The sequence below is a fragment of the Burkholderia savannae genome (assembly GCF_001524445.2).
GTDB lineage: Bacteria > Pseudomonadota > Gammaproteobacteria > Burkholderiales > Burkholderiaceae > Burkholderia > Burkholderia savannae.
In genome coordinates this window covers 1603934-1661604 of the sequence record NZ_CP013417.1, presented here as the reverse complement: position 1 = coordinate 1661604, position 57671 = coordinate 1603934, and the positions used below count along the sequence as shown (strand labels likewise).

Here is a 57671-nt window from a genome sequence, read left to right as displayed (position 1 = left end):
GCGCGACTTCACGTTCGCGCCCGCCTTCGCGTTCGCGCTCAGTCGCCTTCGAACGCCGCGCGCAGCGCGCTCGCCGCGTCCGCATGCGCGAGCCGCACTTCGGGCACGAAACCGCCCATCTTGAAGAACTCGTGAATCATCCCCGAGTACGCGACGAGCGTCACCCGGTTGCCCGCCGCGCGCAGCTTGTCCGCGTATGCGTCGCCCTCGTCGGACAGCGGATCGTACTCCGCCGTCGCGATCCACGCGGGCGCGACGCGCTCGAAGGAAGGCGCGCCGCGCGTGCCGTCGAGCGGCGCGAAGCGCCAGTCGTCGCGATCCGACGCGTCGCGCACGTAATGCTCGAAAAACCACTGGATCGTGTCGGCCGACAGCAGATAGCCCTTCGCGAGCCGCGCGTGCGACTCGGTCTGCTGGTGCCCCGTCGTCCCCGGATAGATCAGCAGTTGCAGCGCAAGCGCAATTCCACGATCGCGCGCGAGCACCGCGCACACGGTGGCGAGCGTGCCGCCCGCGCTGTCGCCGCCGACCGCGAGCCGCTCCCGGTCGACCCCGAGGCTCGACGCGTGCGCGTGCAGCCACACGAGCGCATCCTGCGCGTCGTCGATCGCCGTCGGGAACTTATGCTCCGGCGCGAGCCTGTAATCGACTGACAGCACCGCACAGCGCGCGTCGCGCGCGAACATCCGGCACAGCGCGTCGTGCGTGTCGACGCTGCCGACCGTGAAACCGCCGCCGTGGTAGTAGACGAGCGCGGGCAGCGGCTCGGCCAGACTCGGCTCGACGGGCAGATAGAGCCGCGCGCCGAACGCGCCGCCGTCGCGCGCCGGCAAGCGCAGGTCCTCGACCGAAAACATCGGTGCGGGCGCGACGTCGAGGATCGGCGCGCTCTTCTCGTACGCCGCGCGCGCCTGCGCGGGCGTCTGTTCGTGATAATCGGGACGTTTCGCGCGCTCGATCATGTCGAGCACCTGCGCGATCTTCGGATTCAGCGGCATCGTGAGGGCAAACGGCGAGCAGGCGGCGCAAGCGCGCCGGCGAAAAGGCTTGGAACGAGCACCGTATGATGCCACGGCCCGTCACACGGGCGCGGCAAGCTGCTTGCCGACATTGCGTCCTTTGAGCAACCCGAGCGGCGCGCCGGGCGCGCGCTCGATCCCTGCGCGATCGTCTCGCGACAATGCGGCTTCTTCTGCGCGACGAGCGATGCGAACTGCGCGAGCGCCTCCGGCCACACGTCGAAGCGCTCGGACACGATGAAACCCTGCATGAGCAGCCGCTGGCGCAGGATCAGCGCTGCGTTCGCGAGCGGCACCGACGCGCCGCCGTACACCGCGATCATCCCGCACATCGCGATGCGGCCGAACGGATTCATCAGCGCGAGCGTCGCGTCGAGCACCGCGCCGCCGACCTTCTGGAAATAGCCGTCGACGCCGTCCGGCACGACGGCCGCGAAATCGTCGGCGAGCCGGCCGGCCTTGTAGTCGACGCACACGTCGAAGCCGAGCGGGTCGACGATGTAGCGGCACTTGTCCGCGCCGCCCGCGATGCCGGGCACGCGGCAGCCGGCGAGTTGCCCCGCGAGCGGCCGCATCGCGAAATACGATTTTCCGGCATTCATCTGCTTGCGCATGCACGGACCGATCGACACGAAATGGTTGCACACGCGCACCTCGCCGTAAGCACGTGACGTTTCGACGGACGAGAAAATACCGACGTTCGCGCCGCGCCCGGCACGAGACACAAGCAGGCTCCGCCGCCTGACCTGAGACATCGCCCGGCTCCTTGTCGATGATCGGTGAGATCCAGCCTGACAGATGGCACTCGGTGCCCGGCCATCGGCCAACGTCCGGTCCACGCGATGCCTGTCTGTGTCTCAATGTCACGCCCCAAGCCCAATCCGATCGATCAAGACGGGCGGCGTACCTATCAAACGTTCCAATTTCGCGACGGCGAGATTCCGACCGCCCGTCTGGTCAGCCACGTGTTCGACTTCGCCGATTACCGGCGGGCCTTCCGCACCGTCGGATGCGACATTGCGCACCAAACGATGGCGCCGCTCGAAACGCCCAATTGCAAGGTGCTGCTTCGGCTGGCCGACATTCATTGACCGACGGACATGCGATGAGCAAATCAACTGTGATCTTTGACATCGACGGCGTGATCGTCGACAGCGAACAACTGCATTTCGACGTGCTGCGCGCGCTCGCGCCGGAGCAAACAGAACGCTTCAGCCCGCAGGAGCTCATCGGCCTGAGCCTGGAGAAAACGCTCGAGCACATCCAGGTGCCCGCCGACCGTCGAACAGAAATCTTGAGTCGAGCCGTCGACACCTACCGGTCGAAACTGAGTACGCATTACCTGCGCCCCGGTGTCTCGACGCTGACGGCGGCACTGGAAAGGCAACGCATCCGGTTCGGTTTCGTTTCGACCGCCCCACGCGACGTGTGCCTCGCCAATATCGCGCTGCTCGGCCTCGCGACGCCGATCCAGCTGATTTCCGGCGACGACGTGCCACGCACCAAACCGCACCCCGACCCCTATCTGGCGATGCTCGAGCAACTGGGGGCGCAGGCCGGCGACGCGATCGTGATCGAGGACACCGACCTCGGTATCCGCTCGGCCACGCTTGCCGGCATCGCGAAAGTGTACGCATGGCCGCACGCGCTGTCCGCGCAACAGCGTTACGACGAAGCCACCGCGGTGATCAATCGACTGAGCGACATCGCAGACTTCCAATCGCTGAGCCTGTCCGATTCGCTCCCCTCCTCGCACTCCGGCAACGCGTTTTAAGGTACCGATCGTGTCTGAATTGCATATTTCCGCACCCGCGCGCGAACCGGTATCGGCCACGCGCAAAGCCTTCTTCATCGCCGGATGCAGCCTCGCGAGCTGGGCCCCGCTGATCCCATTGACCAAGCAGCGCCTGCAGATCGAGAACGGCGCGATGGGAGCGGTACTACTCGCTTTCGGCCTGGGTTCGCTTCTGATGATGCCGATATCCGGCATGCTGGCGGCCCGCTACGGCTGCAGGCGAATTTTCGCGCTCGCGGTGCTGCTCGTATTGGCGACGCTGCCGGCGCTGGTGTCGCTAAATGCCGCACTGCCGCTCGCGGGAGTGCTGTTCCTCTTCGGCGCCGGCATTGGGGCGATGGACGTCGTCGTCAACATCCATGCAGTCGCCACGGAGAAACGCGTGCAAAGACCGATCATGTCCGGCTTTCATGCCCTCTTCAGCCTGGGCGGCATCGTTGGCGCGGGTGTCGTCAGCGCTCTGCTGGCGTTGGGTGCGACGCCGTTGTTCGTCGTCGTGCTGGAACTGCTGTTCATCGGGCTGTTGACGCTTTCCACTTGGAACGGTCTGTCCAACGAAGCAGAACGCGGCGATACCCCTTTTTTTGTCCTGCCGCACGGCAGCGTGATCGTCTTGGGATTTCTCTGTTGCGTGGCCTACGTCATGGAAGGATCAATGCTCGATTGGAGCGGCATCCTCCTGAGCAGTCAGCGGGATCTCGACGTCAATCGAGCCGGGCTAGGTTATACGCTGTTCGCCGTCACGATGACCACGGGGCGTTTTTTCAGCGACAAGGTCGTCGGCCTGTTCGGCACGAAACGCGTGTTCATCGGCAGTGCGCTGCTCGCGACGTCCGGGTTCGTCCTGCTGGTGTCCAGCAGTTCCCTGTGGATGCTTGCTGCGGCGTTCTTGTTGATCGGCCTGGGCGTCGCCAATATCGCTCCGATGTTGTTTACGGCCTCCGGCAACCAATCCGCGATGCCGGACTCGCACGCGGTCGCGGCCGTCTCCACACTGGGTTACTCCGGCATTCTGATCGGCCCGGCCATGATCGGCGGGCTTGCGCACGCACTCTCTCTCGCCGGCGCATTCGTCTGCGTCACGCTCCTGTCCACGACGCTCTTTCTCGGCGCGCGGGCGTTCCGTCTCGATTGACCGATCTGCGCCGCGTGTCATGAGGCGCACAGCGTGTGGGCTTCAGCGAATACGCTTTCGCCTCCGTTTCGCATCGCGGCCCGCGTGAGCGGCGCCACGATCGTGCGTCGGTCGCGCCGGGGCCGCCCCGTGCATCGTCTGTCGCGTCGCGGCCGGGGCGCGCGAGCGCCCCAGACGGACGCCGGGCGCCCCCGAGCGACTGACCGCCCGTGCTCACGCGTCGCTCGGGCCGGGATGCGCGCCCGGATCGGTGCGGGTGCGCTGCCGCGCGATGTCGCGGCCGACCGCGAGCCGCTTCATGTACTTGAACGTGCCCAGCGCCTTCGCGACGAAGTTGCCCGCGCTGTCGCGAACCTCGCCCTCGCAGTACGCCATCGTCGTCGAGCGATGCAGCACGCGGCCGTACGCGCGCAGCTCGCCGCGCCCCGGCTGCATGAAGTTCACCTTCATCTCGACCGTGACGACGCCGACGCCGTCGTCGGTCAGGCTGCGCGCGGCCATCGCGAGCGCGACGTCGGCGAGCGTCATCGTGACGCCGCCGTGCGCGATGTTCCACGTGTTCATGTGCTGCTCGGCGAGCGGCAGTACGATCTCGCTCGCGCCGTCCTTCGCGCAAACGAGCTGCACGCCGAGCGCGTCGACGAACGGGCTTTCGATCGCCGGCTCGCGGCCGGTCGTGGCGGAGCCGGCGCTCATCGCGCTTCGTCGACGAGGTAGTCGATGCACTCGCGGCTCTCGCGCACCGCGCCGACGAACTTCTTCACTTCCTCGTGCACCGGATGCCCCTGGTACGCGTCGAGCGCGGCCTTGTCGGCGAAGTCGGACACGAGCACGACGTCGCAGGTCGCCTCGAGGCCGGGCGTCGCGAGCCCGACTTCGAGATGCAGCAGCCCCGGCACGATGCCGCGGCACGCTTCGAGCTTCGCCTTGAGCTTCTGCGCGTTCTGCGCGCGCGTCGCGCCTTCGGCCGATTCCTTCAGTTTCCAGCTTACGATGTGTCTGATCATGATGTCCGTGGTTCTTCGCAGTCGTTCGTCAATTCCGCCTCGCCGGCGCGCGGCCCTGCTTCCGATGCGTGCAGCCGCTCGCATGCAGCGCCCGCCGGAGCAATCGGCGCTCGCGGCGACGGCGCCCCGAAGTGCGGCGACATCCGCCGAGCCGAGACAGACAGCAAGCCTACCAAACTTATCGATTCCGATGGGTCTTGCGCGAGCCCGGCGAGGCGAAGACGCGCGGGCGGCCGCGAAACGCGCGACAGATCCGGCGCCCGTCGCCCGGCAGGCATGACGCCGCCTTGTGCGGCGCACGAAACCGCGTCCGGTTCGCCACGGCGCGCCGCCGCGCGATCGCCGCCGGCGGCTGCCGCCCGCCGTGCGGCCGACAGGACGCTGGCTAATCGCGTCGCTCGTCCTATACTGCTTTTTGCCTGACGATAGCCGCGTCGAACGCCGACTGCGCGCATCGCCGCGCGATCGGGCATCCGGATGCCGATTCCCGCGGAACGTCGAATCCTGTCGAAGACGCCGCCGCCCGACACTCGAATGACGCCCGGATACATCGGAGACGGGAGCGATGCGACGTCCGCGGTTGGTCCGCACATGCTCCACCTGAATGCAAGGAGCGCAAAGTGTTCCCCAAGGAATCGACGATCCGGATGCTCATCGAGCGCTGGGATCGCCACTACTCGACCGTTTTGGGCGTCAAGTCCGCCACCGAACGGTCCGAACGGATTGCACGCGATTTGTACTTGGTGCGAAACGCCGGCTTTGGCGGCGTTCAGGCGCCGCCGAATCTGCCCGGCAATCTTGTCGACAAGGACGACGAGATCATGGCCTGTGTCGAGCACTATTTTCTGACGCGGGATTGGGTCGCGAACGGCAAGTACCCGGCATGGGAAGCACGCACGCTTTCCGGCATCTACCATCTCGGCAAGAGGGTCGGGATCGCGCCCCGGCACAACAAGGAGAAGCCCGTCACGCCCGCGTCGCCGTTGCAGCGCGTGCTTCAGGTGGAAGGCATCAAAGACGGAACGATCGACCGCAAGCTTGCGGGCATACAGTCGCCCCTCGTGAAAAAACCGCCGAAATACTAGTGGAAAGGCCGCCGAAATCCGACTGATCGGCGCGCCGAGCCGAGCGACGGCGCATCGCGCGGGCCAACCGGCGGCCCCGTCACGCGGGCCAACCGATCGAGCGCGCCGCATGCGTCGCAGGATGAAAAAGATGACACGGCGCGCGTTCGGCTCGATGTGCAACGAACCGCCGCGCGCCCGCGTGCTCGAACGCCCGCCGGCGAGACCGGGGCCGCCATGCGCGATGCCCGCGCCGCATCGCGCGATGCAACGCCTGCGCGACATCCGCCGCTGCGCGCGCGTTCGGCCCGCCCCCGCCCCGCCCGTCTCGGCCGCAATACGCGATCAAGCGCTCGATGCGCTCCGGTCCGGCATGCGCGCTTCGATCGCCGGACCGTGCATCGGCGGGCTCCGTTCGATGCCGAGCGCCCGCCGCTTCTTCAACGCAGCGGCGAAATGCGCGAGCGACGGCAGAAACCCGCCGCGCTCGTTCGAACCGGCAATGCCGTCGAACGGATCGCCCTCGGCCCGCGCGCCGCCGTCAGACCACTTCGAACAACCCCGCCGCGCCCTGCCCGCCGCCGATGCACATCGTCACGACGACGTACTTCGCGCCGCGCCGCTTGCCTTCGATCAGCGCATGGCCCGTGAGCCGCGCGCCCGACACGCCGTACGGATGGCCCACCGCGATCGCGCCGCCGTTCACGTTCAGGCGATCGTCGGGAATCCCGAGCGTGTCGCGGCAATAGAGCACCTGCACCGCGAACGCCTCGTTCAGCTCCCACAGATCGATGTCGGACACCTTGAGCCCCGCCTGCTTCAAGAGCTTCGGCACCGCGTAGACGGGCCCGATGCCCATCTCGTCGGGCTCGCAGCCGGCAACCGCGAAGCCGCGGAAGATGCCGAGCGGCGCGAGCCCTTCGCGCTGCGCGAGCGTCGCGTTCATCACGACGCACGCGGCCGCGCCGTCGGAGAACTGGCTCGCGTTGCCTGCGGTGATCACGCCGCCCGGCAGCGCCGGACGAATCTTCGCGACGCCCTCGAGCGTCGTATCGGCCCGGATGCCCTCGTCGGCCGCGAGCGTCACTTCCTTCGTGTAAAGGCGGCCCGTCGCCTTGTCGGCGACGCCCGCGCGCACGGTGATCGGCACGATCTCGGCGTCGAAGCGCCCCGCCGCCTGCGCGGCCGCCGCGCGAAGCTGCGAATTCGCGCCGTACTCGTCCTGGCGCTCCTTCGAGATGCCGTAGCGCTTCGCGACGTTCTCGGCCGTCTGCAGCATCGTCCAGTAGATCTCCGGCTTGTGCGCGTCGAGCCAGCCTTCGCGCAGCATGTGCCGGTTCATTTCGTTCTGCACGCACGAGATCGACTCGACGCCGCCCGCGACGAACACGTCGCCCTCGCCCGCGATCACGCGCTGCGCGGCGAGCGCGATCGTCTGCAATCCCGACGAGCAGAAGCGATTGACGGTCATCCCCGGCACGCCGACGGGCAGCCCCGCGCGCAGCGCGATCTGCCGCGCGATGTTCGCGCCCGTCGCGCCTTCGGGGTTCGCGCAGCCGATCAGCACGTCCTCGACGCGCGCGGGATCGAGCTTCGCCCGCTCGACGGCGGCCGCGACCACGTGGCCGCCGAGCGTCGCGCCGTGCGTCATGTTGAACGCGCCGCGCCAGGATTTCGCGAGCCCGGTGCGGGCGGTCGATACGATTACGGCTTCGGTCATCCGAGTCTCCTGATTCTGAATGCTGAGTGTCGATGCGATGAAATGGGTCGAGGCGGCGTTCGCGAAGCGGCGCTTACGGATTGACGTCGGCCGACTGCACGCGCGCGACGCCCGCCGCGGCGAGCGAGGCCCACGCGCGCGCGAGCGAGCCGTCGAGATCGATCGCGCGGCACGCGTCCTCGATCACCGCCGCGTCGAAGCCCGCCGCGCGCGCGTCGAGCGCGGACCACGCGACGCAGTAATCAGTCGCGAGTCCGCAGCACCACACGCGCTTCACGCCGAGCTCGCGCAGATAGCCGGCGAGGCCCGTCGGCGTCTTGCGATCGGCTTCGACGAACGCCGAGTAGCTGTCGACGGACGCGTCGCGCCCCTTGCGGATCACGAGCCGCGCATGCGGGATGTCGAGATCGCGATGCAGCGCCGCGCCTTGCGTGCCCTGCACGCAGTGCACGGGCCAGAGCACCTGCTCGCCGTACGGCAGCGCGATCGTCGAGAACGGCGCGACGCCCGGATGGTTCGCCGCGAACGACACGTGATCGCGTGGATGCCAGTCCTGCGTCAGCACGACCTGATCGAAGCGCGCGGCGAGGCGGTTGATCGCCGGCACGACTTCGTCGCCGCGCGCAACCGCGAGCGCGCCGCCCGGCATGAAGTCGTTCTGCACGTCGATCACGAGTAGGACATCGTCGGTGCGCTGCATCGTGGTGCTCCGTCAATGGGCGACGCCGCCGCGCGTCACGCGTTGAAACCGCGTCCGCTCGCGGCGAGCTCGGCGATCGACGGCGCGATCTGCCACGCGTCGCCGTTCGCGCGCTGCGCGTAGCCGCGCATCGCGCGCTCGACGTTGTAGAGGCCGACCGTGTCCGCGTATAGCATCGGGCCGCCGCGCCAGAGCGGGAAGCCGTAGCCCGTCAGGTAGACCATGTCGATGTCGGACGCCTTCGACGCGATCTTCTCCTCGAGAATCTTCGCGCCTTCGTTGACGAGCGCGTAGACGAGCCGCTCGACGATCTCGTCGTCGCCGATCTTGCGCCGCTCGACGCCGCGCTCCTTCGAATACGCGACGACCATCTCGTCGACGAGCTTCGACGGCTTCGCGTTGCGCTCGCCCGGCACGTAGTCGTACCAGCCCGCGCCCGTCTTCTGGCCGAAGCGGCCCTGCTCGCAGAGGCGATCGGCGATCTTCGAGTAGTGCAGATCCGGCTGCTCGACGTAGCGGCGCTTGCGAATCGCCCAGCCGATGTCGTTGCCGGCCAGGTCGCTCATCCGGAACGGCCCCATCGCGAAGCCGAACTTCTCGATCGCGCGATCGACTTGCGCGGGCAGCGCGCCTTCCTCGAGCATGAAGAGCGCCTGGCGGATGTACTGCTCGATCATCCGGTTGCCGATGAAGCCGTCGCACACGCCGGACACGACCGCCGTCTTGCGGATCTTCTTCGCGAGCTGCATCACGGTCGCGAGCACGTCCTTCGCGGTCTTCTCGCCGCGCACGACTTCGAGCAGCTTCATCACGTTCGCCGGGCTGAAGAAGTGCATGCCGACGACGTCCTGCGGGCGCTTCGTGAATGCGGCGATCTTGTTCACGTCGAGCGTCGACGTGTTCGATGCGAGGATCGCGCCCGGCTTCGCGACTGCGTCGAGCCGCGCGAACACCTGCTCCTTCACGCCGAGCTCCTCGAACACCGCCTCGATCACGAGATCGGCGTCCTTCAGATCGTCGTACGACAGGGTCGGCCTGACGAGCGCCATCCGCGCGTCGAGCTTTTCCTGCGTGAGCTTGCCCTTCTTCACCTGCGCGTCGTAGTTCTTGCGGATCGTGGCCAGCCCGCGATCGAGCGCGTCCTGCTTCGTCTCGAGCAGCGTGACGGGCAGGCCCGTGTTGATGAAGTTCATCGTGATCCCGCCGCCCATCGTGCCCGCGCCGATCACCGCGACCGATTTGATCTCGCGCACGGGCGTGTCGGCCGGCACGTCGGGAATCTTGCTCGCCGCGCGCTCGCCGAAGAACGCATGGCGCAGCGCGCGGCTCTCGGGCGTCTGCACGAGCGCAATGAAGCAATCGCGCTCGAACGCGAGCCCCTTGTCGAAGCCTTGCAGCACGCCCGCCTCGATCGCGTCGACGCACTTGTGCGGCGCCGGATAATGCTGCGCCACCGCCTTCACGCTGTTGCGCGCGAACTGGATGAAGCCCGCCGCGTTTTCGTGAACGATCTCGCGGTCGCGCACGCGCGGGTGCGGGCCGCCTGCAGCACCCGCCTTGCGCGCGAACGCGACGGCCGAGTCGAGCAGATCGCCTTCGACGAGCGCGTCGAACAGGCCGCTCTTCGCGAGCTGCTCGGACGGCACGGGCGCGCCGGAGACGATCATGTTCAGCGCGGTCTCGAGACCGACCGCGCGCGGCAGGCGCTGCGTGCCGCCCGCACCCGGCAGGATGCCGAGCTTCACTTCGGGCAGCGCGATCTGCGCGCCGGGCGACGCGACGCGGTAATGCGCGCCGAGCGCGAGCTCGAGGCCGCCGCCCATCGCGACGCTGTGAATCGCGACGACGACGGGCTTGCCGCTCGCCTCGACGGCGTCGATCACGGTGTGCAGCGTCGGCTCCTGCAGCGCCTTCGGCGTGTTGAATTCGGTGATGTCCGCGCCGCCCGAAAACGCGCGGCCCGCGCCCGTGAGCACGATCGCCGCAACGGACGGGTCGCGCTGCGCGCGCTCGAGCCCTGCCATGACGCCGAGCCGCGTCGACAGGCCGAGGCCGTTGACGGGCGGATTGTTGAGCGTGATGACGGCGACGCCGTCGCGAGTCGTGTAGTCCACTGCCATCTGCCTGCCTCCATGCGTATGCGCGGCCGGTGCGGCGGCGCCAGCTGTGATGCGGTCATTGTCCGCCAACGGCCGGAAGGCCGCGCGGTCGATGCGCCATTTTCTGAGTGCCGAGAAACAGAGGCAGGATACCTCAAAAAAGAACGGTCGTTCAATTTAGTGACGACCCGCACCCCGACCGGCCGGCGCGGGCCGGCGGGCGGGTCGTCCGGCGCGCTTACGCGTCGACGGCCGTCGGCAGCACGTGGTGCCGGAACTGCTCGCGCAGCTTGAGCTTTTGCAGCTTGCCCGTCGCCGTGTGCGGCAGCGCGTCGACGAACGCGACATCGTCCGGAATCCACCATTTCGCGACCTTGCCGACGTAGAACGCGAGCAGCTCCTCGCGCGTCACGTCCATCCCGGCGCGCCTGACGACGACGAGAAGCGGCCGCTCGGTCCACTTCGGATGCGCGCATGCGATGCACGCGGCCTCGGCGACGGCCGGATGCGCGACCGCGACGTTCTCGACGTCGATCGAGCTGATCCACTCGCCGCCCGACTTGATCACGTCCTTGCTGCGGTCGGTGATCTGCAGGAAGCCGTCGGCGTCGATCGTCGCGACGTCGCCCGTCGGAAACCAGCCGTCGACGAGCGGCGACGCGTCGCCCCCGAAATAGCGGTCGATCACCCACGGCCCGCGCACCTGAAGATCGCCGAACGCGACGCCGTCCCACGGCAGCTCGCGGCCGTCCTCGCCGACGATCCGCATGTCGATCCCGTAGATCACCCGGCCCTGTTTCTCGAGCAGCCGCCGCTGCTCGTCGGCGCCGCGCTGCGACTGCGCCCAGTTGAGCTTGGACAGCGTGCCGAGCGGCGACAGCTCGGTCATCCCCCAAGCGTGGATCACCCGCACGTCGTAGTCGTCCTCGAACGCCTTCAGCATCGACGGCGGACACGCGGAGCCGCCGATCACCGTGCGCTCGAGCGTGGAGAAGCGCACGCCCGCCTCGCGCATGTACGCGAGCAGGCCGAGCCACACCGTCGGCACGCCCGCCGAGAACGTCACGCGCTCGGCCTCCATCAGCTCGTACAGCGACTTGCCGTCGAGATCCTTGCCCGGCAGCACAAGCTTCGCGCCCGTGAGCGCCGCCGTGTACGGCAGCCCCCACGCGTTGACGTGGAACATCGGCACGACGGGCAGCGCCGCGTCGAGCGACGACAGCCCCATCGCGTCGGGCAGCGCCGCGCCGTACGCATGCAGCACCGTCGAGCGATGCGAATAGAGCGCGCCCTTCGGGTGGCCCGTCGTGCCGGACGTGTAGCAGAGCGACGACGCCTGCCGCTCGTCGAGGAGCGGCCACGCGTAATCGCCGTTCTGCGCGCCGACGAGCGTTTCGTAGCAGAGATACGGCGTCGCGCCCTTCGGCAGGTGCGCGTCGTCCGTCATCGCGATCCAGCCCTTCACGTTCGGGCATTGCGGCGCGAGCTGGTCGACGAGCGGCGCGAAGGTCAGGTCGAACAGCACGTACTGGTCGTCGGCGTGATTGACGATGTACGCGATCTGCTCGGGAAAGAGGCGCGGATTGATCGTGTGGCAGACGGCGCCCATCCCGCTGATCCCGTAATACGCCTCGACGTGCCGGTAGCCGTTCCACGCGAGCGTTCCAATCCGGTCGCCCGCACCAGCGCCCAGGCGGATCAGCGCCTGCGCGAGCCGTTTGGAACGCGCTTCGCAATCGCGATAGGTATAGCGGTGAATGTCGCCCTCGACGCGTCGCGACACGATCTCGACGTCGCCCGCATGCCGCGCCGCATGCGCGATCAGCGACGACACGAGAAGCGGCATATCCATCATCTGGCCCAGCAACGGCTTACCCATCGTTTTCCTTCTCCCTGAATTATTTTTCCGATACGGTCTGCTGCGAACGGCTCGACGGCGTGCGGGCGGCTCCGAGCGCCCCGCGCGGCGCGGACTTACAATATCGGCTAACTTACAGATCAGCAATATGTCGTTTTCCACAAGCGAAGCCGCACCGGCCGCCCCTCTCCCCGATCTCGCCGCGACGCTCGCCGCGCCGCGCCGCGACGCGTTCGCACAGCTCGGCGGCGCCTTCCTGACCCGGCTGCCCGCCGCGCCGCTGCCCGCGCCGTACGTCGTCGGCTTCTCCGACGACGCGGCGCGCACGCTCGGCCTCGATCCCGCGCTGCGCGACGCGCCCGGCTTCGCCGAGCTGTTCTGCGGCAACCCGACGCGCGACTGGGCGCAGGCGTCGCTGCCGTACGCATCGGTCTACTCGGGCCACCAGTTCGGCGTGTGGGCGGGCCAGCTCGGCGACGGGCGCGCGCTCACGATCGGCGAGCTCGAGCACGACGGCCGCCGCTACGAGCTGCAACTGAAGGGCTCGGGCCGCACGCCGTATTCGCGCATGGGCGACGGCCGCGCGGTGCTGCGCTCGTCGATTCGCGAATTCCTGTGCTCGGAGGCGATGCACCATCTCGGCATTCCGACGACGCGCGCGCTCGCCGTGATCGGCTCGGACCAGCCGGTGATCCGCGAGGAAATCGAAACGTCGGCGGTCGTCACGCGCGTCGCGGAGAGCTTCGTGCGCTTCGGCCATTTCGAGCACTTCTTCGCGAACGACCGGCCCGACCTGCTGCGCGCGCTCGCCGATCACGTGATCGAGCGCTTCTATCCGTCGTGCCGCGACGCCGACGATCCGTATCTCGCGCTGCTCGCCGAAGCGACGCGGCGCACCGCCGAGCTCGTCGCGCAATGGCAGGCGGTCGGCTTCTGCCACGGTGTGATGAACACCGACAACATGTCGATCCTCGGCGTGACGATCGACTACGGTCCGTTCGGCTTCATCGACGCGTTCGACGCGAAGCACGTCTGCAACCACTCGGACACGCACGGCCGCTACGCGTACCGGATGCAGCCGCGCATCGCGCACTGGAACTGCTTCTGCCTCGCGCAGGCGCTCTTGCCGCTCTTCGGCCTCGAGCGCGACGCGCCGAACGAAGACGCGCGCGCCGAGCGTGCGGTCGAGGACGCGCACGCGGTGCTCGGCCGCTTTCCCGACCAGTTCGGCCCCGCGCTCGAGCGCGCGATGCGCGCGAAGCTCGGCCTCGAGCGCGAGCAAGAAGGCGACGCGGCGCTCGCGAACCAGTTGCTCGAGATCATGGATGCGAGCCATGCCGATTTCACGCTGACGTTCCGCCGCCTCGCGCGCGTGTCGAAGCACGACGCGAGCGGCGACGCGCCCGTGCGCGATCTCTTCATCGATCGCGACGCGTTCGACCGCTGGGCGAACCTCTACCGCGCGCGCCTGTCGGACGAAGCGCGCGACGACGCGCATCGCGCGGCCGCGATGAATCTCGCGAATCCGAAATACGTGCTGCGCAACCATCTCGCGGAAACGGCGATACGCCGCGCGAAGGAGAAGGATTTTTCAGAAGTCGAGCGCCTTGCGGCCGTGCTGCGCCGCCCATTCGACGAGCAGCCGGAGCACGACGCGTACGCGGCGCTGCCGCCCGACTGGGCGAGCGCGCTCGAAGTGAGCTGCTCGTCGTGACGCCGCCAAGCCGTGACGCCGCGTGCCGTGCGACGCCGCACGGCCGCCGCGGACGTCGCGCATGAATCCATCAGGAGAATCGAAGATGTCAGGAGATCGAGACGACAAGCGTTATCCGTATCAAAAGGATGACGCCGAGCTACGCCGCCGCCTCACGCCGCTGCAATACGAAGTCACGCAACATGCGGCGACCGAGCGGCCGCACACGGGCGAATACACGGATACCGAGGACGCGGGGATCTACCACTGCGTCGTCTGCGGCACCGCGCTCTTCGAATCGGGCGCGAAATATCATTCGGGCTGCGGCTGGCCGAGCTACTTCAAGCCGATCGACGGCGAGGTGATCGACGAGAAAATGGACTACACGCACGGAATGACGCGCGTCGAAGTGCGCTGCAACCAGTGCGGCGCGCATCTCGGCCACGTGTTCGAGGACGGCCCGCGCGACAAAACCGGATTGCGGTACTGCATCAACTCGGCTGCGTTAAACTTCGAGGCTAAACCCGAGCGGACATGAGCCCGCGCAGGCCGACGAGCCGGCCTGCGCGCACGCCGCGACGGGCGTCCCTACAACGGTGGCGGGCCCCATGCCCGCCACGCAGCCGCGAGCACCATGAAATTTCTGTTCGATCTGTTCCCGATCATTCTGTTCTTCGCCGCCTTCAAGCTGTGGGGCATTTTCACCGCGACGGCCGTCGCGATCGCCGCGACCCTCGCGCAGGTAGCCTGGGTCGCGTTCCGCCACCGGAAAGTCGACACGATGCTGTGGGTGAGCCTCGGCGTGATCGTCGTGTTCGGCGGCGCGACGCTCGTGCTGCATGACGAGAAGTTCATCCAGTGGAAGCCGACCGTCCTCTACTGGCTCTTCGCCGCCGGCCTCTGCGCCGCGCGCTATGTGTTCGGCAAGAACCTGATCGAGAAGATGATGGGCAAGCAGCTGACGCTGCCCGAACCGGTCTGGGACAAGCTGAACCTCGCCTGGGCCGCGTTCTTCGCGGCGCTCGGCGTGACGAACCTGTACGTCGTGCGCAATTTCACCGAATCACAGTGGGTCAACTTCAAGCTGTTCGGCACGACGGGCGCGATCGTCGTCTTCGTGATCCTGCAAAGCCTCTGGCTCGCGAAATACCTGAAGGACGAATGACGATGAGCGAGACCTTCCTCTACGCGACACCTGCCGAGCGCATCGCGCTCATCGAGGCGCGTCTATCCGCCGCGCTCGCGCCCGAATCGATCGACGTGCGCGACGACAGCGCGCAGCACGCGGGCCACGCGGGCGCCGCCTCGGGCGGCCACTACACGGTCACGATCGTGTCGGCCGCGTTCGCCGGCAAGAGCCGCGTCGCGCGGCACCGGCTGGTGTATGATGCGCTCGCCGATGCGATGCAACGCGGCATCCACGCGCTTGCGATCGTTGCGTACACGCCAGAAGAATATCCAGCGCCTTCCCGTTCTCAATAAGTCCGCCTCATTAGGAACTTCCCGATGATCCTGAAATTTCCCCGCCTGTGGGCCGCGGCAGCCGCTCTCGCGGCCGCTCCGGCTTTCGCCCAGAACATCGCCGTCGTGAACGGCACGCCGATTCCGAAGTCGCGCGCCGACGCGATGATCGCGCAGCTCGTCCAGCAAGGTCAGCAGGACACGCCGCAGCTGGAGCAGGCGGTGCGCCAGGAGCTCGTCAATCGCGAGATCCTGATGCAGGAGGCGATCAAGCGCGGCATTCCGAATCGTCCTGACGTGAAGGCGCAGATCGTCGTCGCGCAGCAGACCGCCGTGCTGCGCGCGCTGATCGAAGATTTCCTGAAGAAGAACCAGCCGAGCGACGCCGAACTGAAGGCACGCTACGACGAGCTCGTGAAAAACGCGGCCGGCCGCGAATATCACCTGCACCACATTCTCGTCGAAAACGAGCAACAGGCGAAGGACCTGATCGCGAAGATCAAGGGCGGCGCGAAGTTCGAGGATCTCGCGAAGCAATACTCGAAGGACCCGGGCTCGGCGAAGAACGGCGGCGATCTCGACTGGTCCGATCCGAAGGCGTACGTGCCGGAATTCGCGGCGGCCGCGCAGCAGTTGCAAAAAGGCCAGATGACGGATACGCCGGTGAAGACGCAGTTCGGCTGGCACATCATCCGCGTCGACGACATCCGCAGCATCACGCCGCCGCCGTTCGAGCAGGTCAAGCAGCAGATCGCGCAGCAGATGGTCCAGCAGAAGCTGCAGGCGTTCGAGGAAGGCCTGCGTCAGCAGGCGAAGATCCAGTAACGCCGCATCGCGCCGGATACGAGAAAGCCGCTCCTCGGAGCGGCTTTCTTTTTGTCCGCGCGAGAGCGCCGGATTGCCGAGCCGACGAGCGGCATGTGCGGCGCGCCCGCGCGCTCGCGTGCCGTTACGCGTAGAACGACGCGTGATACCGGACTTCGCCCGCCGGGCGCGGCATGGCGTCGTCGAACGACAACGCCGTCAGGTATTCGGGCGGCGCGTGCGGAAACGCGATGTCGCCCGCCGGCCCGAAGCCGAAGCGCGCGTAATAGGCGGGATCGCCCAGCACGACGCACCCGCGCGCGCCGATGCGCCGCAGCGCATCGAGGCCGGTGCGCACCAGTTTCGCGCCGATGCCCTGCCGCTGGCAGCCGGGCAGCACCGCAAGCGGCGCGAGCCCGTACCAGCCAGCGCGCCTCGCGCCGATCGTCACCGGCGAAAACGCGACGTGGCCGACGATGCGACGCTCGCGCTGCGCGACGAGCGATACGCTCAGGCACCCGTCCGCGCGCAGCGCATCGACGATGCGCCGCTCGAACTGTCCGCCGTGTGGCTCGCCCGCGAATGCGGCGGCGATCACGCCGGCGATCGCCTCGACGTCGGCCGCGCGCTCGTCGCGCGGCGTGACGGCGTGGCGGCGCCGGCCGGCTGCGGGCCGATCGTCATCGCGTCAGCCGAGCCAGCGGCGCGCGTTGCGGAACACGCGCAGCCACGGGCTCGCTTCGCCCCAGCCTTCCGGATGCCAGCTCATCGTCACCGTGCGATGGACGCGCTCCATGTGCGGCATCAGCACCGTGAAGCGGCCGTCCGCCGTCGTCACCGACGTGATGCCGGCAGGCGAGCCGTTCGGGTTGAACGGATAGCGCTCGGTCGCGTTGCCGCGATGATCGACGTAGCGCATCGCAATCGCGACGCGGCTTTGATCGCCCTGCTGCGAGAAATCAGCGAAGCCTTCGCCGTGCGCGACCGCAACCGGAATCCGCGAGCCCTCCATGCCGGCGAAGAAGATCGACGGCGAGCTTTGCACTTCGACGAACGAGAAGCGCGCCTCGAACTGCTCGGACTTGTTGCGCGTGAACTTCGGCCAAGCCTGTGCGCCCGGGATCATCGACGCGAGGCTCGACATCATCTGGCAGCCGTTGCAGATGCCGAGCGCAAACGTGTCGGGACGCGCGAAGAACGCGGCGAACATGTCGGCGAGCTTGTCGTTGAAGCGGATCGTCTTCGCCCAGCCCTCGCCCGCGCCCAGCACGTCGCCGTACGAGAAGCCGCCGCAGGCGACCGCGCCCGCGAAATCGGCGAGCGTCGCGCGGCCCGCGAGCAGATCGCTCATGTGAACGTCGTGCGCGTCGAAACCCGCGCGATCGAACGCGTACGCGGTTTCGAGATGCGAGTTCACGCCCTGCTCGCGCAGGATCGCGACGCGCGGACGCGCGCCCGTCGCGATGAACGGCGCGGCGACATCCTCCGCCGGATCGAACGTCAGCACGGGCGCGAGGCCCGGATCTTCGGCGTCGAGGATCGCGTCGTATTCGGCGTCCGCGCCGGCCGGATTGTCGCGCAGCCGCGCGATCCGCCAGCTCACTTCGGCCCACGCGCGCTGCAGCTCGACGCGCGGCGCTTCGTAGATCTTCTTCGCGTCGCGGTACACCTCGATCGCGTCGGTCTCGTTGACCGCGCCGATCACGTGCGAGCACGCGGACAGGCCGTGCTCGCGCAGCGCGCCGAGCACCGCGTCGCGGTCCGCCGCGCGCACCTGGACGACCGCGCCGAGCTCTTCGGAGAAGAGCGCGCGAATCGTGCGGTCCTCGCGGCGGCCGCTCGTCTGCTTCGCCCAGTCCTTCGCGTCGCCGTAGTCGGATTCGTGCTGCGCATCGAGCGTCAGCATGTCGACGTTCAGCGACACGCCCGCGTGCCCCGCGAACGCCATTTCGCAGACGGTCGCCCACAGGCCGCCGTCCGAGCGGTCGTGGTACGCGAGCAGCAGGCCCTGCGCGTTCAGCGCCTGGATCGCCGCGAAGAAGCGCTTCAGGTCTTGCGGATCGTCGACGTCGGGCGTCGCGTCGCCGACCTGCTGCGAGACCTGCGCGAGAATGCTGCCGCCGAGACGGTTCTTGCCGCGGCCGAGATCGATCGCGATCAGCGCGCTCGCGCCGACTTCCGCGACGCGGCGCAGTTGCGGCGTCAGATGGCGGCGCACGTCGTCGACGGGCGCGAACGCCGAGATGATCAGCGACACCGGCGCGACCACTTCCTTCGCGACGCCGCTCTCGTCCCACTTCGTCTTCATCGACAGCGAATCCTTGCCGACCGGAATGCCGATGCCGAGCGCGGGGCACAGCTCCATGCCGATCGCCTTCACGGTGTCGAAGAGCTTCGCGTCCTCGCCTTCGGTGCCGCACGCGGCCATCCAGTTCGCGGACAGCTTCAGCTTGTCGAGCGACGCGATCGGCGCGGCGGCGATGTTCGTGATCGCCTCGCCGACCGCCATCCGGCCGGACGCGGGCGCGTCGATCACGGCGAGCGGCGTGCGCTCGGCCATCGTCATCGCTTCGCCGCTGAAGCCCGCGTAGTCGAGCGCGGTGATCGCGCAATCGGCGACGGGCACCTGCCACGGGCCGACCATCTGGTCGCGCACCGACGTGCCGCCGACGGTCCGGTCGCCGATCGTGATGAGGAACGACTTGCTCGCGACGGTCGGGTGCTTCAGCACGTCGCGCGCGACGTCGGCAAGCGACATGCCCGTCACGTCGACGCCCGCGCGCTCGACGGCGACGCGCGCCACGTCGCGGTGCATGCGCGGCGGCTTGCCGAGCAGCACTTCCATCGGCATGTCGACCGGATATTCGGCCGCGCCCGCCGCCTCGTCGTCGACGAGTTGAAGCTGGCGCTCGTCGGTCGCGACGCCGACCACCGAGAACGGGCAGCGCTCGCGCGCGCAGATCGCCTCGAAGCGCGGCAGGTCCGCCGGCGCGATCGCCAGCACGTAGCGCTCCTGCGCCTCGTTCGACCAGATCTCGCGCGGCGACAGGCCCGACTCCTCGAGCGCGACCTTGCGCAGCTCGAAGCGCGCGCCCTTGCCCGCGCCGTCGACGATTTCGGGAAACGCGTTCGACAGGCCGCCCGCGCCGACGTCATGAATGCTGAGGATCGGGTTTTGATCGCCGAGCTGCCAGCAGCCGTTGATCACTTCCTGCGCGCGCCGCTCGATTTCCGGGTTGCCGCGCTGCACCGAATCGAAGTCGAGCTCGGCCGTGTTCGCGCCCGTGGCCATCGAGCTCGCCGCGCCGCCGCCCATGCCGATGCGCATGCCGGGGCCGCCGATCTGGATCAGCAGGGAGCCGGCCGGCACGTCGTGCTTGTGCGTGTGCTGGTCGGCGATGTTGCCGATGCCGCCCGCGATCATGATCGGCTTGTGATAGCCGCGCACCTGGCCGCCGACGTTCTGCTCGTACACGCGGAAGTAGCCGCCGAGGTTCGGGCGGCCGAATTCGTTGTTGAACGCGGCGCCGCCGAGCGGGCCGTCGATCATGATCGAAAGCGGCGACGCGATGCGGTCGGGGCGGCCGTACGGCGCATGCTGCTCGCTCGCGTCGCGCTCGCCGACGGGCTGCGCGGCGTCGCGTGCGTTTTCCCACGGCTGGCGTGCGCCCGGCAGGTCGAGGTTCGACACCGTGAAGCCCGCGAGGCCCGCCTTCGGACGCGCGCCGCGGCCCGTCGCGCCCTCGTCGCGAATCTCGCCGCCCGCGCCGGTCGCCGCGCCCGGGAACGGCGAGATCGCGGTCGGGTGGTTGTGCGTCTCGACCTTCATCAGCGTGTGCGTGAGCTCGGTGTGGCGGCCGTAGCGCTCGCCGGGCTCGCCGGCCGCGTTCGCGCCGCGCGGGAACCAGCGCTCCGCCCGCGCGCCCATCATGATCGACGAATTGTCCGAATACGCGACGATCGTGCCTTGCGGGCTCAGCTTCTCGGTGTTGCGGATCATCGCGAAGAGCGACATGTCCTGTTCTTGCCCGTCGATCGTCCACTGCGCGTTGAAGATCTTGTGGCGGCAGTGCTCGCTGTTCGCCTGCGCGAACATCATCAGCTCGACGTCGGTCGGGTTGCGCTCGAGCTTGCCGAACGCGTCGACGAGGTAGTCGATCTCGTCGTCGGCGAGCGCGAGGCCGAGTTCGACGTTCGCGCGCTCGAGCGCGCCGCGGCCCTGTGCGAGCACGTCGACCGTCGCGAGCGGCTTGGCCGGCAGCTCGTCGAACAGGTGCCGCGCGTCGTCGCGCGAGCCGACGACGCTTTCCGTCATCCGGTCGTGCAGCGCGGCCGCGACGGCCGCGCGCGCGTCGGCGGCGAGCGCCTTCTTCGCGCCGACGCCGAGGATGCCCGCCTTCAGGGTCACCGTGAACTCGATCCCGCGCTCGATCCGGCGCACGCGCGCGAGGCCGCAGTGCTGCGCGATGTCGGTCGCCTTGCTCGCCCACGGCGACACGGTGCCGAAGCGCGGCAGCACGACGAAGGTCTCGGTCGCGCCCTTCTCGGCGGCCGGCTCGAACGGCGCGCCGTAGTGCATCAGCGCGTCGATGCGCGCGTTGTCGTCCGCCGCGAGCGGCTCGTGCGCGTTGACGAAATGCAGATACTGGCCGCGGATCGCGACGATGTCGCCGTCGATTTGCTTGAGCGCGTCGAGCAGGCGGGTTTGACGGAAATCGGAAAGCGCCGAAGCACCGGGAAAACACGAGAAGTGAGCCATGGGCTGGACTGACGTCGATGAGTCGCGCAAGCTGGCGACGTGGGGCGTAAGGAAGGCCGTAATTATACCCGGAAGTCGACCGCCGAACGGCCGCTCGCATGCGCCGCGCGCGCCGGCCCGACGCCGCGGCGCGCGCATCGCGCCGGCCGGCGCGCGTCATTTGGCGCTATCATGCGCGCTTCACCGGGCCGGGCACGGCCTGCCACGCAAGATCCTCCATCGGGCCGGAAGCGGCGCCCGACATCGAATCGAACATGGATGTAATCGTCATCGGCGGCGGCGTCGCCGGCATCGCCACCGCCTACCAGCTGCGCGCGGCCGGCCATCGCGTGTGCGTCGTCGAGCGCCACGCGACGGTCGCGCAGGGCGCGACCTACGGCCAGGGCGGCACGCTGCTGCCGACGCCGCTCGACGTGTGGTTCGGCCCGACCTTCATGCGCGAGCGACGCGCGCAGAAGAGCGGCGTCGTCTACAAGCCGGGCTTGAACGGCGCGCTGCGGCGCTTCGCGAGCCGCCTCGACGCGCTGCGCGAGCCCGCCGCGTTCGCCGCGCAGTACGCGAAGCTGAAGCCGCTCGTCGAGCTCTCGCGCGACGCGATCGCCGACGTCGAGACGCGCTTTGGCCTCGAATTCGAGCAGAAGAGCGGCGTGCTGCACGTCGTGCGCGACGCGGCCGAATGGGAACACACGCAACCCGCGCTCGACCTGATGCGCGACCTCGGCCTGCCTTACGAAACGCTCACGCCCGACGCGTGCGCGGCGCTCGAGCCGTCGATGCCCGCCGAGCCCGCGTTCGCGGGCGGCGTGCTGTTCGCGCAGGAGCGCACCGCGAATTGCCCGCTGTTCGTGAAGCTCGTCAAGCAGGTGCTCGACGAGCACGACGTGCAGTTCCGGCTCGGCCGCGCGGCCGCGGCGATCCGCACCGACGCGAAGCGCGCGGCCGTCGAGCTCGCGCCCGATCCGGCCGATCCGCGCGCGGCGAAGGCGAAGGAAGTCGACGTGATCTCGGCCGACGCGATCGTCGTCGCCGCGGGCACGGAGAGCCTTTCGCTCGTCGAGCCGCTCGGCGTGCGCGCGCCGCTGCATCCGGTGCGCATCCACACGCTGACGGCGCCGCTCGCGTACGAGGAGCACGCGCCGCATCTGAGCATCGTCGACTCGGTCAAGCGGATCGCGATCACGCGGCTCGGCCAGCGGCTGCGGATTGGCGGCGCCGCCGTGCTGCAAAGCGCGAAGGACACCGCGCGGCCGCTGCCCGAGCCGCTCTCCGAGACCGCGCTCGCGCTCCTCGGCCAGGCGACGCACGATTGGCTGCCCGGCATCGCGAAAATCTCCGCCGCGCGCGCGTGGCAGGGCGCGAAGCTGTTGTCGCCGGACGGCCTGCCCGTCGTCGGGCCGACCGCCGACCCGCGGGTCTTCGTCAATTTCGGCCACGGCCCGGCGGGCTGGGGCCTTGCGTTCGGGTCTGCTAAAGTGGTGGCAGATGACGTCGGCGGCGGCGCGCACCGCGTGCCCGCCGACACGCTCGCCGCGCTGCGCGCGGAGCGCTTTGCCACCTGACGCCGTTGCCGCCGCGCGCGGGGCGGCGCGTGATCGCGAGCCGCCCATGATCCTCTCTGCCGATTCCGCCCCGCCCCCTTCTCCCGAGCCGTTCGACGCGCCGCCGATTCACGCGAGCGAGCCGCTCTTGACCGTCGCCGAGCTGCGCGACGTCGAGACCGCGGCCACCGCCACGCTGCCGCCCCACACGCTGATGGACCGCGCGGGCAAATCCGCCGCGCAATGGCTCGCCGCGCGGCTCGTCAGCGACCCTCGCCCCGTCTGGTTCGCGGTCGGCCCCGGCAACAACGGCGGCGACGCGCTCGTCGCCGCGGCCGAGCTGCGCCGGCTCGGCTTCGCGGCCGACGCCTGGATGCCGATCGAAGCGAAGCCCGACGACGCGCGCTGGGCGCTCGAGCGCGCGCGCGCGGCGAACGTGCCGATCGACGAAGCGGCCCCCGAATCATTCGACGGCTACGGCTGGCTCGTCGACGGCCTGTTCGGCATCGGCCTCGCGCGGCCGCTCGACGGCGCGTACGCGGCGATCGCGCAGCGAATCGCGGCGCGCGCGCGGCACACGGGCCGCGTGCTCGCGCTCGACGTGCCGAGCGGCCTCGACAGCGACACCGGCATGCGCGTCGGCGCGGGCCCGGCCGTCGCGGCGACCGACACGCTATCGTTCATCGCCGCGAAGCCCGGCCTCTACACGGGCGACGGGCGCGACCTGGCGGGCGAGATTCACGTCGCGCCCCTCGATCTCGACGAGGCCGTCGCGCCCGCGATCCGGCTGAACGCGCCCGATCTCTTCGACGCGCGCCTGCCCGAGCGCGCGTTCGCGTCGCACAAGGGCACGTACGGCAGCGTCGCGATCGTCGGCGGCGACACGGGCATGTGCGGCGCGCCGATCCTCGCCGCGCGCGCGGCGCTCTTCGCGGGCGCGGGCAAGGTCCACGTCGGCTTCGTCGGCGCGGGCGCGCCGCCGTACGATCCGCCGTATCCGGAACTGATGCTGCATCCGGCCGACGCGTTGCCAACGGCCGCGCTCACCGCGCTCGCGATCGGCTGCGGGCTCGGCGCGAGCGAGCACGCCGCGCACACGCTCGCGGCGCTGCTGCGGCTCGACGCGCCGAAGCTCATCGACGCCGACGCGCTGAACCTGATCGCGAAAACGCCCGAGCTTGCCGACGCGCTCGCCGCGCGCGGCCGCGCGGGCGACGCCGCCGTGCTCACGCCACACCCGCTCGAAGCAGCGCGCCTGCTGTCGACCGACGCGGCCGACGTCCAGCGCGATCGCGTCGCGGCCGCGCGCGCGCTCGCCGCGCGCTTTTCGGCGATCGTCGCGCTGAAGGGGTCCGGCACCGTGATCGCGGCGCCCGACGGCCGCGTCGCGATCAACCCGACCGGCAACGCGGCGCTCGCCACAGGCGGCACGGGCGACGTGCTGGGCGGCCTGATCGGCGCATTCCTCGCGCAGCGGATGCCGCGCTACGAAGCGGCGCTCGCGGGCGTCTACCTGCACGGGCTCGCCGCCGAGCGGCTGTGCGCGGCGGGGGCGGGCCCGGCGGGCACAGCCGCGGGCGAGCTCGCGGCCGCCGTGCGCCTGCTGATCAATCGGCTGTTTTATACGCGACCCGCCACGTCGGGCCAAGCGCCGCTATACTGATCGTCCCGCCGCGCAGGCGGGCTCCTCGTCCGCCTGCATGCCGCGCGCCGGCGCGCAGGCGCGGCCCTCCCCGGTTCAAGCCGTTTCGCTCCTGATTGCCATGACGCTGAATTCGCTCCCCGTTTGGCCCGCGCTGCAAGCGCACTACGAAGAGATCCGCGACGCGCATCTGCGCGATTGGTTCGCCCCCGCCAACGATCCCGCGCCGACGCGCGCCGAACGCTTCACGTTCGAAGGCGGCGGCCTTGCGGCCGATTTCTCGAAGAACCGCATCACCGACGCGACGCTCGCCCTGCTCGTGCAGCTCGCGCGCGAAGCGGGCGTCGAGGCGCGCCGCGACGCGATGTTCGCGGGCGAAATCGTGAACCCGACCGAAGGCCGCGCGGCGCTGCACACCGCGCTGCGCGCGAGTTCGCCCGACGCGCCGTTCCACGCGCAGGTCGCGGCCGAACGCGCGAAGATGGCGCGCTTTTCCGACGCGGTGCGCAGCGGCGCATGGACGGGCTACACCGGCAAGCGGATTCGCCACGTCGTGAACATCGGCATCGGCGGGTCGGACCTCGGGCCGAAGATGGTCGTCCACGCGCTGCATCACGTCGCGACGCCCGACATCGCGACGCACTTCGTGTCGAACGTCGACGGCGCCGATCTCGCACGCGTGCTCGAGCGGATCGATCCGGAAGAGACGCTCGCGATCATCGTGTCGAAGACCTTCACGACGCTCGAGACGATGACGAACGCGCGCTCGCTGCGCGACTGGTTCGTCGCGAAGGGCTGCCCGGAGGGCGCGCTCGCGAAGCATTTCGTCGGCGTGTCGGCGAACCCCGTTGAAGTCGTCAAGTTCGGCATCGCCGAAACCAACGTGTTCGAGATGTGGGACTGGGTCGGCGGCCGCTACTCGCTGTGGTCGGCGGTCGGCCTGTCGATCATGATCGCGATCGGGCCGGAGCGCTTCGGCGAACTGCTCGCCGGCGCGCACGACATGGACGAGCACTTCCGCACCACGCCGCTCGAGCGCAACCTGCCGGTGCTGCAAGGCCTCGTCGGCATCTGGTATCGCAATTTCTTCGGCGCGCAGAGCTATCTCGTCGCGCCTTATTCGGAAGCGCTGCATTACCTGCCGTCGTATCTGCAACAGCTCGAGATGGAGAGCAACGGCAAGTCCGCGCGAATCGACGGTGCGTTCGTCGACTACCCGACTTCCGCCGTCACGTGGGGCGAGCCCGGCACGAACGGCCAGCACGCGTTCTTCCAGATGCTGCACCAGGGCCCGACGCTCGTGCCGATCGATTTCGTCGCCGTGCTCACGCCCGAGCATCCGCTCGCGAGCCACCACCCGAAGCTGCTCGCGAACTGCTTCGCGCAAAGCGAGGCGCTGATGCTCGGCCGCACGCTCGACGAGGCGCGCAAGATCGCGGGCCCGGAGAAGCCGGAGCTCGCGCCGCACCTGACGTTCCCCGGCAACCGGCCGACGACGACGCTTCTCGTCGACGCGCTCACGCCGCGCGCGCTCGGCGCGCTGATCGCGCTCTACGAGCACAAGGTGCTCGTGCAGGCCGCCGTGTGGAACATCAACCCGTTCGACCAGTGGGGCGTCGAGCTCGGCAAGATCCTCGGCAAGATCGTCGAGGCGGACCTGACGGCCGCGCAGCCCGATCCCGCGAAGCACGATTCGTCGACGTCGACGCTGATCGCGCGCGCGCGCAAGGCGCTCGGCAAGTAATGCACGTGCGGCGCGCGAGCGACGGCGGTCGAGCCGCTGCTGCTCCGCCGTTCGCGCCGCGTCAGCTCGCCTCTTGCCGCTCGCGGTCCGCACCGCGCAAATGCCCCGCCTCGAGCACGACCGTCGTCTCGCAGCGGCGCGCGAGCTCCGGATCGTGCGTGACGAGCACGAGCGTCGCGCCGTGCGCGCGGTTCAGCTCGAACATGAGGTCGATCACCGCATGGCCCGTCGCCGCATCGAGGCTGCCCGTGGGTTCGTCGGCGAACAGCAGCGCCGGGCGCGTGACGAACGCGCGCGCCAGCGCGACGCGCTGCTGCTCGCCGCCCGACAGGAGCTTCGGATAGTGACCGGTGCGCGCGCCGAGCCCGACCTCTTCGAGCAACGCGCGCGCGCGCTGCGCGGCCTCGCGCGCGCCGACGCCGCCTTGCAGCTCGAGCGGCAGCATCACGTTCTCCAGCGCGCTCAGATGCGGCATCAGCTGGAACGACTGGAACACGAAGCCGACCGCGCCGTTGCGCAGCGCCGCGCGCGCATCCTCGTCGAGCTGGCCGAGATCCTGGCCGAACAGGCGAACCGTGCCCTCGGTCGCGCTGTCCAAGCCGGCGAGCAGACCGAGCAGCGTCGATTTGCCCGACCCCGACGCCCCGACGATCGCGACGTTGCTGCCGGCGCGAACCGTCAGATCGATGCGGTCGAGGATCGTCAGTTCGCCGGCGGCGTCGGCGACACGCTTGCACGCATTCCGCACTTCGATGATCGGATCGGTAATCTTGAGCATGAAACGCACATTTCACTGGAAGGTTGGCGCAACACTCGCCGCGCTCGCGGCGCTCGCCGGCCCGGCATCCGCGGCGACGAACGCCGCGCCCTCGACCGGCGCACACGGCAGCAAGCCCGTGATCGTGGTGCTCGGCGACAGCCTGTCGGCCGAGTACGGCCTGCCGCGCGACACGGGCTGGGTCGCGCTGATGCGCACGCGTCTCGCGGCCGAGCGAATCGATTATAGCGTCGCGAACGCGAGCATCTCCGGCGACACGACGAGCGGAGGCCGCGCGCGGCTGCCCGCGGTGCTCGCGCGGCTGAAGCCCGCCGTCGTCGTCGTCGAGCTCGGCGCGAACGACGCGCTGCGCGGCGTGCCGCTCGCCGCGACCGAAAGCAACCTGCGCGAGATCGTCGCGCAGGCGCGGCAGGCGCGCGCGCAAGTGCTGCTCGTCGGCATGTACGTGCCGCCGAATTACGGCCCGGACTACACGCAGAAGTTCCACGGGATGTACGCGACGCTGTCGAAGGAGATGCGCGTGCCGCTCGTGCCGTTCTTGCTCGCCGGCATCGAGAACAAGCCCGACATGTTCCAGGCCGACCAGATCCATCCGACGCAGGCCGCGCAGCGCCAGTTGCTCGACAACGTGTGGCCGGCCCTCAAGCCGCTGCTGCGGACGTCGTCGCGCTGACGGTGGCACGCTGACGGTAACGCGCCGAAGGCCGACGTCAGCGCCGATACCGCGTGACAATCGCGACAATTCGGCGGCGCGCAAGCGCGCGCCGCACCGCTGACCATCCCGCATCGCCCGAAACGCAGCCGCGCTCCGGGGCGCACGCCGAAACGAAACAGCCCCGCTCGATGGCGGGGCTGTTTTGCATCGAGCGGGCGCGCTCGTACGCGCCGCCGGTCGCGGCCCGTCAGTTCGAACCTTGCTGCGCGTTATCGGCGCTCTGGCCGTACACCTTGACCTTCGAGCGCGCGCGCAGCGACGCGAGATACGCTTGCGTCTCGCTTTGCGCGTACACCTGCGCGAGCTGCTGCTGGGCGGCCGCGAGGCGCTGATCGTCGACGGGCGCCGCCGCCACGACCGAATTCACGCGGAAGATCGCATAGCCGTCGGCGCCGAGATCGATGCCGACGTACGCGGGCAGCGTCTTCGGATCGACCTTGTAGATCGCGCTGACGGCCGCGGGCGGCAGCCCATGCGCCTGCGTGCGCGAGATCTTGTCAGGCGCGGCGAAGCCCGCCGTCGACTTCGACTTGCGCAGCTCCGCGAGCTTCGCTTCGCCGTCCTGCTTCGCAAGGCGCGCCGCCTCTTCGGCCGCCACCTTCGCGCGCACCTGATCCTTGATCGCGCCGAGCGCGGGCACGGTCGACGGCTGATAATTCGTCACGCGCGCGGCGATCAGCGTGTTGTTGCCGATGTCGACCGCCTGCGTGTTGTTGCCGTTCTTCACCGAATCGGCGGCGAACACGGCCGCGAGGAACTTCGCGTTGTTGAGCGGGCTGTCGGGCGGCAGCGCCGGGTTCGGTTGCGGCGACACCGTCGCGGTCTGGATCGTCAGCTTGTACTTGTCGGCGGCCGGCTGCAGGCTCTTCGCCTTTTCGTAGACGGTCGACGAGAAGCCTTCCGCGTTGTCCGCGAACGCCTTCGCCGCGAACTGCTGCTTCAGGTCGGCCGCGATCGACTCCTTCACTTCCGCGAGCGGCTTCACGACGGCCGGCTTCACGTCGGTCGCCTTCAGGATGTGAAAGCCGAAATCGCCCTGCACGACGCCGCTCATGTCGCCCTTCTTCAATGCGAACGCTGCGTCGTCGAACGCGGCGCCGCCCGCGGTCGAGCCGCGCGTGATGAAGCCGAGGTCACCGCCCTTCGCCGCCGACGGCGCGTCCTGCGAGTTCTTCTCGGCGATCTGCGCGAACTGGTCCGGATGCGCCTTCACGTCGGCGAGCAGCTGCTCGGCCTTCGCCTTCGCGGCGGCCTTCTCGGCCGCGCTCGCATCCTTCCCCGCGGCGATGAAGATATGGCTCACGCGCACCTGCGCGTCGGTGCGGTAGCGCGCGATGTTGTCGTCGTAGTACTTCCTGATGTCGACGTCGCTCGGCTGCGCCGAGGCGGCGGCCGCCGCCTGCGAGTACACGAGATACTGGATCGTCGCCGTCTCGCGCGTCGCGAACGCCTGCTTGTGCGCGTCGTAGTAAGCAGAGATCTGCGCGTCGGTCGGCTGCACCTTCGCCGCGTAGTCGGCCGATTTCAGCACCATCGGCTGCACTTCGCGCTGCTGCTCGGCGAGCTCGGTCAGACGGCGCGCGACGCTCTTCGGCGTGAACGCGCTCGACACGATGCTCGCCGGAATCTGCTGCAACGCGAGGTTGTAGCGCACACGCTCCTGGTATTGGTCGGCCGTCATGCCCTGCATCGCGAGCATCTGCGTGTAGCGCTCGGCGTCGAACGAGCCGTCCGGCTTCTTCAGCGACGCGATCACCGGATCGCCCAGCAGCGTCTGGCGCACGGCGCCGTCCGATGCGGTCAGATGCAGGCGCTGCGTCTCGTCGGCGAGCGCGCGCTGCTGGATCAGGCCGTCGAGCAGTTGCTGGCGACGCTCGGGCGTGTCGAACGCTTTCGCGTCGAACTGCGCGCCGAGCATCTGGCGCGCCTGGTCGACCTGCTGGCGCAGCATGCCGTCGAACTCCGCGCGCGTGATCTTGCGCCCGTTGACGGCCGCGACGTTCGCGCTTTCGTCGAAGAACCCACGGAAACCCTGAATGCCGACGATCCCAAGCCCCGGCAGCACGATCAGGAGCAGGAAAAACATCATCAGGCGCTGGTGATTGCGAAAGAAATCGAGCATGCGTGGCGGCGTGAGCTGGACAAAACGCCCGATATTACAACAGCGGGCAAGAAAAAAGGCGAACCGGAGTTCGCCTTTCGGGATGATGGCGGAGCGGACGGGACTCGAACCCGCGACCCCCGGCGTGACAGGCCGGTATTCTAACCGACTGAACTACCGCTCCTTGGTCTTGCTTGCGTGGCCGGGACGCGAAATCGGACGAGATGCCGCACGCCCATCGAAGGCATACGCTCGGCCGGTCCCGGCAGCTACCGCGAGAGCGCGGTGGCAATCCGAAATATTATCCGATATTGTCATCCGAGCGCAACGGCAATTCGCCTGTCGCCTGCGAGATAAGCCTTGCCCGCCTTCGGCGCCCAACCGACAGATCGACACGTACCGCAACACGCTTTCCCGTCACGCGACACGCGCCCGCCGCGCTTTCGCGCTCATCGAGACCATTCGTCACCGGTTGCGCCTACAACGACGCGGCGCCTCGCCCTCGCCCAGCGCTTCGCCTGCGCGATCGCGATGCGTATCGCGCTGCCTTCCGACATCCCGTCTCTCAGCAGCGCATTGGCGATCTCGATTGCCTTGTCGCGCACCCAGGGCGTCAGATTGCGCATCGACGCCGGGTAGCGTTCGGCGGTCCAGGGCATGTTGCCTCCGCGTGCAAAAGCGGGGCGATCGAACCCGCACGAACATGCAGCCACCTTCGGATCGCATGCGGTGCGTCACGCGATGCGCGCATCACCGGCGCTCCAGACGGCTCAGCAGCGCATTCGCACGCTATCGATGCCCTTACGGCGAGCGCTCGCCGATTATGCAATCAAGCACGCGGCCGACGCACGGCGCCGCCTCGACACGCACACGCGCGCAAGAGCACGCGCCAGCACGAATGCCGCCGCGCGAGCCGCTCACCGACGCCAATACGCGCGAACGAGTTGTTCGTCCTGACTGTATTTCAGGTCGAGCGAGCCCTGATACGCGGATTTCAGCGCCGAGCCGAGATTGCGCGCCAGATGGACGTCGGTGGTGGTCACGACGGTCGCGCCGCCGTCGGTGTCGATCGCCATGATCCGCTGCATCGGATGTCCCGCGCGCGCCCGCTCCTCGTGATGGCGCAACAACTGCAGCAGTTCCGACAGATGCTCGCTCGCGAACGGTCCGTCGATATGGAGATAGCCGGCCGGCATGCGCTCGGCGGTTCGTTGACAGGCGCCGCATTGATGCTCGTGCGCGTCGTCGGGACGCGCGAGCCACTGCCAGCGCCCGGCGCTGAAAACCGCGCCGCATGTGGGACACACCGTCGGCTCGTGCAGCTTGCGACGCATCGCATAGGGATCTTGCGCGAGTCCGGGATAGACCACTTCGTGACTGCCTGCCTTGAAAGGCCGCGTGCGATGATTCATGGAGACGCTCCTTGCATGACGCCGAACGAATGCAACGACAGCCTCAGCCTAGGGCAGGCGCCCGGCTCGACGTTGACCTGAGTCAACGAAGCCATGCCGCGCTTACGGGCACGCGCAACCCACGACGCGACGCGACTCGACGCGCAACGCTCGCGCCGCAGGCGATACGCCCCTTCCCGTTTGCACACGTTGCGCCGCCGCATCGCGCGGCGCTCGTGCCGCCGGCGCATCCCGTGCCCGCCCGCGCAACCGCCGGGCGTTGATCGACATCAAGCCGGCATTCGCGCCGCGGCGAACAATAAGGGCGTCGCGGCACGCAAGAAGCCGAACCGCATCGACCAACGGCGCGCGCCGCATGCGGCCGACGACGCATACGCACGACCAACCACGTTTTTCACCGAGTACAACAATGAAATTACCGCTCGAAGTCTCGATTCAAGGAATGCCTCGCTCCAACGCGCTCGAAGAAGCCGTCGCCCGCCACGCCGCCAAGCTCGAACGCCATTGCGCCGACATCATCCGCTGCCGGGTCAGCGTGATCCTCGACGACAGACACAAGCACCAGGGCAAGCCGTTCGACGTGCATGTCGACGTGACGATTCCGGGGCGCGAGATCGTGTCGAATCGCGAATCCGACGAGGACGTGTACGTCGCGCTGCGCGACGCGTTCAGCAATGCCGAGCGGATGCTCGACGATGCGGTGAACAAGCGCCGGGACCACACGAGGCAGTCCGCTTAGCGGCGCCACCGCGCAGCGCATCTCGTGCACATCCCGCGCGCAGGACAAACCCCGCACGCGGCCAGACGGGCGCTCCCGACGGCGCTCGCCGGCCGCTCCGCCAGAACGACGCGCGCTCGACGCTCGGGCGAATCGCAATGCGGCTCCGCGCCGCGTGGACGCCTTACGGCGGACATCGCGACGCCCCACCACGCGGAGCGCCCGCGTCGCGCGCCCGCATCGAGTTGGCGAAGCCTCAAAACAAAAAACCCGCAAAGCGAATCGCCATGCGGGTTTCGGTTGCTGCTCCTGTCTGCTTCGAACGCGTGCCGCGAAACGGAAATGGTGGGTGCTGAGAGGCTCGAACTCCCGACCTACGCCTTGTAAGGGCGCCGCTCTACCAACTGAGCTAAGCACCCGCTCCGGATTCACGCCGTTCTCGATCGGGGCATCGCACCCCTCAAGCAGCTAGCCGGTGATTTTAGCGCAACCTTCAACGCTTTGCCAAGCCTCAATTCGGACACGGCTGGCGCGCGGATGTCGATCGCCTCGCCGGCCGGCGCGGCTTGCCGCCGCCGCGCTCGCCGCCCCACCCCCGAACGCGCCGAAGCCCGCCGCGCATTATCGTGACGCGGCCACGGCCGGTTCGCCGGCCGGACAGCGCATCGGGCTCGCGCGCCGCCCATGACCTCGGCCAATCAACGTGCATTGCGCCACGGTCGATCGACTCGGTCTCGCTCGTTTCATCCGCACTCCGGGGTCGGCCGCCGCTTCACGCCGTGCATGAAGCGCGCACACGCAGCCCCGCGAACCAGAGAAAACCCACAACGAAACGCCGAGACGCGCTCGCCTCCTGGCCCGGCACGCGGGAAGCACGCTCCGTCATCACGCCGCGCAAAAACAAAGCCCACGGCCTTGCGACCGTGGGCTTGTTCAGCAGAACGCAAATTGCTTGCGCGCGCTCAGTGCTTGACGACTTCGGACGAGCCTGCGTCCTTCGCGGGTTCCGCAACGGGCGCCGCCGCTTTCGCCTCTTCTTCCGGCAGCGCGCTCGGCAAACGTTCGAGCGCAAGCTCGAGCACCTTGTCGATCCAGCGAACCGGCACGATTTCGATCGCGTTCTTCACGTTGTCCGGAATGTCCGCGAGATCCTTCACGTTCTCTTCCGGAATCAGCACGAGCTTGATGCCGCCGCGGTGCGCCGCGAGCAACTTCTCCTTCAGCCCGCCGATCGGCAGCACTTCGCCGCGCAGCGTGATCTCGCCCGTCATCGCGACGTCGGCGCGCACCGGGATGCCCGTCAGCACCGACACGAGCGCCGTCGTCATCGCGATGCCGGCGGACGGGCCGTCCTTCGGCGTCGCGCCTTCGGGCACGTGGATGTGGATGTCCTGCTTCTCGAACGCCTCATCCTTGATGCCGAGCCGGCGCGAGCGCGAGCGCACGACCGAGCGCGCGGCCTCCACCGATTCCTTCATCACGTCGCCGAGCGAGCCCGTGCGGATCACGTTGCCCTTGCCGGGCATCACGGCCGCCTCGATCGTCAGCAGATCGCCGCCTACTTCGGTCCACGCGAGCCCCGTGACCTGACCGACCTGGTTCTCCTTCGCGGCAAGGCCGAAATCGTACTTGCGCACGCCGAGGAACGTGTCGAGGTTCTCGCCGTCGACCTTGATCGCGCCCGTTGCCTTCTTCAGCAGCAGCATCTTCACGACCTTGCGGCAAATCTTCGAGATTTCGCGCTCGAGCGACCGCACACCGGCTTCCCGCGTGTAGTAGCGGATGATGTCGCGGATCGCCTGCTCGGTGACCTCGACCTCGCCTTCCTTCAGGCCGTTGTTCTTCTTCTGCTTCGGCAGCAGGTAGCGCTGCGCGATGCTGACCTTTTCGTCTTCCGTGTAGCCCGACAGACGGATCACTTCCATCCGGTCGAGGAGCGGCGGCGGAATGTTCAGCGAGTTCGACGTCGCGACGAACATCACGTCCGACAGATCGAAATCGACCTCGACGTAGTGGTCGGCGAACGTGTGGTTCTGTTCCGGATCGAGCACTTCGAGCAGCGCCGACGACGGATCGCCGCGGAAATCCATCCCCATCTTGTCGACTTCGTCGAGCAGGAAAAGCGGATTGCGCACGCCGACCTTCGACAGGCTCTGCAGGATCTTGCCCGGCATCGAGCCGATGTAGGTGCGGCGGTGGCCGCGGATCTCGGCTTCGTCGCGCACGCCGCCCAACGCCATCCGGACGAACTTGCGGTTCGTCGCGCGCGCGATCGACTGGCCGAGCGAGGTCTTGCCGACGCCCGGGGGCCCGACGAGGCAGAGGATGGGCGCCTTCACCTTGTCGACGCGTTGCTGCACCGCAAGATACTCGAGAATCCGCTCCTTGACCTTCTCGAGGCCGTAGTGATCCTCGTCGAGCACCTTCTCGGCGTTCGCAAGATCGTTGTTGACCTTGCTCTTCTTGCGCCACGGCAGCGCGATCAGCGTGTCGATGTAGTTGCGCACGACGGTCGCTTCCGCCGACATCGGCGACATCAGCTTGAGCTTCTTCAGCTCGGCGTCGGCCTTCTTCTTCGCTTCCTTCGGCATGCGCGCGGCGTTGATGCGCTTCTCGAGCTCCTCGAGATCCGCGCCTTCCTCGCCTTCGCCCAGTTCCTTCTGGATCGCCTTGACCTGCTCGTTCAGGTAGTACTCGCGCTGGCTCTTCTCCATCTGGCGCTTCACGCGCCCGCGGATGCGCTTTTCGACCTGCAGGATGTCGATCTCGGCCTCGAGCTGCGCGAGCAGGTGCTCGAGACGCTCGATGACCGGGAACATCTCGAGGATGTGCTGCTTCTGGTCGAGCTTGAGCGGCAGGTGCGCGGCGATCGTGTCGGCGAGCCGGCCCGCCTCGTCGATACCCGACAGCGACGTCAGGATTTCGGGCGGGATCTTCTTGTTCAGCTTCACGTACTGGTCGAACTGCGACACGATCGCGCGGCGCAGCGCTTCCGTCTCGGCGCTGTCCGCGTGATCCGGTTCGAGCGGCATCACTTCGCACGAGAACTGCGTCTCCTGCTCTTCGATCGACAGCGCGCGCGCGCGCTGCAAGCCCTCGACCAGCACCTTCACGGTGCCGTCGGGCAGCTTCAGCATCTGCAGGATGTTCGCGATGCAGCCGACGTCGTACATGTCCTTTTCGGTCGGCTCATCCTTTGCGGCCGTCTTCTGGGCGACGAGCATGATGTGCTTGCCGCCTTCCATCGCAACTTCCAGGGCCTTGATCGACTTCGGCCGGCCCACGAAGAGCGGAATCACCATGTGCGGGAAAACGACGACATCCCGCAGCGGCAGCAGCGGGAGCGTGGTGCGTTCCGGCGGGAGAAGTTGGGTGCCTGACATTTCATTTCCCCATGAGTGGAATCAATTGTTCGATAAGTAAGGCCGGCACAACGGATTGCAAGCCTTCAGCGCGTGGGAAATATTCAGTAAAAAGGTTACCGTTCGGTTCGAGTCAGAGTTACCCACAAGATAAACGAAAAAAAGCCGTTCACGATTCCATGAACGGCTTTTTTGCACATCAAACGTCAAAGCCGGTCAATTCGAACCCGCCACTTTCGGCGTGTCCTCATAAATCAATAACGGTTTGCCGTCTCCTTCGATGACATTGTCGTCGATGATCGCCTTGCTGACCCCTTTGAGGGTCGGCAACTCGTACATCACGTCGAGGAGCGCCTGCTCGATGATCGAACGCAGCCCGCGCGCGCCCGTCTTGCGACGGATCGCCTTGCGGGCGACCGCCTGCAGCGCGTCCGGCCGGATTTCGAGTTCGACCCGCTCCATCGCGAAAAGCTTCTGATACTGCTTGACGAGCGCGTTCTTCGGCTCGACGAGAATCTTCATCAGCGCGGCTTCGTCGAGCTTGCCGAGCGTCGCGACGACAGGCAGACGGCCGATCAGCTCGGGGATCAACCCGAATTTGATCAGATCCTCCGGCTCGACCTCGCGCAGCACTTCGCCCGCATCCCGCTCCTGCTTGCTCTTCACGGTCGCGCCGAAACCGATGCCCGTCTTCTCGGTGCGATCGGTGATCACTTTCTCGAGGCCGTCGAACGCGCCGCCGCAGATGAACAGGATGTTGGTCGTGTCGACCTGGATGAAATCCTGGTTCGGATGCTTGCGGCCGCCCTGCGGCGGCACCGACGCCATCGTGCCCTCGACGAGCTTGAGCAGCGCCTGCTGCACGCCCTCGCCCGATACGTCGCGAGTGATCGACGGGTTGTCCGACTTGCGGCTGATCTTGTCGATCTCGTCGATGTAGACGATTCCGCGTTGCGCCTTCTCGACCTCGTAGTTGCAGTTCTGCAGCAGCTTCTGAATGATGTTCTCGACGTCCTCGCCCACGTAGCCGGCTTCCGTCAGCGTGGTCGCGTCGGCGATCACGAACGGCACGTTCAAGAGGCGCGCGAGGGTCTGAGCGAGGAGCGTCTTGCCGGAGCCCGTCGGGCCGATCAGCAGGATATTGCTCTTCGACAACTCGACATCGTCCTTCTTGTCGAGATGCTTCAGGCGCTTGTAGTGATTGTAGACGGCGACGGCGAGGATCTTCTTCGCGCGCTCCTGCCCGATCACGTACTGATCGAGGATGTCGCGAATTTCCTGCGGGCTCGGCAGGTCGGATTTGGACAGGCTGGCTTCGACGCCCGCCGCGGCCGCTTCGTCACGAATGATCTCGTTGCACAAGTCGATGCATTCATCGCAGATGAACACAGACGGCCCCGCGATGAGTTTTTTCACCTCATGCTGGCTTTTGCCGCAAAACGAGCAATACAACAGCTTCTCGCTGTTCGAACCTTTCTTGTCCGCCATGAATGTAGAGCCTCCGGACACGTGAGTTACATGATACGCCGTTTGTCCCCGACACCATGACCTGGTAAATACTCGGGAGACGGCGGCGATGTTCTTTTGCCGCAGATGCTCGGGGCGCGTGGCGGGCGCCACCCCTATTGGGGCGGCACCCCACTAAAGCTTACGGACGCTTCGTCGACACGTGGTCGATCAGCCCGTACGCCTTCGCATCTTCGCTGGACATGAAATTATCACGGTCGGTGTCACGCGCGATGCGCTCGACGTCCTGACCGGTGTGATGAGCGAGCAGGTGATTCAGGCGGTCCTTCAGGTAGAGGATCTCGCGCGCCTGGATCTCGATGTCCGACGCCTGGCCGCGCGCGCCGCCGAGCGGCTGGTGGATCATCACGCGCGCGTTCGGCAGCGCGTAGCGCTTGCCCTTCGCGCCCGCCGCGAGCAGGAACGCGCCCATGCTGGCCGCGAGGCCCATGCAGAGCGTCGACACGTCCGGCTTCACGAACTGCATCGTGTCGTAGATCGCCATCCCGGCCGACACCGAGCCGCCCGGGCTGTTGATGTAGAGGCTGATGTCCTTGTCGGGATTCTCGCTTTCGAGGAACAGCAACTGCGCGACCACGAGATTCGCCGTCTGGTCGTTGACTTCGCCGACCATGAACACGATGCGCTCTTTCAGGAGCCGCGAGTAGATGTCGTACGAACGCTCGCCGCGGCCGCTCGTCTCGACGACGATCGGCACGAGCCCGAGCGCTTGCGCCTCGAAATCCCGCGGGGCTTGCGAAGCCAACGTGTCCAGCAATTGAGCGCGATTAATCATTCAATGAGCCTTGTCCGAGAATGAGTATTGAACGGCAGGAAACGAGCCGGAGAACGTCGCACGCGGCGCCGCCCCAATGAAAAACGGCGTGCGGGCCGTCGTCGCTCCGACAGCCGGCACGCCGCTAGAGCGACACTTAAGCTTGCGCCGTTGCGCTCGCCAGTGCCTCGAAGCTTACTTCCTTGTCCGTCACCTTCGCCTTGCCCAGCACGAAATCGACGACGTTGCTCTCAACGACGAACGCTTCCATTTCGGCAAGGCGCTGCTGATTCGAATAATACCAGCGGACCACTTCCTTCGGGTCTTCGTAGCTCTTCGCGAATTCGTCGACTTCCGCCCGGATCTGCTCCGGCTTCGCCTCGAGGCCGTTCGCCTTCACGAGCTCGGCGAGCACGAGGCCGAGCTTCACGCGGCGCTCGGCCTGCTCGGCGAACATCTCGGCCGGAATCGGCGCGTCCTTCGCGTTCGGCACGCCGCGCTGCGCGAGGTCCTGGCGGGCCATCTCGACGAGGCGCTGCTGATCCTGCTCGACGAGCGCCTTCGGCACGTCGAGCTCGGAGATCTTGAGGAGCGCGTCCATCACCTGGTTCTTCACGATCGACTGCGTGCGGCGCTTCGCCTCGCGCTCGAGGTTTTCCTTGATCTCGTTGCGCATCTTGGTCAGATCGCCGTCCTCGACGCCGAGCGACTTCGCGAAATCGGCGTCGATCGCCGGCAGGTGCGGCCACTCGACCTTCTTCATCGTGACCGTGAACTGCGCCGTCTTGCCCGCCACGTCCTTGCCGTGGTAATCGTCCGGGAACTTCAGGTCGAATTCGCGCGGCTCGCCCGCCTTCAGGCCGAGCGCGGCCGTCTCGAATTCGGGCAGCATCCGCCCTTCGCCGAGCACGAACACGAAGTCTTCGGCCGTGCCGCCCTGGAACGCGACGCCGTCGATCTTGCCGACGAAATCGACCGTCACGCGATCGCCGTTCTGCGCGGCCGCGTCCGCGCCGCCGTCGCCGTGCTCGCCGCTTTCGCCGCGCGCGTGGAAGTGCACGCGCTGCTTGCGCAGGATGTCGAGCGTGCGGTCGATCTCGGCGTCGCCGATCGTCGTCGTCGAGCGCTCGACTTCAGCGCTCGCCAGATCGCCGATCTGCACTTCCGGGTACACCTCGAACGTCGCGTCGAACGCGTACGCGCCTTCGGTGATGTCCTGCTTCGGCGAGAAGCTCGGCTGGCCCGCGACGCGCAGGTTTTCCGCACGGCTGATCGTGAAGAATTCCTGACCGATCTTGTCGCTCAGCACCTCCGCCTCGACCTGGCCCGCGTACTGCTGCGCGACCATCTTGAGCGGCACCTTGCCCGGGCGGAAGCCCGGCATGCGCACGTTCTTCGCGAGTTTCTGGATGCGGGCGTCGATCTCCTTCTGCACGACTTCCTTCTGCAGGGAGATCGTCACGCGGCGTTCGAGCTTGCCGAGGTTTTCAACAACGTTAGCCATGGCTTCAATCGTCCTAAAATTATTCGAGCGAATCGGTTTTTCCTTGCCGTGCCAGCCTTGCGGCGGACGCGCTGTCGCGCACCGTCCGTTCGCTTGCGCGAGCGCATCGGGCGCAGGCCGCGCCTGGCGGCCTAGTCAGCCTCGCGCGCGTCCCGTCGGCGGCTTGATGCACGGCTTTGGCCGGAAGAATCGACTATTCTAGCAAACTATTTTCCCCTCACCGCGAGTTCGGGCCCTGGCGCGACGCAGCATCGCGCGCGGCGCGCCCCGAGCGATCCCGAACATGCGCAACGCGGTATCCCGCGCGCGCCGGGCATCCGGTAAGCTCGCTTCACGGTCCTCGCCGGCCGTCGCGCGGCGCGCGTGCGCCCTCACATTCGCCATGCCCGCCCGACTTGCCCACGCGCGATCGGCCCGTCGTCACGAACCGCCTCCGGAGACACCATGCCGCTGCACTCGCCCGCGCCCGTCGTCGTCATTGCGCCCGATTCGTTCAAGGGGTCGCTGTCGGCCGAGCAGGTCGCGAACGCGATCGCCGCCGGCGTCGCGCGGGCGCGCCCCGACGCCGTCCTGCGCCGCCGCCCGATGGCCGACGGCGGCGAAGGCACGCTCGATGCGCTCCTCGCGCACGCCGGCGCGCGTCGCACGCTGCGCGTGCCGGGCGCGTCGCTCGCGCCGCGCGACGCGGCCGTCGGCCTCATCGACGAGCGCACGGCGATCGTCGAGACGGCGGAAATCGTCGGCATCACCGATCCGGCCGGCATGCGCGTGCCCGTCGCCGCGCGCAGCACGCGGGGCCTCGGCGACGCGATCCGCGCGCTCCTCGACGAAGGCGTGCGTACCTTCTACGTCGCGCTCGGCGGCAGCAGCACGAACGACGCCGGCGCGGGCTTGCTGGCCGGCCTCGGCTTGCGCGCGTTCGATGCGCACGGCCGGGAGATCGATCCGACGCCCGAGCGGCTTGCGCAGGTCGCGAGCGTCGACGTCGCGGAGCTCGACGCACGCCTGGCCGGCACATCGTTCGTCGCGATGTCCGACGTCGACAATCCGCTCACGGGCGAGCACGGCGCAACCGCCGTGTTCGGCCCGCAAAAGGGCGTGACGCGCGAGCAGGTCGCGCCGCTCGACGCCGCGCTCGGCCATTTCGCGACGCTCGTCGAGGCGGCGCTCGGCCGCCGTCCCGCGGGCACTTCCGCCGGCCGCGCCCGCGACCTGCCCGGCGCCGGCGCCGCGGGCGGCCTCGGCTTCGCGCTGCACGTGCTCGGCGCGCGCTTCGAGCCGGGCGCCGAGGTCGTCGCGCGCCAGGTCGGGCTCGACGAGGCGCTCGCGGGCGCGACCTGGATGATCACGGGCGAAGGCCGCTCGGATGCGCAGACGCTGCACGGCAAGGCCCCGTTCGTCGCATGCCGGCACGCGCGCGCGGCGGGCGTGCCGGCGACGCTGCTGTCGGGCGCGATCGACGCGGCGGCGCTGCCGCAATTGTCCGATCATTTCGACGGCTGCTTTTCGCCCGCGCCCGGGCCGATCACGCTCGACGCGGCGCTGCGCGACGCCGCGCGCCTGCTGGAAAACGAAGCCGAGCAACTGACGCGGCTGCGCTACGGCCGGGCGTGACGTGCGTCGCGCGTTCGGCGCGCGGACGGCACCGTTGACCGCGCGCCGCGATGCGGCAACAATCGGGCCCGCACCCCTCATTCAGGACACGACATGGCAGGCAGCAAAGTCGGGCTCGACCAGTTCATGACTTACCGGATGCACGTGCTGAACAAGCTCTCCGATCGCGGCATCGGCGAGCTCTATCAGACGAAGCTCGGCATATCGCTGCCCGAGGCGCGGATCATCGCGTCGGTCGGCGCGTTCGGGCCGTTCTCGATCATGGAGCTCGCGCGGCGCGCGAATCTCGACAAGAGCCAGGCGAGCCGCGCGGCCGAGGCGCTGATCCGGCGCGGGCTCGTCAGGCGCGGCCCGAGCGACGACGACGGACGCGTCGTGCTGATCGCGCTCACGCCGGCCGGCGTCGCGCTCAACCGGAAGATCATGCCGATCGCGCGCAAGTGGAACGCGACGCTGCTCGACTGTCTGAGCGAAAGCGAGAAGGCCACGTTCAGCCGTGCGCTCGACAAGATCATCGCGAGCGCGCGGGAACGGACGGATTGAGCTCGGCCGGCGGCATGCAGGAGGCTCGTGTCCGGCTCGTGCTCGACTCGGAAGCGCGGGTGTTGGAGCCGAGCGGCGGGTGGTCGGCGCAGGGATGATTGGGTCGGGTTTCGCGCCGACTATTCGTTCGGTTGGGCGAAGGGTCGGCAGATCGACGAGTCCTCCGGCCGGTGGATCGGTGGATCGGTGGATCGGTGGATCGGTGGATCGGTGGATCGGTGGATCGGTGGATCGGTGGATCGGTGGATCGGTGGATCGGCAACCGTAGTCGAATCGGCGACGTCCGGCACGCGTTTCGCCCGTATTTCACCCGCATTTCGCCCGTCTCCCCCGCCCGAACGACGTGCGCCGAACGACGTACGCTGAACCCGCACCCACCCCGCTTTCGCACACGCGCGCCGCGTCGCCGCATCACGCGCCGGGCGAATCGCCCGCATCGATCGGCCGTCGCCCGCCGCGCCGGACCTCACAGCCCGGAATTGAACGCGCGCTGACGCAGCAGCCCGAGCACCGCGTCGCAATACGGCGTCGGCACGCCGAGCTTGCGGCCGAGTTCCGGGAACACGCCCAGAATCGGCCCGATCTCCAGCGGCCGCCCCGCCTCCAGATCCTGCAGCATCGACGTCTTGAACGCGCCCAGCCTGCGCGTCACCACGATCCGCTCGGCGCCGCTCATCCCGGCCGACAATCCGAGCCGCGCGCCGATCGCGTCGGCCTCCTCCATCATCCGCAGCGCGAGCGCGTGCGTGTACGGGTCGTCGAGCAGGCGGTCCGCCGCCGAGCCCGTCAGCGCGCTCAGCGGATTCATGTTCATGTTGCCCCAGAGCTTCGCCCAGATGTCGGTGCGGATGTCGGCCGAGCGCTCGACGTCGAAGCCGCCCGCCTCGAGCGCGTCGGCGAAGCGCGCGGCAAGATCGAGCAGCTCGCGCCGCGGCGCGCCGACGATCAGCCGGTTGCCGCGCCCGCGCGCGACGACGCCCGGCTCGCGCGTCGCCGACGACAGATGAACCACGCAGCCGATCGCGCGCGCGGGCGGCAGCGCCGCCGCCGTCGCGCCGCCCGGATCGATCGCGTCGAGCACGGCGCCGTCGAGCGGGCCGCCGAAGCCGTCGAAGAACCACCACGGCAGGCCGTTCATCGCCGCGACGACAGTCGTTTGCGGCCCGACGAGCGGTGCGATGCGCGTCGCGAGTTCCGGCAGCGCCTGCGCCTTCAGCGCGATGACTACGTAATCCTGCACGCCGAGCGCATGCGCGTCGTCGCTCGCGCGCAGCGGAACCGCCGTTTCCTCCCCCGACTCGCCGACGATCCGCAGCCCGCGATCGCGCAACGCGTCGAGCGTCGCGCCGCGCGCGAATGCACTCACGTCCCAGCCCGCACGCGCGAGCGCCGCCGAGAACAGCCCGCCGATCGCGCCGATCCCGACGATCGCCGCGCGCACCGGTGCTCGATCCATATGCGTGTCTCCTCGTTCGATGAAGCGACGAGCATAGAGCCAAATGGTTGCGGTCACAACCATTTCGCGCGCTTCGCCGCGCGCGGATCATGCGTCACTCGTCGATGCCGGGCTCCGCGCCGATTCCCTGCGCCGCGCGATCGATCTCGCCGAGCACGCCCGAGATCTGGCTCTTGTCGTGCATCCCGAGCTTGCGATACGCGCAGCGCAGATAGTGCCGCACGGTCGCGGGCGCGATCTCCATGCACTGCGCGACTTCCTTGTGCGAGCGCCCTTCGCCGTAATAGCGGATCGCCGCGAGCTCGCGCGGGCTCAGGCGGTCGAGCAGCGAGCGCGGCCGCGCCTCGAGCTGGTACAGGCCCGCGACGGGCACGCAGCGCATGCACAGCGCGTCGCCCGAATACGGCTGCGACGCGTGGCGGCGCAGATGCTCGACGAACGCGGGCGGCAGCCGCGAGCCGCCCCAGTCCGGCCACTCGGTTCGCAGCACCTCGCCGAAACCCGCGTCCGCGTGATGCAGCACGCCGAAGTTGTCGCAGATCGCGCGCACCGTCGATGCGGCCGCTTCGCTGCGCAAGCGGGTCAATTGCGCGGCGCGATTGATCGTCAGCGCGGCCGCGAGGTGGGGAATCACGTCTTCGTAGCGGCGCGCGTCGTCGTCGGTGAACGGACGATTCAGGCCCTGCCGGTAGATCGACAGAAACGTCGTGAGTCCGAAACGCCGGTCGAGCGTGCACACGCACATCAACTGCGCGAGCCCGTACTTCACGCACCAGTCGCGAAAACGCCCGTCGAGGCCAGGCTCGACGACCGACAGGATCGCCGCCTGCCCGTACGCGCCGTGCAAGGTGCGGTGCGCGAGCGGATCGCAATCGCGCACGCGCTTCCAGTCGATGAAAAACTCGTGCGGCAGCCGGTACAAGTAGCTGTTGTGCATCACGGGGCCGGTCGGCGTGTGGTTCGCGACGCCCGTCCAGCCTGCGTCGAACGGCAGATAACGCGACAGCAGCTGAAAGAACCGGCATTCGAACTCGCCGATCGACGCGCGGCTCGCGACCGCGTACAGGTCGAGCAGGAACAGGCTCAGCTCGCGCGACGCCGCGCCCGGCGTCTGCGTGACGCCGTCGAAGTCGCGCCGGCGCGGCGCAAGCGGCGGCCACGCGGCTTCGTCGAGCACGATCGCCGCCGGCACGTCGCGCAGCGCATCGATGTCCTGCCGAATACCCGCTCTGATCGCCACCACTGACCGCTCCCTTGCCCGCTCGTCTCGCCGGCCTTGCGCGCTTCGATCGCTCCGATGAGCGATCGATTATAGCCGCCGGTTTTTTTGAAAACCGCCGCGCCGCGAACCCGCGAATGCCCCATCCATTTGAACGGTGCCGGCGCGTTGCCGCACCGCATCATCGGCGCCGCCGCGCCGCGGCCGCACGCGCGCGCCGCGGCGCGACGGCATTCAGGATGCCTTGAGGGTTTTCCGCATCGTTCATCTGAACGGCTGTGCAGCGGCTTTGCCGCTACCGACACTGCCAACGCCCCCCGAACGACAACGATTACACGGTTTGGAGAAACGAAGCGATGAGGACGTTCAGAAACACTCGCAGACGACGCGCGCTCGCCGCAACCGCGACGCTCGCCGCACTGTCCGATCCGACGCACGCGCAGTCGACGCTCACGCTCTACGGCGTCGCCGATGCGGGCGTGCAGTATCTGTCACGCGCCGACGGCCAGAAAGCCGCATGGCGATTGCAAAATTACGGAATCCTGCCTTCCCAGATCGGCCTGAAGGGCGAAGAGGACCTCGGCGGCGGCTGGCGCGCGCTCTTCAAGCTCGAGCAAGGCATCAACCTGAACGACGGCACGGCGACCGTGCCGGGCTACGCGTTCTTTCGCGGCGCGTACGTCGGCATCGGCGGGCCGGCCGGCACCGTCACGCTCGGCCGCCAGTTCAGCACGCTGTTCGACAAGACCCTCTTCTACGATCCGCTCTGGTACGCGTCGTACAGCGGCCAGGGCGTGCTCGTGCCGCTGTCCGCGAACTTCATCGACAACTCGATCAAGATCCAGTCCGCGACGTTCGCCGGCTTCGACTTCGAGGCGCTCGCCGCCACCGGCGGCATCGCCGGCCACTCGCGCGCGGGCCGCGTGCTCGAGCTCGGCGGCCAGTTCACGAGCAACGGGCTGTCGGCGAGCGCGGTCGTGCACCAGTCGCACGGCACGATCGACGGCGGCGCCGATCGCTCCGCGCTGCGGCGCGACATCGGCACGCTCGCCGCGCGCTACGCGTTCGCGTCGCTGCCGCTCACCGTCTATGCCGGCGTCGAGCGGATGACGGGCGAGCTCGATCCCGCTCGCACGATCGTCTGGGGCGGCGCGCGCTACCAGACGAGCGGCCGCTTCGGTTTCGCGGGCGGCGTCTATCACACCGATTCGCCGACGCCGCAGATCGGCCATCCGACGCTTTTCATCGCGAGCACGACGTATTCGCTGTCGAAGCGCACCGTCGCTTACCTGAACCTCGGCTACGCGAAGAACAGCGGCCGGAGTTCGCAGACCGTCTACGAATACGACCCGACGCCGCTCGCCGGCGCGTCGCAGTTCGGCGCGATGCTCGGCATGTATCACGTCTTCTGAATCCCGATTCGAGCCTTGGAGAGCACGACCATGAGAACTCTGCTGCAAGATGCGGCGCCGCCGGGGGCGACGCCGCCCGCCGATGCGCCCGATTTCACGAGCGGCACGCTCGCCGCGCTCGTCGCGTTCGCAGCGATTACGCCGCTCCTGCTGCTGGTCGCGCCGGCTGTCGCCGGCCAGCTCGGCGCGCAGCTCGGGCTGTCGGCGTCGCAGATCGGCACGTATTTCTTCGTCGAGCTCGGCGCGTTCAGCCTCGCGACGCTGCCGTCGTATCTGTGGCTCGGCCGCGTCGACGCGAGGCGCGTCGCGTGGTGCGCGGCCGCCGTGTTCTGCGCCGGCAATCTCGCGACCGCCATGCTGATGCCGGGCTTCGTGCCGTTGCTCGCGCTGCGCGCGGCGACGGCGCTCGGCGGCGGCACGCTGATGGTGCTCTGCATGACGAGCGCCGCGGCGAGCGGCAACAGCGATCGCGTCTACGGGCTGTGGGTCGTCGGCCAATTGATCGCGGGCGCGGCGGGCCTCTTTCTGCTGCCGCATCTGTTCGACGCGGTCGGCTTGCGCGCGCTGTACGTCGTGCTCGCCGCGCTCGCCGTGTGCGCGGCGCCGCTCGCGAGCCGCTTTCCGGCCGCGCCGCGCGCGCGGCCCGCGAGCGAGCGCGGCGCGCATCGGCCGATGGCGCGCGCACCGGCCGCGCTTGCGATCGCCGGCGTGCTGACGTTCTATCTCGCGATAGGCGGCGTGTGGACGTTCGCGAACAAGGCGGCGTCCGCGGTCGGCTTCGGCGCGCAGGCAAGCGGCAACGTGCTCGCGATCGCAAGCCTGATGGGAATCGCGGGCGCCGCGCTCGCGTCGTATCTCGGCGGCCGCGCCGCGCGGCGCGCGATGCTGTTCGCGGGGTATGGAATCCTCGCCGCGTCGCTCGTCATGCTCGCGGCGATGCCGAACGCAACCGGCTACACGATCGCGATCTTCGGCTTCAAGTTCGCGTGGACGTTCGTCCTGCCGTTCATTCTCGCGAGCGTGGCGGCCATCGACGCGACGGGCCGCCTGATCGCGACGCTCAATCTCGTGATCGGCTCGGGGCTCGCTGCCGGGCCGCTCGTCGCCGGGCTGCTGCTCGACGGCGGCGGCACGCTGCGCGCGCTGTTCTCGGTCGCGGCGATCGTGTCGATCGCATCGCTCGCGGCGCTGCTGCGCGTCGAACGCGACGCGCATTGACGCCGCATGTCGCTCCCCTCCTCCTTCATCGTTTCAGCTCATCGCAATGAAAAAAACCGCTTTCTTCACCGACGAACGCACTTTCTGGCACACGGGCGGCGCGCATGCGCTGTTCTTTCCGGTCGGCGGATGGGTGCAGCCGCCGTCGAGCGCGGGCTACGCGGAATCGCCCGATTCGAAACGGCGCCTGCTGTCGCTCGTGCACGCGTCGGGGCTCGCCGCGCATCTCGACATGCTGAGTGCGCCCGCCGCGACCGGCGCCGATCTGCGGCGCATCCATCCTGCGCACTACCTCGAAGCGTTCAAGCGCGCGAGCGACGCGGGCGGCGGCGATCTCGGCGAGCTCGCGCCGTTCGGCAAGGGGAGCTACGAGATCGCGGCGCTGTCGGCGGGGCTCGCGCTCGCCGCCGTCGACGCGGTGCTCGCCGAGCGCGCGGCGAACGCGTTCTCGCTGTCGCGCCCGCCCGGCCACCATTGCCTGCGCGACAAACCGATGGGCTTTTGCCTGCTCGCGAACATTCCGATCGCGCTCGAGGCCGCACGCGCGAAGCATCGGATCGAGCGCGTCGCCGTGATCGACTGGGACGTGCATCACGGCAACGGCACGCAGGCGATCTACTACGAAGATCCGAACACGCTGACGATCTCGCTGCATCAGGACCGCTGCTTTCCGCCCGGCTACAGCGGCGCCGACGAGCGCGGCGCGGGCGCGGGCGCAGGCGCGAACCTCAACGTTCCGCTTCTCGCGGGCGCGGGCGACGACGCGTATCGCTACGCGTTCGAGCGCATCGTGCTGCCCGCGCTCGACGCGTTCAAGCCAGAGCTCGTCGTCGTCGCGAGCGGGCTCGACGCGAACGCGGTCGATCCGCTCGCGCGCATGCAGTTGCACAGCGAAAGCTACCGGTTCATGACGCACGCGCTGATGCAGGCCGCGCAGCGGCATTGCGGCGGGCGGCTCGTCGTGGTCCACGAGGGCGGTTATTCGGAGGCCTACGTACCGTTTTGCGGGCACGCGATCGTCGAGGCGCTGTCGGGCGTTCGCACCGACGTCGCCGACCCGATGCTCGAGCTCGCGATCGCGCAGCAGCCGGGCGAGCGCTTCGGCGCGTTCCAGCAGCAATTGATCGACGAGATGGCGACGAGCTTCGGTTATTGACCGCGGCGGCTCGGGCGATCCAAAGCGAAACGAAACGACATGAAACGGCGCCGCGCGGCGCCGTTCGTCGGCGGGCGTCGACAGAAACGTCCCGGCGAGGCGACGGAAAAAGCGGCGAAAAGAATCGGCGAAAATCGCGCCGATGCCGTTACACTTTCGTCCTCTTCAGTTTCGAACGCCCAAGAATCGCATGCAGTTGCCCAAGCGGCTCGCCGCCGCGTGTCTCGCCGCCGTTTTCCTGTCCGCCGCGCCGCCCGCCGTCAGCAAGACGGCTTCCGATTCGCTGATCGCCCGCCTCTTCGAGCTGATCGCCGACGCGCTGCCGTCGCCATCGAGGGAAGCGCCCGCGGGACAAGTCGTCGAAGCGGCGTTCTCGCCTGACGGCGGCGCCGAGACGCTCGTGCTGAAGGTGATCGGCGCGGCACGCGCGTCGATCCGTCTGGCGGGCTATTCGTTCACGTCGCCGAAGGTCGTGCGCGCCCTCCTCGACGCGCATCGCCGCGGCGTCGACGTCGCGATCGTCGTCGACAACGACGGCAATCGCTCGAAGGCGTCGAAGCAGGCGCTCAACCTGCTCGTCAACGCGAAGGTGCCGACGCGCACGATCGACCGCTATGCGATCCACCACGACAAGTACATCGTCGTCGACGGCCGCCATGTCGAGACGGGCTCGTTCAACTACAGCGCCGCGGCGGCCGCGCGCAATTCGGAGAACGTGCTCGTCGTCTGGAACAATCCGGCGCTCGCCGCGCAGTACCTGAAGCACTGGCAGAACCGGTTCGATCAAGGGGCCAACTATCGGTCGGCTTATTGAGCACGGGCCCTGGGCGGCGGCGGGCCGGCGTCAGGGCGCGCTCGCTCGCCGGTTCGCTCGCGCGAGCCGTCCGCGCAGCGCGCCGACGAGCCGGCGTACATGTCGAGTGCGGCGAGCGCGGCGCGAAACCGCGCGCGCCGCCATCGCCCGGCGACGCGTTCGCGGTGCGCGATCCGCTTACTACTGCCTACCGCCGCTTGCCGCCCCGCCGCTTGCCGCCGCCCACGGCGCTTCGCCGTCGCGCTCCGCGCGCGACGCTCGGCGGCCGCTCGCCACGGTTCACGCATCCGTCCACCGGCGATAGGTCGCCGCCTGCCCCCGATAGGTGCCGTCGCGATCGATCAGGTTCCAGACGGTGACGTCTTCGATCCAGAAGCGCCGCCCCGACTTCGCAATGCGCAGCCCGCGATAGCCGGTTGCGAATCCGCGCGTTCGCACCGCTTCGAGCAGCCGCGCGCGCTCGTCGCGATTCGGCTCCTCGGCCGAGTACCGCGAATGCAACGCGGTCATCTCGTCCCAGCTGTATTCGAAGCAGCGCTGCACGGTCCTGTTCGCGTAGACATAGCGCGGGTCGGCGGCGGTGTCGTGGGCGAGCACGCAAAACGGCGCGTCCTCGTAGAGCCAGCGCGGGGCGTCCGCGCGGGGCAACTCGGGAGCGACGAGCGGCGTGCCGGTCAGCCGCAGATGGCTGCCGGCGAGGAGTTCGAGGAAGTCCGGGTCCAGCGCAAGTGAAGGGGGCATGGCGTCGTTCTGGCAAGGGATTGAGGAAGTCGCGCGATAACGGCCGAAGACGCCGCTGCGCGCGCGTCGCAACGAATCGACTGCAGATTGTGCGCCTGGTTCGAAGCCCGCGTCGACGCGGCCGGCAAGTCGCCCGATCTCCGAGTCGAGGGCGGCCGCTCGCCAGGATGCAGTGTTCGAGCGCAGCACGACTCGACGCGCCGAACCGTGAGCCCATCAAGCGCGGCTGGAGCCCTGCATGCTGAAGATGAAGACGCGCTCGGTCGCCTCGCGGAAGACGAGCGGAGGAACGGATGAACAGACGAGTGGGCGAATGCCCGCGCAAACCCGCGCGCAACGCGTGAAGCCAACGAGAGAATTCGCGCTCGATCACAACGACCGCCGTCGACAAGCGGCGGCTGGAGAAATTTCGCGGAAGCGCTTCCGGTGAAAAACGCGCGACTCGGGCGCGATGGAACCGATCTCGACCGGCTCGACGGAAGCTCGGAAAGCGTGGATGGTGCGTGAGGCCAGACTCCCGGATACCCGCTAGAACGTCATCTGACAACGTTATGCGTAGAAATTGCGTAGTCGCAAAAAAAATGTACCCACCATCCCAAATCATCTCCCGCACGTCGTGCGTGACGGCCGAAGGAATCGAACTGAACAGCCCCCCCGTGATGCAGCAGTACCTGAGTCTTAGCCGACAAGACACTGCATACAAAGCTGCGGCAATACCTACGCTCGCCCTTTAGGGATCGACCGCTACCGACCCGTTCCCGCCATCCAACTCTCCACGCCCCAGGCGACGGATATCTGGTGTTAAGCGGCCGCTCGTAGCCATGAGTTCATTCACAACCGTTTGGTCCAGCCAGCTGGAGGCTGATCGAGTGCGGGCGCCGACTAGTTGGGCGTATCCACGGCCGCCGTTCCTATGTCAGGCGAAACACCATGCACGGAAACTGGAACGGCTTCCTTCGTCTCGGTCTGGTCCGCCGTTGCTTGCTTAGCTGCGATTGGAGCCGCTAATGGCGCAGGAGCCGGCGCGGGCCATATCGCCTGACTGATGGCTTGTAGCTCTGGGATAACGAGGTACGGCGATGGCTCAATAATCACAGCGGTCTTTCCAAGTTCTTCGTGAATGAGTTGCTTAAGCATGTTTGTCACCGCTTTACCACGCCGCCACTTTGCAGGGTTAGCTTCGTACTCCTTCCGCGCTGTATCAGTGACCTCGAAGATGTCGGGCGCCTTGCCCCCCTTGCGTTCCCGCTGAGCGATCTCAACCCTAATGTTGGTCATCGTCTTGAGGCTCTTGTCCTTCGTTGCCTCGGTTGCCTGATCGATCAACTCTTGAGCGCGCGCAACCGAGAGACCAAGGTTCAAGTGAGCGAGGTGGTCGGCATTGACGAAGTAACCCTCCGCGTCAGAATGCTCGGTGAGGAGAGGAAATGCGCCAATTGCCTTGATGTCATCTACAAACTTCTGCGCCGCTCCGTCAGCCATATAGTCGCGGTCCCGATGGAGAACAAAGCGGATCTGCGATGCTTTATCTGCGAGGAACCCACAGAGCACCTTTGCGGAGTCAATTTTCGTGCAACCGGAGTACGCGCGAATATCCGTCTCCGGCATTTTGAAGCCATTTACGCTCAAAAGTGATCGCAAGGCTTTGAGCGAATCCAGTGAACTGTCTTCAGTGGCGAAGAGGCACTTGATAGAGCCGCCCGTGAAGTAGTCCACTGAGTCCAGTGCACCGAGCTCCATTAGCTTTGAGGCCGTCGAAATGCTGTCGAACTTGACCTTGTCGCCCTTGTCCACCCAGAGCACCGTGGCCTGCTCCCGCATCGCGTCAAGCACATGCCGCGAGTGCGTGCTGATCAGCGCTCGGAACTTGTGCTCTGTCGCAAGCTCGAGGATCAAATTGCATAGAGCTCGTTGGTTATTGGCGTGCAGATGCGAGTCTGGTTCGTCCAAAATCAGCACACTCGGGCGGAAGAGTGTGATGTAGGCGAGTATTTGGCTAGATTGAAGGATGGATGTGCCGGCGGCGTCAATGGGTAGTTTCGGCTTTCCGGGGCGAGTGAAGAAAACCTCAATGTGTTCGTCGCGTTCTCGGTCAAACTTAATCTCGAACTCAATCCCGTCGAAGAGCATTTTCATGCCCACCTGAAAGCGTTGCCACGGGCCTTTCCAGCTCTGGTATTCCTCGGCAGTGATACTCCCCTGCCTGTGCTTCTCAGCCATCAACTGGACCTCTGTCGCCTCCGCCTCCCAGAGCATCAGGAGGACATTGCGCAGCACGAGGTTGGCATCTCCACGCGCGACGATTCGACGCACAACCCCTGGAGACTGATACCGCTCCTCTTTCGCGATACCCGCGAGCCCTGGTGCGTAGATGGTGAATGGCTTCGCGAGATCCATCAACGTTTCGCCGAGGCTCTTCCCTTGAAGAACAATGGCAATATTGCGGTTGCGCCCACGCCGCACCGTGACCACGCAATTCGTCCCGTCAGAGCACTCAATTCCAATCTCGATCTGAGATTCCGCTCTTTCTTGAAGTTGACCGCCATGTGCAAGCGAGAGTACGTCAGCAATGGGGGAGTACAGGAGCTGAGTCGGGTTAAAGGAGACTTGGAATTTGTCGGTCGCCCAGTTGACGCCCTCTCCCACAAGTTTGGCTGTCTGCGCAACTGAGACTGCGAAGTGCAGCGCTTGAAGTGCACTACTTTTGCCAGAGTTATTAGCACCGATCAGGACCGTCGTGTCTTTGAGGTCCAAGTCGAATTCCTCAAGTTGTTTGAAGCGCTTGATGCTTACACTCTTAATCTGCCTGCTCATTTGCTTCCCCCGGAATAGCAAACTACTTCACACCGCAAGTTCGACCTTTCATTATGGCCGAAAGCGAATGTTATCAGCATGCGTTTCGACCGTCAGTGACGGCCGGTAAGGCGACGAAGGCGCGGAGAATTGTACGGCGGCAACCTAGGAGCGGCCATTGGAGTGACCGTTTCGTTGCATTGACCATCGGCAGCAGTTGGCCGGCAACTACCGGTGGTGATCGCCGGAAACCGACCCGTTCCGGTCCTCGGGGGCCGCACTGCGTAAGCGGCGGGTTACGATGTTGAACAGCCATCCCTTACACGGACTCTAAGCTTAGGCATCGGCCGAAGAGGCGCGCGAGGGCTGCCGACGTTACCGCTATTGATGTTCTAGGAAAACCCCGCTGGATGGAGCTCCACCGCCTTGTCATGATGAGACGGTTTCAAAGCGGCCGGCGCTCAATCTTTCTATTCGGACACTGATACGATCCCTCATGAAATTAGATCGAATTTTTGATTTCCTCTCCGCGCGAGAGTATGTTTAATCACCATCCTACGGATTTGTAATCTTCGAAAGCTTCCATAGTGCGCCCGAGCAGTGGGATGGCGGAAATTTATGCCCCTTCACGTCTGTCGAGTTAGGTGTGTTGCACCTTGTACATTTGTAGATGCCTGATACTGGTACGACGTCCCCAGGCTTGAATGTATCCCCAATAGTTGCCATGTTTTTCTCCGTTGAGAAGTGGCTTCACCGTACAAATGACAGGAATTAATACTTTTAATTAAAATCATAAATCTTGGCCAAGTTATTCTTGACCAAGATTTATGATAGGAAGAAATAATCGTTTTATGAGTAGCATTTACCCTTATCGGGGTCTGGCGTCGATAAAGTGACCGGTACTGACTGAGCGGCCGTCCGCTTTCGGACTGGGGCAGACGCTCATCTGTCCGACCGATGTGTAGGCGAACGTCGCTTCATGGCCGATCGCGGCCGGCCGCCGCCCTGTGACGCACGACCCGCGTCGACCCTGAACCGCCGTTTGGGACATCGAAACCCCTGCGACTGCTTCCAAGGCACCGCAGACATGGACTCTCTCCGGGTCGCACACCACTTCTCTATCGCCTCCTTCGATCTCGGCCTTACCAGCTTACAATCGCAAGGATGTCGCTCTCCGGTGTCCCACCCAGTCGAGAAAGTAGTCGATATCATCAGATTGCTGTGCGAGATGCACGTAAGCCTCAAGCTCGATGACGGCCGTGCGGAGTACTGTACCTACGAAACCTTCCATGCCTGCTCGGTCTATGCCGCGCACGTTCAAGGTAGACCAGGTCCCATGCAGAATGCGAGAACGATCACGAACCACATTCCGCGCAAATTGCCTTGCGGTTAGCGTGGACCCGGGTGCAATCGGATCATCCGGCTCCAAACCAAAAAACGCACTTAATATCTGAGACATACGCCGCTCGCTGCCCTTACTACTTTCTGCACGCACCAAGACCTCCAACGCCGTCTCGAGTTTTGTTATCGCGATGGTGTCAATCGACTCTGCCAATCCTTGATGAAACCAATATGCGGCATCGCACCAAGCCTGCTCAAGCACTGGCAGACGAAAGGAGCCCGCAGCAAACGAGCATACTACGTTCCCTACTGCTATAAAAATGGGCGCCGCCAGCCTTATGATCTCTGGTAGAGTTCCATGGCCAATTGACATTCCCGGGTCTTTGCGCGCCCAGCCACCACTAAAGCTGCCGTCCGCTTCCGACAGAGTCCGTTTTTGCGAAGTCCCGCGTCTCGCATCGAGTCGCGCCATAGTGCGCGTGTCGAGATAAGGTTGCGCGAGTTGCAAGCCAACGATCACAAGATCGACCGCAAGCTCCGCAATTTCTTCAGCACGCTTTCGCTCACAACCGTCGACATGAACGCGCGCCAGCCAATAAGCATCTTCGTCACGCATCCATTTCACGATTTCGTCAAACACATGTCGATCAAATACCTCTTCATCTCCGCGACTCTCCGGATAAAAGTCGCTCGTTGCGACGCGGCCGGAGAATTCGAACGTAACTGGGCCGATTTCGAAGCGTGGTGCAGGCGTACGAGTGATTAGACAAGGCACAAACACGCGTCGCGGTATCGCTCTCACAGCGAACCAGTTTGTCAAATGCGCGAACAGCGCCTCGGCGTCGATCGCTCCAATGCTCGATGGGTCACGACCGACGTAGCTCTCGATGAAGCTAAACAGCTCCGCCTCGACATCCGCATATATTGCCCCCCGCTTCATACCGGGAATTTGGTCAAAAACGCAGTCGGCGAGGCCGGTTAGCGCGTGATGCCCAGGTATGCGAATGGCAATGACACCGGTTGCAGTCTCACGCACATGCCCAATACCTTCTCGTCGTAGCGCCGCCTGTGTGAACCGCTCGAATGGCAGAGATCGCCTCTCAAGGTGAATCGCGAGGGTGCGTAACAGTCCAATTTCTCGCGAATACGTTTTTGAGGTATTCAAGATTTTCCTTTCAACGTGACAACAGAGTCACTCGAAATTGCTGGCTGCGATGATGTGGCGGTTGTTGGCAATGTCCCGTGGCCGCAAATTCTTCTATTGGTGCAGTCATTGATCCGCTTTCGTACCAGAAAAGCGAGCTCGACATCACGCTCACAATCGAAATCTATTTCGCCGTACGGCCACCCTTCTACCGTGTTGGCAAGATTAACTTCGCGATGTGGGTAAATTGATTAGCGCCCACCCGGCGCGGCGATGTTATTCTGAACAGGTGGAATTGGTTGCTGCGGTTGGGGTTGCTGTTGATCTTGGGGCGTTATCCCCTTCAGCCAAATAGGAAATACCTTTGTGCCCTCCGCCATCTCGTGGAAATATTCAAGAACCTCATTGGAACGAAACTCTTTGTGCGCCCAACCTTTGGGGGCATAGCCGCCCCTGAACATATCGAGCGCAGTTATCTTGAAACCGAGTACAACACCCATTTGAAAAAGAAGCTCCGCAAGTCTCCTTTCCTTTGTTTCTCGCCACGCAGCATCCTCTGGCCTCCCGGCGTCATTCAAGTGATCCAGATACGACTTCCATGCCGTCTCGACTTTTTTACATTTATAGTAATCAACCTCGATGAGATTGAGAGCATTTACATGATCCGGCGAGATTGCGATTCTCCGAGTGGCCATGAGTGTGCGAAATACGTGGAGGCGACGGTTGTACTTTTGCGCGCGTGAATCCCGTACAAAGGTGATGAGCAGCGCGGTAGTAGGTCCGAAGAAAGTCGCGAGGACCACAGCCCATGTATCGATGTTCATAACGCCTTCCGTCAGGTCGTTGATATTGCCGAAAATTGTACCGATTTATCGGGCCTGGAAGGGATGCACGACTGGCCATGACACGGAACGAGGGGAGAGGGTTCATAGCATGCGCGCTAGCACGTTGAGGCTGAGAACTCGTCGGTGGCGACCGTCTGTTAGCGAAGTGAAGCAGTCTCATGAATCTCGGACCTACGCTCCGAACCGATGACTGCTTGTGGCCGCAATGAGACAGCGCCGATAATATGGGATCCGGTAATCCGCCCCGCAATTCAGATTGTATGACAAGCAAATGTCTTGTCCAGCAAGCCACCCGCCCCTGCTGTAGCCAAAAAAGCCCGCGATCAACAGATCTGTTGTATCTAACCAAGCTACTTTGGGGCCGCAACGATTTCGTCGGCCGGGTAAAGCTGCAACATAGCGCGCGCGGCGTCAATATTTCTGGCTGAGAGCCATTCTTCCCAATCGTCCGGCCGGAGTATGACGACCGATCGCTTTTCGTCGCCCGGCTTATGCATGCGCGACATGATGAGATCGCCCTCGGCGTTGACGGTGATCATCGCCATCGTGTGCAGTTCGTTCCCGTCCGCGCCCTTCAACGTGCGCCATATCCCCGCGACGCAGTATGGCCGCCAATCAGACAGCCCGATTCGATGCCAAACGTTTCGACCGGTCTCGTAGCACGGTTCGTAGATCCATTGCGCCGGAATCAGACAGCGTCGACCCGCGCGCCACGCCGGCCCGTATAGAGGCGAACGCCCGAGGTTGTCGTCGCGCACGTTCATTGTGCTAAGCATGATCGGCGGCGCTTTGCCCTCGGCCTTCGCCTTCTCTATGTTCGCTTTCTGCAAGGCGCGCGGCCAATAGCCGAATCCGGCGAGCAGCGCCTCGACGCGCCCGTCGACCATCACCACGATCGGCGCGAGATAGTCCGGATAGACCTCAGGATCCCACGGCGTCCGCCTCCAAAGGTCACGCAGCACGGGAAGCTTCAGCTCGGAGATGCCTTCGGGCTCACTCGGCGCACGGTAGTTCGTACACATTTCCGGCCCCGTTTTCGATGCTTGACCAATGCATGTTACTCCGCGATATACTGGATGCCCATACAGTATTTATCGTATGATGAAACCTCGCTGGGCGTACATCTGGGAATACGGATTCTCGGGAAGCCGGGAACTGTTACGCACCCCGATCGAGTTGACGCACGAAGAATTCGAAGATTGGATTGACGAAAATCCCCGTGCCTGGCGCCTTATGCACACTGCGCCGCTAGAACACACGAAGATCGACCGCAACCGCGTGCCGCTTCGGGATGCGCATTTCAGGTACAAAGCCGCGATGCCTGAATTCGACGCGCCGAATACCGAGGAACTGCGCGCTATGTGGCGCACGCACACCGATCCGGATGTCCGTTGTCTGATTCTTGAGATCGTGATGCTCCGAAAGTCGCTCAGCGAAATCAAGACTTGGTTCGACAGGGTCGACCAAGAGGTGGTCGACAAGGGGCCGTTCGGAGGCCCGCAAGGGCACTTTCAGCGACTGCGCCATCTCCTTCGAAAGGAGATGCAGCGCGCGGGGATGATGCGATGACGATGACCTACGACGATGAACTTCGCGAGTTCGGCTGGACTGCCGTCAGCTCATACGGCTATACGCACCCGACCGGATGGTCGATCGGCGTCTATCGAGTTCGAGATCGTTGGGTTACGCTCCTCTGGGATGCACATTCGATTTACGACGAATACAGCGATCCGCTTGCAGCCGCTAGACACCACGCCGCGTTGACGTCGGAAGATGCGAGGGGCACGCCGACGCAAGATGTCGCACAACTGACAGAACTGACAGGTGTCGTGGCCGCACAACCGTAACAACCGCGTCTTCCGCACTCGATGGTAAATTTGCACGCAAATTGACACGAGAGGGCCAAGTGGCAAAGCGCGCGATCATCCGCGTCGGCGACACGACGACGCACGGCGGCAAGGTAATCGAAGGCTCGCCGACCTTCACGCTCGACGAGCGCGGCGTCGCCGGCGTCGGCCACAAGGTACTTTGCCCGCGCTGCAAGGGCATCTTCCCGATCCTCCCCGATCTGCTCGGCCGCCGCTACCCGCACACGATCGCCGATCGCGACACTGCCGTCGAGGGCATGCGCACGGCGTGCGGCGCGGAGCTGATCGCGTCGCAGGGAACCGGGACGATCGACGACGTCGGCTCGGGCAAACGCGGGGACGGCGGCTCGCCCGGCGGATCGGCCGTCGCAGCGGTTGCTGCTGTCGCCCCATCCCCCACCCTTTGCCTCGAATGCCTGAAGGCGGCGGCCAAGAACGCCGCGACGATGGTCGCGCGCGGATGACCATGACGCCGCCGGCCATCGAAGCGCATTTCGAGATGCGCCGCCAGCAAATCACGCTGCCCGTGCGACTCTTCGCGGTGATCGACGCGCTGCTCTTCGCCGAAGCCTCGGACGCCCCGCCGCTGCGCCGCGCG

General features: G+C 66.7%; 48 protein-coding genes, 2 tRNA genes and 2 pseudogenes (1 of these 52 cut by a window edge). 25 read left to right on the top strand and 27 right to left on the bottom strand.

Annotated features, from left to right (window positions below; all coding sequences use genetic code 11):
* Positions 1–38: 38 nt before the first annotated feature.
* Together WS78_RS08385 and WS78_RS08380 are read right to left on the bottom strand one after the other, a co-directional pair.
* Positions 39–998, bottom strand: a complete 960-nt coding sequence (locus WS78_RS08385; protein ID WP_038744607.1) for an alpha/beta hydrolase — start codon at positions 996–998, stop codon at positions 39–41.
* Between the two features lie 81 nt (positions 999–1079).
* Positions 1080–1774: pseudogene (locus tag WS78_RS08380) on the bottom strand (zinc-binding dehydrogenase).
* Between the two features lie 105 nt (positions 1775–1879).
* On the opposite strand from WS78_RS08380, the gene WS78_RS08375 reads away from it, so the two are divergent.
* The 3 genes from WS78_RS08375 to WS78_RS08365 are packed head-to-tail and all read left to right on the top strand — an operon-like array spanning position 1880 to position 3949.
* Complete coding sequence (locus tag WS78_RS08375; protein WP_059580740.1) at positions 1880–2110, top strand: hypothetical protein; 231 nt, start codon at positions 1880–1882, stop codon at positions 2108–2110.
* A 14-nt stretch (positions 2111–2124) separates the two neighbouring features.
* Complete coding sequence (locus tag WS78_RS08370) at positions 2125–2793, top strand: HAD family hydrolase (RefSeq protein WP_038744610.1); 669 nt, start codon at positions 2125–2127, stop codon at positions 2791–2793.
* Positions 2794–2803: 10 nt separating this feature from the next.
* Positions 2804–3949 carry an MFS transporter gene (locus tag WS78_RS08365; protein ID WP_059580736.1) on the top strand — a complete coding sequence of 382 codons (1146 nt, stop codon included), beginning with the start codon at positions 2804–2806 and terminating at the stop codon, positions 3947–3949.
* 213 nt (positions 3950–4162) lie between these two features.
* On the opposite strand, the gene WS78_RS08360 is transcribed toward WS78_RS08365, so the two are convergent.
* Both WS78_RS08360 and WS78_RS08355 read right to left on the bottom strand, forming a co-directional pair.
* Positions 4163–4645 carry a PaaI family thioesterase gene (locus WS78_RS08360; protein WP_038744612.1) on the bottom strand — a complete coding sequence of 161 codons (483 nt, stop codon included), beginning with the start codon at positions 4643–4645 and terminating at the stop codon, positions 4163–4165.
* A complete protein-coding gene (locus WS78_RS08355; protein ID WP_059580732.1) occupies positions 4642–4956 on the bottom strand; it encodes a Dabb family protein in 315 nt (104 codons plus the stop codon). Before WS78_RS08355 ends, WS78_RS08360 begins: the two co-directional genes overlap by 4 nt.
* Positions 4957–5576: 620 nt before the next feature.
* On the opposite strand from WS78_RS08355, the gene WS78_RS08345 reads away from it, so the two are divergent.
* Positions 5577–6041 carry a hypothetical protein gene (locus WS78_RS08345; protein ID WP_038744615.1) on the top strand — a complete coding sequence of 155 codons (465 nt, stop codon included), beginning with the start codon at positions 5577–5579 and terminating at the stop codon, positions 6039–6041.
* 520 nt (positions 6042–6561) lie between these two features.
* Here WS78_RS08345 and WS78_RS08335 read toward each other — a convergent pair.
* The 4 genes from WS78_RS08335 to WS78_RS08320 form a co-directional block, all read right to left on the bottom strand.
* Positions 6562–7740, bottom strand: coding sequence for an acetyl-CoA C-acyltransferase (locus tag WS78_RS08335; protein ID WP_059580720.1), 1179 nt, complete (start codon positions 7738–7740; stop codon positions 6562–6564).
* Positions 7741–7813: 73 nt separating this feature from the next.
* The gene (pncA, locus tag WS78_RS08330) at positions 7814–8440 is read right to left on the bottom strand and encodes a bifunctional nicotinamidase/pyrazinamidase (RefSeq protein ID WP_038744618.1); all 627 of its coding nucleotides are present in this window, start codon (positions 8438–8440) and stop codon (positions 7814–7816) included.
* Positions 8441–8475: 35 nt separating this feature from the next.
* Positions 8476–10560, bottom strand: coding sequence for a 3-hydroxyacyl-CoA dehydrogenase NAD-binding domain-containing protein (locus WS78_RS08325; RefSeq protein WP_059580717.1), 2085 nt, complete (start codon positions 10558–10560; stop codon positions 8476–8478).
* Between the two features lie 217 nt (positions 10561–10777).
* The gene (locus WS78_RS08320; RefSeq protein ID WP_038744621.1) at positions 10778–12418 is read right to left on the bottom strand and encodes a 3-(methylthio)propionyl-CoA ligase; all 1641 of its coding nucleotides are present in this window, start codon (positions 12416–12418) and stop codon (positions 10778–10780) included.
* Between the two features lie 127 nt (positions 12419–12545).
* On the opposite strand from WS78_RS08320, the gene WS78_RS08315 reads away from it, so the two are divergent.
* The 5 genes from WS78_RS08315 to WS78_RS08295 all read left to right on the top strand — a co-directional run bounded on the left by WS78_RS08315 (position 12546) and on the right by WS78_RS08295 (position 16376).
* Positions 12546–14111 (top strand): protein adenylyltransferase SelO, encoded by a 1566-nt coding sequence (locus tag WS78_RS08315; RefSeq protein WP_038744622.1) that lies wholly within the window; start codon positions 12546–12548, stop codon positions 14109–14111.
* Between the two features lie 85 nt (positions 14112–14196).
* Positions 14197–14628, top strand: a complete 432-nt coding sequence (gene msrB / locus WS78_RS08310) for a peptide-methionine (R)-S-oxide reductase MsrB (RefSeq protein ID WP_038744624.1) — start codon at positions 14197–14199, stop codon at positions 14626–14628.
* 96 nt (positions 14629–14724) lie between these two features.
* On the top strand, positions 14725–15255 hold the full coding sequence (locus tag WS78_RS08305; protein ID WP_038744625.1) for a septation protein A: 531 nt from the start codon (positions 14725–14727) through the stop codon (positions 15253–15255).
* Positions 15252–15572, top strand: coding sequence for a BolA family protein (locus tag WS78_RS08300; RefSeq protein ID WP_081989352.1), 321 nt, complete (start codon positions 15252–15254; stop codon positions 15570–15572). Before WS78_RS08305 ends, WS78_RS08300 begins: the two co-directional genes overlap by 4 nt.
* Positions 15573–15596: 24 nt before the next feature.
* The gene (locus WS78_RS08295) at positions 15597–16376 is read left to right on the top strand and encodes a peptidylprolyl isomerase (protein ID WP_038744626.1); all 780 of its coding nucleotides are present in this window, start codon (positions 15597–15599) and stop codon (positions 16374–16376) included.
* Between the two features lie 124 nt (positions 16377–16500).
* Here WS78_RS08295 and WS78_RS08290 read toward each other — a convergent pair.
* Positions 16501–17004 (bottom strand): annotated as a pseudogene (locus WS78_RS08290) (GNAT family N-acetyltransferase); the annotation flags it as partial.
* 39 nt (positions 17005–17043) lie between these two features.
* A complete protein-coding gene (gene purL, locus WS78_RS08285; protein ID WP_059580713.1) occupies positions 17044–21114 on the bottom strand; it encodes a phosphoribosylformylglycinamidine synthase in 4071 nt (1356 codons plus the stop codon).
* Positions 21115–21368: 254 nt separating this feature from the next.
* Between purL and WS78_RS08275 the strand changes: the two genes are divergently transcribed.
* From WS78_RS08275 to pgi, 3 genes are all read left to right on the top strand, one after another.
* The gene (locus WS78_RS08275; RefSeq protein ID WP_059580891.1) at positions 21369–22673 is read left to right on the top strand and encodes an FAD-dependent oxidoreductase; all 1305 of its coding nucleotides are present in this window, start codon (positions 21369–21371) and stop codon (positions 22671–22673) included.
* Between the two features lie 46 nt (positions 22674–22719).
* On the top strand, positions 22720–24315 hold the full coding sequence (locus WS78_RS08270) for an NAD(P)H-hydrate dehydratase (protein ID WP_038744696.1): 1596 nt from the start codon (positions 22720–22722) through the stop codon (positions 24313–24315).
* A 100-nt stretch (positions 24316–24415) separates the two neighbouring features.
* Positions 24416–26038, top strand: coding sequence for a glucose-6-phosphate isomerase (pgi, locus tag WS78_RS08265; RefSeq protein WP_059580710.1), 1623 nt, complete (start codon positions 24416–24418; stop codon positions 26036–26038).
* 61 nt (positions 26039–26099) lie between these two features.
* On the opposite strand, the gene WS78_RS08260 is transcribed toward pgi, so the two are convergent.
* Complete coding sequence (locus WS78_RS08260; protein ID WP_059580705.1) at positions 26100–26816, bottom strand: ABC transporter ATP-binding protein; 717 nt, start codon at positions 26814–26816, stop codon at positions 26100–26102.
* Here WS78_RS08260 and WS78_RS08255 point away from each other — a divergent pair.
* On the top strand, positions 26815–27489 hold the full coding sequence (locus WS78_RS08255) for an arylesterase (RefSeq protein ID WP_059580701.1): 675 nt from the start codon (positions 26815–26817) through the stop codon (positions 27487–27489). The genes WS78_RS08260 and WS78_RS08255 overlap by 2 nt on opposite strands.
* A 229-nt stretch (positions 27490–27718) precedes the next feature.
* Here WS78_RS08255 and WS78_RS08250 read toward each other — a convergent pair whose 3' ends face one another.
* The 4 genes from WS78_RS08250 to WS78_RS08235 all read right to left on the bottom strand — a co-directional run bounded on the left by WS78_RS08250 (position 27719) and on the right by WS78_RS08235 (position 31044).
* Complete coding sequence (locus WS78_RS08250) at positions 27719–29653, bottom strand: SurA N-terminal domain-containing protein (protein ID WP_059580698.1); 1935 nt, start codon at positions 29651–29653, stop codon at positions 27719–27721.
* 86 nt (positions 29654–29739) lie between these two features.
* A tRNA-Asp gene (locus WS78_RS08245) sits at positions 29740–29816 on the bottom strand.
* Between the two features lie 265 nt (positions 29817–30081).
* Complete coding sequence (locus tag WS78_RS08240) at positions 30082–30291, bottom strand: DUF2188 domain-containing protein (RefSeq protein ID WP_038744634.1); 210 nt, start codon at positions 30289–30291, stop codon at positions 30082–30084.
* Positions 30292–30549: 258 nt separating this feature from the next.
* Positions 30550–31044 carry a BCAM0308 family protein gene (locus WS78_RS08235; RefSeq protein ID WP_038744636.1) on the bottom strand — a complete coding sequence of 165 codons (495 nt, stop codon included), beginning with the start codon at positions 31042–31044 and terminating at the stop codon, positions 30550–30552.
* Positions 31045–31453: 409 nt separating this feature from the next.
* Here WS78_RS08235 and WS78_RS08230 point away from each other — a divergent pair, with 409 nt between their 5' ends.
* On the top strand, positions 31454–31783 hold the full coding sequence (locus WS78_RS08230) for an HPF/RaiA family ribosome-associated protein (protein WP_059580694.1): 330 nt from the start codon (positions 31454–31456) through the stop codon (positions 31781–31783).
* Between the two features lie 322 nt (positions 31784–32105).
* Here the strand turns inward: WS78_RS08230 and WS78_RS08225 are convergent.
* The 5 genes from WS78_RS08225 to tig form a co-directional block, all read right to left on the bottom strand.
* A tRNA-Val gene (locus WS78_RS08225) sits at positions 32106–32181 on the bottom strand.
* A 543-nt stretch (positions 32182–32724) separates the two neighbouring features.
* Positions 32725–35145 (bottom strand): endopeptidase La, encoded by a 2421-nt coding sequence (gene lon, locus WS78_RS08220; RefSeq protein WP_038744640.1) that lies wholly within the window; start codon positions 35143–35145, stop codon positions 32725–32727.
* 195 nt (positions 35146–35340) lie between these two features.
* On the bottom strand, positions 35341–36612 hold the full coding sequence (gene clpX, locus WS78_RS08215) for an ATP-dependent Clp protease ATP-binding subunit ClpX (RefSeq protein ID WP_038744641.1): 1272 nt from the start codon (positions 36610–36612) through the stop codon (positions 35341–35343).
* A gap of 160 nt (positions 36613–36772) precedes the next feature.
* Positions 36773–37426 (bottom strand): ATP-dependent Clp endopeptidase proteolytic subunit ClpP, encoded by a 654-nt coding sequence (gene clpP / locus WS78_RS08210; RefSeq protein ID WP_038744642.1) that lies wholly within the window; start codon positions 37424–37426, stop codon positions 36773–36775.
* 136 nt (positions 37427–37562) lie between these two features.
* A complete protein-coding gene (tig, locus tag WS78_RS08205) occupies positions 37563–38909 on the bottom strand; it encodes a trigger factor (RefSeq protein ID WP_038744644.1) in 1347 nt (448 codons plus the stop codon).
* Positions 38910–39353: 444 nt separating this feature from the next.
* On the opposite strand from tig, the gene WS78_RS08190 reads away from it, so the two are divergent.
* A complete protein-coding gene (locus tag WS78_RS08190; RefSeq protein WP_038744645.1) occupies positions 39354–40523 on the top strand; it encodes a glycerate kinase in 1170 nt (389 codons plus the stop codon).
* 93 nt (positions 40524–40616) lie between these two features.
* A complete protein-coding gene (locus WS78_RS08185) occupies positions 40617–41066 on the top strand; it encodes a MarR family winged helix-turn-helix transcriptional regulator (RefSeq protein ID WP_038744647.1) in 450 nt (149 codons plus the stop codon).
* A 466-nt stretch (positions 41067–41532) separates the two neighbouring features.
* Here the strand turns inward: WS78_RS08185 and WS78_RS08175 are convergent, their stop codons facing one another.
* Together WS78_RS08175 and WS78_RS08170 are read right to left on the bottom strand one after the other, a co-directional pair.
* Positions 41533–42522, bottom strand: a complete 990-nt coding sequence (locus WS78_RS08175; RefSeq protein WP_059580690.1) for a 2-dehydropantoate 2-reductase — start codon at positions 42520–42522, stop codon at positions 41533–41535.
* Positions 42523–42616: 94 nt separating this feature from the next.
* Positions 42617–43762, bottom strand: a complete 1146-nt coding sequence (locus tag WS78_RS08170; protein ID WP_038744650.1) for a helix-turn-helix transcriptional regulator — start codon at positions 43760–43762, stop codon at positions 42617–42619.
* Between the two features lie 335 nt (positions 43763–44097).
* On the opposite strand from WS78_RS08170, the gene WS78_RS08160 reads away from it, so the two are divergent.
* From WS78_RS08160 to WS78_RS08145, 4 genes are all read left to right on the top strand, one after another.
* Positions 44098–45153 carry a porin gene (locus WS78_RS08160; RefSeq protein WP_038744653.1) on the top strand — a complete coding sequence of 352 codons (1056 nt, stop codon included), beginning with the start codon at positions 44098–44100 and terminating at the stop codon, positions 45151–45153.
* A gap of 30 nt (positions 45154–45183) precedes the next feature.
* A complete protein-coding gene (locus tag WS78_RS08155; protein ID WP_059580686.1) occupies positions 45184–46371 on the top strand; it encodes an MFS transporter in 1188 nt (395 codons plus the stop codon).
* A gap of 46 nt (positions 46372–46417) precedes the next feature.
* On the top strand, positions 46418–47527 hold the full coding sequence (locus tag WS78_RS08150) for a class II histone deacetylase (RefSeq protein ID WP_059580680.1): 1110 nt from the start codon (positions 46418–46420) through the stop codon (positions 47525–47527).
* A 190-nt stretch (positions 47528–47717) separates the two neighbouring features.
* Positions 47718–48341 carry a phospholipase D family nuclease gene (locus WS78_RS08145; RefSeq protein WP_059580679.1) on the top strand — a complete coding sequence of 208 codons (624 nt, stop codon included), beginning with the start codon at positions 47718–47720 and terminating at the stop codon, positions 48339–48341.
* 279 nt (positions 48342–48620) lie between these two features.
* Here the strand turns inward: WS78_RS08145 and WS78_RS08140 are convergent, their stop codons facing one another.
* Complete coding sequence (locus WS78_RS08140) at positions 48621–49271, bottom strand: MEKHLA domain-containing protein (RefSeq protein ID WP_226377223.1); 651 nt, start codon at positions 49269–49271, stop codon at positions 48621–48623.
* Between the two features lie 49 nt (positions 49272–49320).
* Here WS78_RS08140 and WS78_RS35700 point away from each other — a divergent pair, with 49 nt between their 5' ends.
* A complete protein-coding gene (locus WS78_RS35700) occupies positions 49321–49512 on the top strand; it encodes a hypothetical protein (RefSeq protein ID WP_152611629.1) in 192 nt (63 codons plus the stop codon).
* Positions 49513–49964: 452 nt separating this feature from the next.
* On the opposite strand, the gene WS78_RS08135 is transcribed toward WS78_RS35700, so the two are convergent.
* The 4 genes from WS78_RS08135 to WS78_RS08125 form a co-directional block, all read right to left on the bottom strand.
* Complete coding sequence (locus tag WS78_RS08135; protein WP_059580676.1) at positions 49965–51896, bottom strand: AAA family ATPase; 1932 nt, start codon at positions 51894–51896, stop codon at positions 49965–49967.
* 1129 nt (positions 51897–53025) lie between these two features.
* Positions 53026–54381 (bottom strand): hypothetical protein, encoded by a 1356-nt coding sequence (locus WS78_RS35695; protein WP_156437500.1) that lies wholly within the window; start codon positions 54379–54381, stop codon positions 53026–53028.
* Between the two features lie 230 nt (positions 54382–54611).
* Positions 54612–55184, bottom strand: a complete 573-nt coding sequence (locus WS78_RS35690) for a DUF6680 family protein (RefSeq protein WP_156437499.1) — start codon at positions 55182–55184, stop codon at positions 54612–54614.
* Positions 55185–55555: 371 nt separating this feature from the next.
* Positions 55556–56227 carry an SOS response-associated peptidase family protein gene (locus WS78_RS08125; RefSeq protein ID WP_059580673.1) on the bottom strand — a complete coding sequence of 224 codons (672 nt, stop codon included), beginning with the start codon at positions 56225–56227 and terminating at the stop codon, positions 55556–55558.
* 79 nt (positions 56228–56306) lie between these two features.
* Here WS78_RS08125 and WS78_RS08120 point away from each other — a divergent pair, with 79 nt between their 5' ends.
* The 4 genes in view from WS78_RS08120 to WS78_RS08105 are tightly spaced (at most 59 nt apart) and all read left to right on the top strand, a layout consistent with a single transcriptional unit that may run on beyond the window.
* Positions 56307–56774, top strand: a complete 468-nt coding sequence (locus WS78_RS08120) for a hypothetical protein (RefSeq protein WP_059580888.1) — start codon at positions 56307–56309, stop codon at positions 56772–56774.
* Positions 56771–57052: a hypothetical protein gene (locus WS78_RS08115; protein ID WP_076823392.1), complete on the top strand. Its 282-nt coding sequence runs from the start codon at positions 56771–56773 to the stop codon at positions 57050–57052. Before WS78_RS08120 ends, WS78_RS08115 begins: the two co-directional genes overlap by 4 nt.
* 59 nt (positions 57053–57111) lie before the next feature.
* Positions 57112–57537, top strand: coding sequence for a PAAR domain-containing protein (locus WS78_RS08110; RefSeq protein WP_059580669.1), 426 nt, complete (start codon positions 57112–57114; stop codon positions 57535–57537).
* 2 nt (positions 57538–57539) lie between these two features.
* Positions 57540–57671: the start of a DUF4123 domain-containing protein gene (locus WS78_RS08105; protein WP_059580663.1), read on the top strand. It continues 372 nt past the right edge of the window; only the first 132 of its 504 coding nucleotides appear in the window; its start codon is at positions 57540–57542; its stop codon lies beyond the right edge, outside the window.

Bases quoted from the DNA above. Each gene is read 5' to 3' on its own strand.
- WS78_RS08385 (WP_038744607.1), bottom strand. From the start codon at position 998: ATGCCGCTGAATCCGAAGATCGCGCAGGTGCTCGACATGATCGAGCGC.
- WS78_RS08375 (WP_059580740.1), top strand. From the start codon at position 1,880: ATGTCACGCCCCAAGCCCAATCCGATCGATCAAGACGGGCGGCGTACC.
- WS78_RS08370 (WP_038744610.1), top strand. From the start codon at position 2,125: ATGAGCAAATCAACTGTGATCTTTGACATCGACGGCGTGATCGTCGAC.
- WS78_RS08360 (WP_038744612.1), bottom strand. From the start codon at position 4,645: ATGAGCGCCGGCTCCGCCACGACCGGCCGCGAGCCGGCGATCGAAAGC.
- WS78_RS08355 (WP_059580732.1), bottom strand. From the start codon at position 4,956: ATGATCAGACACATCGTAAGCTGGAAACTGAAGGAATCGGCCGAAGGC.
- WS78_RS08335 (WP_059580720.1), bottom strand. From the start codon at position 7,740: ATGACCGAAGCCGTAATCGTATCGACCGCCCGCACCGGGCTCGCGAAA.
- pncA (WP_038744618.1), bottom strand. From the start codon at position 8,440: ATGCAGCGCACCGACGATGTCCTACTCGTGATCGACGTGCAGAACGAC.
- WS78_RS08325 (WP_059580717.1), bottom strand. From the start codon at position 10,560: ATGGCAGTGGACTACACGACTCGCGACGGCGTCGCCGTCATCACGCTC.
- WS78_RS08320 (WP_038744621.1), bottom strand. From the start codon at position 12,418: ATGGGTAAGCCGTTGCTGGGCCAGATGATGGATATGCCGCTTCTCGTG.
- WS78_RS08315 (WP_038744622.1), top strand. From the start codon at position 12,546: ATGTCGTTTTCCACAAGCGAAGCCGCACCGGCCGCCCCTCTCCCCGAT.
- msrB (WP_038744624.1), top strand. From the start codon at position 14,197: ATGTCAGGAGATCGAGACGACAAGCGTTATCCGTATCAAAAGGATGAC.
- WS78_RS08305 (WP_038744625.1), top strand. From the start codon at position 14,725: ATGAAATTTCTGTTCGATCTGTTCCCGATCATTCTGTTCTTCGCCGCC.
- WS78_RS08300 (WP_081989352.1), top strand. From the start codon at position 15,252: ATGACGATGAGCGAGACCTTCCTCTACGCGACACCTGCCGAGCGCATC.
- WS78_RS08295 (WP_038744626.1), top strand. From the start codon at position 15,597: ATGATCCTGAAATTTCCCCGCCTGTGGGCCGCGGCAGCCGCTCTCGCG.
- purL (WP_059580713.1), bottom strand. From the start codon at position 21,114: ATGGCTCACTTCTCGTGTTTTCCCGGTGCTTCGGCGCTTTCCGATTTC.
- WS78_RS08275 (WP_059580891.1), top strand. From the start codon at position 21,369: ATGGATGTAATCGTCATCGGCGGCGGCGTCGCCGGCATCGCCACCGCC.
- WS78_RS08270 (WP_038744696.1), top strand. From the start codon at position 22,720: ATGATCCTCTCTGCCGATTCCGCCCCGCCCCCTTCTCCCGAGCCGTTC.
- pgi (WP_059580710.1), top strand. From the start codon at position 24,416: ATGACGCTGAATTCGCTCCCCGTTTGGCCCGCGCTGCAAGCGCACTAC.
- WS78_RS08255 (WP_059580701.1), top strand. From the start codon at position 26,815: ATGAAACGCACATTTCACTGGAAGGTTGGCGCAACACTCGCCGCGCTC.
- WS78_RS08260 (WP_059580705.1), bottom strand. From the start codon at position 26,816: ATGCTCAAGATTACCGATCCGATCATCGAAGTGCGGAATGCGTGCAAG.
- WS78_RS08250 (WP_059580698.1), bottom strand. From the start codon at position 29,653: ATGCTCGATTTCTTTCGCAATCACCAGCGCCTGATGATGTTTTTCCTG.
- WS78_RS08240 (WP_038744634.1), bottom strand. From the start codon at position 30,291: ATGCCCTGGACCGCCGAACGCTACCCGGCGTCGATGCGCAATCTGACG.
- WS78_RS08235 (WP_038744636.1), bottom strand. From the start codon at position 31,044: ATGAATCATCGCACGCGGCCTTTCAAGGCAGGCAGTCACGAAGTGGTC.
- WS78_RS08230 (WP_059580694.1), top strand. From the start codon at position 31,454: ATGAAATTACCGCTCGAAGTCTCGATTCAAGGAATGCCTCGCTCCAAC.
- lon (WP_038744640.1), bottom strand. From the start codon at position 35,145: ATGTCAGGCACCCAACTTCTCCCGCCGGAACGCACCACGCTCCCGCTG.
- clpX (WP_038744641.1), bottom strand. From the start codon at position 36,612: ATGGCGGACAAGAAAGGTTCGAACAGCGAGAAGCTGTTGTATTGCTCG.
- clpP (WP_038744642.1), bottom strand. From the start codon at position 37,426: ATGATTAATCGCGCTCAATTGCTGGACACGTTGGCTTCGCAAGCCCCG.
- tig (WP_038744644.1), bottom strand. From the start codon at position 38,909: ATGGCTAACGTTGTTGAAAACCTCGGCAAGCTCGAACGCCGCGTGACG.
- WS78_RS08190 (WP_038744645.1), top strand. From the start codon at position 39,354: ATGCCGCTGCACTCGCCCGCGCCCGTCGTCGTCATTGCGCCCGATTCG.
- WS78_RS08185 (WP_038744647.1), top strand. From the start codon at position 40,617: ATGGCAGGCAGCAAAGTCGGGCTCGACCAGTTCATGACTTACCGGATG.
- WS78_RS08175 (WP_059580690.1), bottom strand. From the start codon at position 42,522: ATGGATCGAGCACCGGTGCGCGCGGCGATCGTCGGGATCGGCGCGATC.
- WS78_RS08160 (WP_038744653.1), top strand. From the start codon at position 44,098: ATGAGGACGTTCAGAAACACTCGCAGACGACGCGCGCTCGCCGCAACC.
- WS78_RS08155 (WP_059580686.1), top strand. From the start codon at position 45,184: ATGAGAACTCTGCTGCAAGATGCGGCGCCGCCGGGGGCGACGCCGCCC.
- WS78_RS08150 (WP_059580680.1), top strand. From the start codon at position 46,418: ATGAAAAAAACCGCTTTCTTCACCGACGAACGCACTTTCTGGCACACG.
- WS78_RS08145 (WP_059580679.1), top strand. From the start codon at position 47,718: ATGCAGTTGCCCAAGCGGCTCGCCGCCGCGTGTCTCGCCGCCGTTTTC.
- WS78_RS35700 (WP_152611629.1), top strand. From the start codon at position 49,321: ATGCTGAAGATGAAGACGCGCTCGGTCGCCTCGCGGAAGACGAGCGGA.
- WS78_RS08135 (WP_059580676.1), bottom strand. From the start codon at position 51,896: ATGAGCAGGCAGATTAAGAGTGTAAGCATCAAGCGCTTCAAACAACTT.
- WS78_RS35690 (WP_156437499.1), bottom strand. From the start codon at position 55,184: ATGAACATCGATACATGGGCTGTGGTCCTCGCGACTTTCTTCGGACCT.
- WS78_RS08125 (WP_059580673.1), bottom strand. From the start codon at position 56,227: ATGTGTACGAACTACCGTGCGCCGAGTGAGCCCGAAGGCATCTCCGAG.
- WS78_RS08120 (WP_059580888.1), top strand. From the start codon at position 56,307: ATGAAACCTCGCTGGGCGTACATCTGGGAATACGGATTCTCGGGAAGC.
- WS78_RS08115 (WP_076823392.1), top strand. From the start codon at position 56,771: ATGACGATGACCTACGACGATGAACTTCGCGAGTTCGGCTGGACTGCC.